The organism is Massilia glaciei (assembly GCF_003011895.2).
In the GTDB taxonomy this organism is placed as follows: Bacteria; Pseudomonadota; Gammaproteobacteria; order Burkholderiales; family Burkholderiaceae_D; genus Telluria_A; species Telluria_A glaciei.
In genome coordinates this window covers 1-57,153 of the sequence record NZ_PXWF02000191.1, presented here as the reverse complement: position 1 = coordinate 57,153, position 57,153 = coordinate 1, and the positions used below count along the sequence as shown (strand labels likewise).

General features: G+C 66.4%; 50 protein-coding genes and 2 pseudogenes (1 of these 52 only partly in view). 29 read left to right on the top strand and 23 right to left on the bottom strand.

Annotation, left to right across the window (positions count from 1 at the left end):
- Positions 1–80, top strand: the 3' end of a protein-coding gene (locus tag C7C56_RS11760) for an AMIN-like domain-containing (lipo)protein (protein WP_146204440.1). Its footprint begins 577 nt before the window's first position; 80 of the gene's 657 nt are visible here — the last part of the coding sequence; its start codon lies beyond the left edge, outside the window; its stop codon occupies positions 78–80.
- Between the two features lie 22 nt (positions 81–102).
- On the opposite strand, the gene C7C56_RS11755 is transcribed toward C7C56_RS11760, so the two are convergent.
- A complete protein-coding gene (locus C7C56_RS11755) occupies positions 103–999 on the bottom strand; it encodes a LysR family transcriptional regulator (RefSeq protein ID WP_106757585.1) in 897 nt (298 codons plus the stop codon).
- A gap of 101 nt (positions 1,000–1,100) precedes the next feature.
- Between C7C56_RS11755 and C7C56_RS11750 the strand changes: the two genes are divergently transcribed.
- Together C7C56_RS11750 and C7C56_RS11745 are read left to right on the top strand one after the other, a co-directional pair.
- Complete coding sequence (locus C7C56_RS11750; RefSeq protein WP_106757584.1) at positions 1,101–2,366, top strand: MFS transporter; 1,266 nt, start codon at positions 1,101–1,103, stop codon at positions 2,364–2,366.
- A gap of 57 nt (positions 2,367–2,423) precedes the next feature.
- Positions 2,424–3,623, top strand: coding sequence for an aminotransferase class V-fold PLP-dependent enzyme (locus tag C7C56_RS11745; RefSeq protein ID WP_181373139.1), 1,200 nt, complete (start codon positions 2,424–2,426; stop codon positions 3,621–3,623).
- Between the two features lie 47 nt (positions 3,624–3,670).
- Here the strand turns inward: C7C56_RS11745 and C7C56_RS11740 are convergent, their stop codons facing one another.
- The 3 genes from C7C56_RS11740 to C7C56_RS29820 all read right to left on the bottom strand — a co-directional run bounded on the left by C7C56_RS11740 (position 3,671) and on the right by C7C56_RS29820 (position 4,886).
- Complete coding sequence (locus C7C56_RS11740) at positions 3,671–4,255, bottom strand: peroxiredoxin (protein ID WP_229458724.1); 585 nt, start codon at positions 4,253–4,255, stop codon at positions 3,671–3,673.
- Between the two features lie 106 nt (positions 4,256–4,361).
- Positions 4,362–4,712 (bottom strand): DUF2867 domain-containing protein, encoded by a 351-nt coding sequence (locus C7C56_RS29825; RefSeq protein WP_307719043.1) that lies wholly within the window; start codon positions 4,710–4,712, stop codon positions 4,362–4,364.
- Between the two features lie 9 nt (positions 4,713–4,721).
- Positions 4,722–4,886, bottom strand: a complete 165-nt coding sequence (locus C7C56_RS29820; RefSeq protein WP_229458722.1) for a hypothetical protein — start codon at positions 4,884–4,886, stop codon at positions 4,722–4,724.
- A gap of 313 nt (positions 4,887–5,199) precedes the next feature.
- On the opposite strand from C7C56_RS29820, the gene C7C56_RS11730 reads away from it, so the two are divergent.
- The 4 genes and pseudogenes from C7C56_RS11730 (at position 5,200) to C7C56_RS11710 (ending at position 8,700) form a co-directional block, all read left to right on the top strand.
- The gene (locus C7C56_RS11730) at positions 5,200–5,565 is read left to right on the top strand and encodes an HPF/RaiA family ribosome-associated protein (RefSeq protein WP_106757582.1); all 366 of its coding nucleotides are present in this window, start codon (positions 5,200–5,202) and stop codon (positions 5,563–5,565) included.
- A gap of 16 nt (positions 5,566–5,581) precedes the next feature.
- A pseudogene (locus tag C7C56_RS29815) lies at positions 5,582–6,262 on the top strand (DUF2062 domain-containing protein).
- 229 nt (positions 6,263–6,491) lie between these two features.
- Positions 6,492–6,863, top strand: coding sequence for a hypothetical protein (locus C7C56_RS11715; RefSeq protein ID WP_229458721.1), 372 nt, complete (start codon positions 6,492–6,494; stop codon positions 6,861–6,863).
- Positions 6,864–7,119: 256 nt separating this feature from the next.
- Positions 7,120–8,700 carry an AbgT family transporter gene (locus tag C7C56_RS11710; RefSeq protein ID WP_106757579.1) on the top strand — a complete coding sequence of 527 codons (1,581 nt, stop codon included), beginning with the start codon at positions 7,120–7,122 and terminating at the stop codon, positions 8,698–8,700.
- A gap of 80 nt (positions 8,701–8,780) precedes the next feature.
- Here C7C56_RS11710 and C7C56_RS11705 read toward each other — a convergent pair whose 3' ends face one another.
- Complete coding sequence (locus C7C56_RS11705; RefSeq protein ID WP_106757578.1) at positions 8,781–10,565, bottom strand: DUF885 domain-containing protein; 1,785 nt, start codon at positions 10,563–10,565, stop codon at positions 8,781–8,783.
- A 257-nt stretch (positions 10,566–10,822) separates the two neighbouring features.
- Between C7C56_RS11705 and C7C56_RS11700 the strand changes: the two genes are divergently transcribed.
- The 4 genes from C7C56_RS11700 (at position 10,823) to C7C56_RS11685 (ending at position 14,000) form a co-directional block, all read left to right on the top strand.
- Positions 10,823–11,581 carry a helix-turn-helix transcriptional regulator gene (locus C7C56_RS11700; protein WP_181373138.1) on the top strand — a complete coding sequence of 253 codons (759 nt, stop codon included), beginning with the start codon at positions 10,823–10,825 and terminating at the stop codon, positions 11,579–11,581.
- Between the two features lie 187 nt (positions 11,582–11,768).
- A complete protein-coding gene (locus C7C56_RS11695) occupies positions 11,769–12,476 on the top strand; it encodes an alpha/beta fold hydrolase (protein ID WP_106757576.1) in 708 nt (235 codons plus the stop codon).
- A 51-nt stretch (positions 12,477–12,527) separates the two neighbouring features.
- On the top strand, positions 12,528–13,496 hold the full coding sequence (locus tag C7C56_RS11690) for a HEAT repeat domain-containing protein (protein WP_146204439.1): 969 nt from the start codon (positions 12,528–12,530) through the stop codon (positions 13,494–13,496).
- Between the two features lie 144 nt (positions 13,497–13,640).
- Positions 13,641–14,000 carry a hypothetical protein gene (locus C7C56_RS11685; protein ID WP_106757574.1) on the top strand — a complete coding sequence of 120 codons (360 nt, stop codon included), beginning with the start codon at positions 13,641–13,643 and terminating at the stop codon, positions 13,998–14,000.
- A 235-nt stretch (positions 14,001–14,235) separates the two neighbouring features.
- Here the strand turns inward: C7C56_RS11685 and C7C56_RS11680 are convergent, their stop codons facing one another.
- The 5 genes from C7C56_RS11680 to C7C56_RS11660 form a co-directional block, all read right to left on the bottom strand.
- A complete protein-coding gene (locus tag C7C56_RS11680) occupies positions 14,236–18,207 on the bottom strand; it encodes a translocation/assembly module TamB domain-containing protein (RefSeq protein WP_106757573.1) in 3,972 nt (1,323 codons plus the stop codon).
- A gap of 12 nt (positions 18,208–18,219) precedes the next feature.
- Complete coding sequence (locus tag C7C56_RS11675) at positions 18,220–20,013, bottom strand: autotransporter assembly complex protein TamA (RefSeq protein ID WP_106757572.1); 1,794 nt, start codon at positions 20,011–20,013, stop codon at positions 18,220–18,222.
- A 471-nt stretch (positions 20,014–20,484) separates the two neighbouring features.
- Complete coding sequence (locus C7C56_RS11670) at positions 20,485–20,838, bottom strand: DUF2254 family protein (protein WP_106757571.1); 354 nt, start codon at positions 20,836–20,838, stop codon at positions 20,485–20,487.
- Positions 20,835–21,722: a YihY/virulence factor BrkB family protein gene (locus C7C56_RS11665; protein ID WP_181373137.1), complete on the bottom strand. Its 888-nt coding sequence runs from the start codon at positions 21,720–21,722 to the stop codon at positions 20,835–20,837. Before C7C56_RS11665 ends, C7C56_RS11670 begins: the two co-directional genes overlap by 4 nt.
- A gap of 50 nt (positions 21,723–21,772) precedes the next feature.
- Complete coding sequence (locus C7C56_RS11660) at positions 21,773–22,867, bottom strand: AI-2E family transporter (RefSeq protein WP_106757569.1); 1,095 nt, start codon at positions 22,865–22,867, stop codon at positions 21,773–21,775.
- A gap of 347 nt (positions 22,868–23,214) precedes the next feature.
- Between C7C56_RS11660 and C7C56_RS11655 the strand changes: the two genes are divergently transcribed.
- The 4 genes from C7C56_RS11655 (at position 23,215) to C7C56_RS11640 (ending at position 26,786) form a co-directional block, all read left to right on the top strand.
- Complete coding sequence (locus tag C7C56_RS11655) at positions 23,215–23,451, top strand: hypothetical protein (protein WP_106757568.1); 237 nt, start codon at positions 23,215–23,217, stop codon at positions 23,449–23,451.
- Positions 23,452–23,780: 329 nt separating this feature from the next.
- Entirely contained in the window at positions 23,781–24,095 is a 315-nt protein-coding gene (locus C7C56_RS11650; RefSeq protein WP_106757567.1) for an ArsR/SmtB family transcription factor, read from the top strand.
- Positions 24,096–24,150: 55 nt separating this feature from the next.
- Entirely contained in the window at positions 24,151–25,500 is a 1,350-nt protein-coding gene (locus C7C56_RS11645; protein ID WP_106757566.1) for an FAD-dependent oxidoreductase, read from the top strand.
- A gap of 89 nt (positions 25,501–25,589) precedes the next feature.
- The gene (locus C7C56_RS11640) at positions 25,590–26,786 is read left to right on the top strand and encodes an MFS transporter (protein WP_106757565.1); all 1,197 of its coding nucleotides are present in this window, start codon (positions 25,590–25,592) and stop codon (positions 26,784–26,786) included.
- An 85-nt stretch (positions 26,787–26,871) separates the two neighbouring features.
- Here the strand turns inward: C7C56_RS11640 and C7C56_RS11635 are convergent, their stop codons facing one another.
- The 9 genes from C7C56_RS11635 to C7C56_RS11595 form a co-directional block, all read right to left on the bottom strand.
- A complete protein-coding gene (locus C7C56_RS11635) occupies positions 26,872–29,607 on the bottom strand; it encodes a bifunctional diguanylate cyclase/phosphodiesterase (RefSeq protein WP_106757564.1) in 2,736 nt (911 codons plus the stop codon).
- Between the two features lie 135 nt (positions 29,608–29,742).
- The gene (locus tag C7C56_RS11630; RefSeq protein WP_106757563.1) at positions 29,743–30,072 is read right to left on the bottom strand and encodes an efflux RND transporter permease subunit; all 330 of its coding nucleotides are present in this window, start codon (positions 30,070–30,072) and stop codon (positions 29,743–29,745) included.
- 312 nt (positions 30,073–30,384) lie between these two features.
- Complete coding sequence (locus C7C56_RS11625) at positions 30,385–31,092, bottom strand: hypothetical protein (RefSeq protein WP_106757562.1); 708 nt, start codon at positions 31,090–31,092, stop codon at positions 30,385–30,387.
- Between the two features lie 305 nt (positions 31,093–31,397).
- Positions 31,398–31,649 carry a hypothetical protein gene (locus C7C56_RS11620; protein ID WP_106757561.1) on the bottom strand — a complete coding sequence of 84 codons (252 nt, stop codon included), beginning with the start codon at positions 31,647–31,649 and terminating at the stop codon, positions 31,398–31,400.
- Positions 31,642–32,406: a PRC-barrel domain-containing protein gene (locus C7C56_RS11615; protein ID WP_106757560.1), complete on the bottom strand. Its 765-nt coding sequence runs from the start codon at positions 32,404–32,406 to the stop codon at positions 31,642–31,644. Before C7C56_RS11615 ends, C7C56_RS11620 begins: the two co-directional genes overlap by 8 nt.
- 157 nt (positions 32,407–32,563) lie before the next feature.
- A complete protein-coding gene (locus C7C56_RS11610; RefSeq protein WP_106757559.1) occupies positions 32,564–32,965 on the bottom strand; it encodes a TraR/DksA family transcriptional regulator in 402 nt (133 codons plus the stop codon).
- Between the two features lie 106 nt (positions 32,966–33,071).
- On the bottom strand, positions 33,072–33,791 hold the full coding sequence (locus C7C56_RS11605; RefSeq protein ID WP_106757558.1) for a LytR/AlgR family response regulator transcription factor: 720 nt from the start codon (positions 33,789–33,791) through the stop codon (positions 33,072–33,074).
- Positions 33,788–34,882: a sensor histidine kinase gene (locus C7C56_RS11600; RefSeq protein WP_181373136.1), complete on the bottom strand. Its 1,095-nt coding sequence runs from the start codon at positions 34,880–34,882 to the stop codon at positions 33,788–33,790. Before C7C56_RS11600 ends, C7C56_RS11605 begins: the two co-directional genes overlap by 4 nt.
- Positions 34,883–34,946: 64 nt before the next feature.
- Positions 34,947–36,932 (bottom strand): M13 family metallopeptidase, encoded by a 1,986-nt coding sequence (locus C7C56_RS11595; protein WP_181373135.1) that lies wholly within the window; start codon positions 36,930–36,932, stop codon positions 34,947–34,949.
- Positions 36,933–37,137: 205 nt separating this feature from the next.
- On the opposite strand from C7C56_RS11595, the gene C7C56_RS11590 reads away from it, so the two are divergent.
- Entirely contained in the window at positions 37,138–37,404 is a 267-nt protein-coding gene (locus tag C7C56_RS11590) for a hypothetical protein (protein WP_106757555.1), read from the top strand.
- Between the two features lie 171 nt (positions 37,405–37,575).
- Here the strand turns inward: C7C56_RS11590 and C7C56_RS11585 are convergent, their stop codons facing one another.
- Positions 37,576–38,352 (bottom strand): metallophosphoesterase, encoded by a 777-nt coding sequence (locus tag C7C56_RS11585; RefSeq protein WP_106757554.1) that lies wholly within the window; start codon positions 38,350–38,352, stop codon positions 37,576–37,578.
- 217 nt (positions 38,353–38,569) lie between these two features.
- Between C7C56_RS11585 and C7C56_RS11580 the strand changes: the two genes are divergently transcribed.
- Positions 38,570–39,076 (top strand): DUF3016 domain-containing protein, encoded by a 507-nt coding sequence (locus C7C56_RS11580; protein WP_106757553.1) that lies wholly within the window; start codon positions 38,570–38,572, stop codon positions 39,074–39,076.
- A gap of 221 nt (positions 39,077–39,297) precedes the next feature.
- Positions 39,298–41,745: a glycoside hydrolase family 13 protein gene (locus C7C56_RS11575; RefSeq protein ID WP_146204438.1), complete on the top strand. Its 2,448-nt coding sequence runs from the start codon at positions 39,298–39,300 to the stop codon at positions 41,743–41,745.
- Between the two features lie 222 nt (positions 41,746–41,967).
- Here C7C56_RS11575 and C7C56_RS11570 read toward each other — a convergent pair whose 3' ends face one another.
- Together C7C56_RS11570 and C7C56_RS11565 are read right to left on the bottom strand one after the other, a co-directional pair.
- The gene (locus C7C56_RS11570) at positions 41,968–43,314 is read right to left on the bottom strand and encodes a sensor histidine kinase (protein WP_106757551.1); all 1,347 of its coding nucleotides are present in this window, start codon (positions 43,312–43,314) and stop codon (positions 41,968–41,970) included.
- Positions 43,311–43,967 carry a response regulator gene (locus C7C56_RS11565; RefSeq protein WP_106757550.1) on the bottom strand — a complete coding sequence of 219 codons (657 nt, stop codon included), beginning with the start codon at positions 43,965–43,967 and terminating at the stop codon, positions 43,311–43,313. Before C7C56_RS11565 ends, C7C56_RS11570 begins: the two co-directional genes overlap by 4 nt.
- 121 nt (positions 43,968–44,088) lie before the next feature.
- Between C7C56_RS11565 and C7C56_RS11560 the strand changes: the two genes are divergently transcribed.
- From C7C56_RS11560 to C7C56_RS28805, 10 genes and pseudogenes are all read left to right on the top strand, one after another.
- The gene (locus C7C56_RS11560; protein WP_106757549.1) at positions 44,089–45,192 is read left to right on the top strand and encodes a serine hydrolase domain-containing protein; all 1,104 of its coding nucleotides are present in this window, start codon (positions 44,089–44,091) and stop codon (positions 45,190–45,192) included.
- A gap of 290 nt (positions 45,193–45,482) precedes the next feature.
- The gene (locus C7C56_RS11555) at positions 45,483–45,944 is read left to right on the top strand and encodes a cache domain-containing protein (protein WP_106757548.1); all 462 of its coding nucleotides are present in this window, start codon (positions 45,483–45,485) and stop codon (positions 45,942–45,944) included.
- A 131-nt stretch (positions 45,945–46,075) separates the two neighbouring features.
- Positions 46,076–46,921 (top strand): branched-chain amino acid ABC transporter permease, encoded by an 846-nt coding sequence (locus tag C7C56_RS11550; protein ID WP_106757547.1) that lies wholly within the window; start codon positions 46,076–46,078, stop codon positions 46,919–46,921.
- Between the two features lie 43 nt (positions 46,922–46,964).
- The gene (locus C7C56_RS11545; RefSeq protein ID WP_106757546.1) at positions 46,965–48,830 is read left to right on the top strand and encodes a branched-chain amino acid ABC transporter ATP-binding protein/permease; all 1,866 of its coding nucleotides are present in this window, start codon (positions 46,965–46,967) and stop codon (positions 48,828–48,830) included.
- 12 nt (positions 48,831–48,842) lie between these two features.
- Positions 48,843–49,709 (top strand): annotated as a pseudogene (locus tag C7C56_RS29810) (ABC transporter ATP-binding protein).
- Entirely contained in the window at positions 49,693–49,824 is a 132-nt protein-coding gene (locus C7C56_RS30305) for a hypothetical protein (protein ID WP_267874687.1), read from the top strand. Before C7C56_RS29810 ends, C7C56_RS30305 begins: the two are co-directional and overlap by 17 nt.
- 63 nt (positions 49,825–49,887) lie before the next feature.
- A complete protein-coding gene (locus tag C7C56_RS11535) occupies positions 49,888–51,033 on the top strand; it encodes an ABC transporter substrate-binding protein (RefSeq protein ID WP_106757545.1) in 1,146 nt (381 codons plus the stop codon).
- Between the two features lie 34 nt (positions 51,034–51,067).
- Entirely contained in the window at positions 51,068–52,447 is a 1,380-nt protein-coding gene (locus tag C7C56_RS11530) for a cache domain-containing protein (protein ID WP_106757544.1), read from the top strand.
- A gap of 121 nt (positions 52,448–52,568) precedes the next feature.
- Positions 52,569–52,988, top strand: a complete 420-nt coding sequence (locus C7C56_RS11525) for a DUF2846 domain-containing protein (protein WP_229458720.1) — start codon at positions 52,569–52,571, stop codon at positions 52,986–52,988.
- Between the two features lie 92 nt (positions 52,989–53,080).
- Positions 53,081–53,269 (top strand): hypothetical protein, encoded by a 189-nt coding sequence (locus tag C7C56_RS28805; RefSeq protein ID WP_181373134.1) that lies wholly within the window; start codon positions 53,081–53,083, stop codon positions 53,267–53,269.
- 291 nt (positions 53,270–53,560) lie between these two features.
- Here C7C56_RS28805 and C7C56_RS11520 read toward each other — a convergent pair whose 3' ends face one another.
- Positions 53,561–56,239, bottom strand: coding sequence for a beta-mannosidase (locus tag C7C56_RS11520; RefSeq protein WP_106757543.1), 2,679 nt, complete (start codon positions 56,237–56,239; stop codon positions 53,561–53,563).
- Between the two features lie 242 nt (positions 56,240–56,481).
- Between C7C56_RS11520 and C7C56_RS11515 the strand changes: the two genes are divergently transcribed.
- The coding region (locus C7C56_RS11515) for a cache domain-containing protein (RefSeq protein WP_181373133.1) at positions 56,482–57,153 on the top strand (672 nt) is incomplete at its 3' end.

The window sequence follows — 57,153 nt, the reverse complement described above, 5'->3', positions numbered from 1 at the left end:
TCGGCGTTGCCAGTCCGAACCCTTACACGCCGCTGGTCCTGGCGCAGCCGTCGCGGCTGGTGATCGATATCGCCCATTGAGCCGGCTTCATCGCATCCCGGATTATTCCGGCGTGGCCGCCTCGCGCGCCAACGCCACGAACGCGTCGACCAGCGGCGCGTGTTCGCCGTTGCGCCAGGCCAGCAGCAAACTGGTGCTCGCGCCCGCGTCCGTCAGGGGGCGGTAACACACGCCCTCCATCTGGATGCGCTCGAACGAGGCCGGCAGGATCGACACGCCGCACCCGGCCGCCACCAGGCCGATGATGGTCGACGCCTCGCCCGCCTCCTGCGCGACGTGCGGCGCGAAGCCGGCCGCCCGGCACAATCGCAAAATCAGCGGGTTGACGCCGGTGCCGGCGCTTTGCGGATACATCACGAAGGGCGCGCCGGCCAGCTCGCCGATCGCCACCCCGGCGCGCGATGCCAGCGGATGGGCGCTCGGCAACACCAGCAGCAGCGGGTCTTCGCGCAGCGGCGTGGTGCCGAGCGACGCCGGCAGCGTCACCTCGGGTGGGCGGATGAAGCCAAGGTCGAGCTCGCGCCGTTCGAGCCGCGCGAGTTGGGGCACGGTCGCCATTTCGTGCAGGGTCAGCGCGACGGCGGGATGGCGTTCGCGGTAGCGGTTGATGACGCCGGCGAACAGCGGCGTGAGCGGCGTCGAAAAGGTGAAGCCGATGCGCAGTTCGCCCGCCTCGCCGCGCTGGGCGCGCCGCGCCGTCTCGGCGGCCTGCTTGGACAGGGCCAGGATGCGGCGCGCGTCGGCGAGGAAGAGTTTGCCCGCCCCGGTCAGCCTGACCGAGCGCTTGGTGCGCTCGAACAGCAGGGCGCCGACATCCGCTTCGAGCATCTGGATCGCGTGCGACAGCGGCGGCTGGCCGATGTGCAGACGCGCGGCCGCGCGCGTGAAATGCAGCTCCTCGGCGACGGCGATGAAGTAACGCAGGTGCCGCAATTCCATTTTATAATCTGTTTTAAGTATTAATAACGATAATAATATATATTGGACAGTATTAAAGCGCAAACCTAAGATGGGCCATCTACTCATCCCAGGAAACTTCCATGCCATCGGCCAGCTCCACCCGCCGCGCCGCCGGCGGCGCCGCGTTCAAGCGCATCAACCGTGCGATGCTGCTTGGCGGCTTCGCCACGTTCGCGTTGTTGTACTGCGTGCAGCCGCTGATGCCGCTGCTGGCCGGGGAGTTCGCGCTCACTGCGGCCCAGTCGAGCTGGTCTTTGTCGATCTCGACCGCCGCGCTGGCGCTGTCCCTGTTGCTCAGCGGCGCGGTGTCGGAGCGGCTCGGCCGCAAGCCGTTGATGGTCGCGGCCATCGCCATCGCCGCCGCGACGACCGTGCTGTGCGCCTTTGCCACCAGCTTTGGCCAGTTGTTGGCGCTGCGCGCGGCGCTGGGCATCGCGCTCGGCGGCATGCCGGCCATCGCCATGGCCTACCTCGGCGAGGAGATCGAGGCTCAATCACTGGGCTTGTCGATGGGTTTGTACATCGGCGGCAGCGCCTTCGGCGGCATGGGCGGACGCCTGCTGACGTCGGTGTTGACCGACCACCTGTCGTGGCGCGTGGCGCTTGGCGTGCTGGGCGCGGCCGGGATGGTGGCCGCATGGGTGTTTTGGCGCAGCCTGCCGCCGTCGCGCAACTTCACGCCCGCCGAGCCGGGCTGGGATCGCCTTGCCGCCGGCTTGCGCCAGCATTGTTCCGACCGCGGCTTGCTGCAGCTGTTTGTGATCGCCTTCATACTGGCGGGAAGTTTTGTGGGCATGTACAACGTCATCGGCTACCGCCTGTTGGCAACGCCGTTCGGATGGAGCCAGAGCGCGGTCGGCGCCTTGTCGCTGCTATACCTGATCGGCATGTTCAGCTCGGTGTGGGCGGGGCGCCTGGCCGACCGGCTGGGCCGGCGCGGGGTGCTGTGGATCATGCTGGCGACGATGGCGGCGGGGCTGCTGCTGACGCTGGCCGCGTCGCTGTGGTTGATCGTGCCGGGCATCGCGCTGTTCACCTTCGGGTTTTTCGCCTCGCACTGCGTGGCCAGCAGTTGGGTGGGGCGGCGCGCGCGCGGGCCCAAGGCGCTGGCGTCGGCGCTGTATTTGTTTTGCTATTACATCGGCTCGAGCGTGATTGGCTGGCTGTGCGGTGTGATGTGGCAGTCCGGCGGCTGGCCGGCCGTGGTGCTGGCGCTGGCGGGCTTGCTTGGGGGCGCGCTGCGGCTGGCGTTGGGCTTGCGCGGTGTGCCGCCGCTGCCGGCGCCGCCGGCGTCTGCGCATTTGGGATGCCACGTGGCCGCCGACGGGCGTGCGCGCCTTCACTGAGCGCCTCGCCGCGGACGCCGCGGCATGCACGGCAATCGAATTCACAGGGAGAAACGAATGGTAGATATGCACCAAACCCGTCGTCCAGACGACGAACCGTACTGGTCGTCGCTGCGGGACGCGTTCCAAAAGGCGCCGGACAGGATCAACCTGGAAAACGGCTATTTCGGGACCCAGGCCACGTCCGTCTTTGAGGCATGGCAGCGCCTCGAGCGTCAAATCCACCTGGAGAATTCGTATTTCCTGCGGGTGCGCAAGCCAGCGCTCATGACCGCCGCGATTGCGCGTCTGGCCGAATTCAGTGGCTGCGATCCAAGCGAACTGCTGGTCACCCGAAACGTCATCGAGGCGCTCAACATCGTCATCCAGGGCTACCCGTTTGCCGCCGGCGACGAAGTGGTCGTCGCCTCGCACGACTATGACGAAGTGGTCGAGATTTTGCAGATGGTTTCGGAGCGCAAGGGCTTGACCTTGCGCCGCGTCGTCATTCCACTCGACCCGCAAAGCGACGACGAGATCGTGGACGTCTACCGCCGCGCGATCGCGCCACGCACACGCGTGCTGCTGTTGACCCATGTGGTGCCACGCACGGGGCAGATCATGCCGGTCCAAAAAATATCCGCCATGGCGCGCGAATTCGGCGTCGAGACCATCGTCGATGCCGCCCACTCCTACGCCCATCTCGATTTCAAGGTATCGGAACTGGGCGCTGATTTCGTCGGGGTCAATTTGCACAAATGGCTTGGCGCGCCGCTCGGCGTCGGGATGCTTTACATCAGACATGCGCGGATCGCCGACATTTCACCGCTGTACGGGGACGTCAAGCACGCTGTCACCACCATGGCGAAACTGGGCAACTTTGGGACCGTGCCACCCGGGCCCATTCTGGCCATACCCGACGCCATCGCATTCCACCTCGCGATCGGCAGCGCAAACAAGGAGGCCCGCCTGCGCTATCTGAAGCAATATTGGCTAACGCGCGTGCGCGGCCTTCGCAATGTGCGTTCCCTGACGCCCGCCGACCCCAACCGTTCCTGTGCCATTGCGACTTTTTCCATCAACGGCATGCCCTCCTCCGAGGTGGTGCGTCGACTGCTGTGTGAGCACGCAATCTTCACCGTCGTTCGCAATGTCGACGGCCATGAGGGCGTGCGCGTCACCCCCAATTTATCGACCAGCATTGCTGAACTCGATTTGTTGGTGGGAGCGATCACCACCCTGGCCGACACGCAGATCCCGGCAACGGTTGTCCGATAGAGCTCAGGCGTTTCGGCGGCCGGCGCCATTTGATTTTTGCCGCGTGCTCATGTTGCATGGGCGCTCAGCCAGGCATGCACTTCAGCCGCGTTTCTGTCCGCTGGAAAGACCGGATAGAAATGCTTCACAATCTTTCCATCCTTGGCAATGCACGTGACACGCTTCAATAGTGTCTTTCCGTTAGCATCAAAAGTAGGCAAACCCAACGCTTTTGCAAATGACAATGCGCTATCAGCAAGCAGCGCATAGGGCAGTTGTAGACGTTGAAATGCTTCGACTTGATCTTCCGTGGTTTGCGTGCTCATCCCGAATACTTCAACGCCGAGCGACTGCAAGTCCCCATAGCTGTCGCGGAAAGAACAGGATTGGGGCGTGCAGCCTGCCGCACCCGGAATAGCGGCCCAGCCATCAGGAACAGGTATGCCGGGTTTGCCCGTCATGGGATAGCAATAGAGAACAAGCCATCCGCCATACGTTGCAAGGTTTACCATCGCGCCGGATGTTGAAGGAAGCTCGACACTAGGTAGCGTCAGGCCCGTCATATGGTCGCAGGCGCCGTCGTCCCTTGGAGCCGGCAAGCCGTCCGGCAATTTACTCAGCACGTCATTCGGTAGCTTGCTTGAATTCGACACGGATTTTCTCCCGGTTGTATTGACGCCCGCGAAGCGCTTTACTCTCGCGGTCGGGGCCGTCGGACATATTTTCGATCGGTTATGAGGAATGCGCTGCTGCCTGGGGTCAGCCGACACGTGCCGCGTGCCGCAGACTTGCTTTGACGACGACGCGGTGGAAGGGGGCAATGATGAACAAGTAGGTGCGCCCCAGCAGGTTGTGGCAATGGACAACGGTAGAGACGGTCAGTTGGCGGCCGCTTTCCGGCGCCGGCCCGTAAGAACACAGGACCGACACCCTGAAATCGAGGTGTTTGTCGTCCTCGCCGAGCACGATCTCGGTCTCATTCGTGCTGTAGATCTTGAAGATGCCAACCCGGTCAGATTGCGCGTCCTTGGCCAGTGTCGCCAGGTGCTTGGCGGTTTTGAGGCCGAAGCCGGCGACGATCACGTCGCGGACCCGGGTCAGTTTGCCGATCCAGGCGGGTTAGTGCGAGAAGATGAATCGGGCCAGCAAATCCGGGTCGCCGCTGGCGCCCAAAGGGAGCCCGATTGCAAACGCATCGGCGAGATGCACCGATCTGTAGACATCGGTGACGCCGGACTGCGCGGGAAGCGCGACCGCAGTTGCGAGCGTAAAGTCTTTGGACATGGGCACTTCGGCTAACTCACTTCTGGCTAACTAAACACGATGAAAATGGCCACCCCGTCCTGGGCCTGCGGCGGGGCGCATGCCACAAGCGTCCGCGGCCTCAAGATGAGGAATTATTCAATATTTATCAAGTGGCTACAAGTGGCTACAAGTGGCTACTTTAGCAGCAAATGGCGGAGAAAATGAATTTATTCCGATCACCGGCACGACGTTGGCGCGGCCGCATCCGGCACGGAAAACGGCACTCCTACCGCGCTACGCCGGGAGTTTCCGTTTGCTAAACTAGACCCTCACTTACACCAAGGAGGATGCCATGCAGATCCAACTCAACAGTGATAACCGCATCACGGGCTCGCCGGAACTGCTCGAACGCGTGCAGGCCGACCTGGAGCACGAGCTCAAGCATGTGGCCAGCGCGATCACGCGGGTCGAAGTGCACCTGAACGATGTCAACGGCGCCAAGGGCGGCGAGGCCGACAAGCGCTGCCTGCTCGAGGCACGCATCAAAGGCGCGCAGCCGGTAGCCGTGGAGAGCCGCGCGGCGACGATCGAACAGGCCATCAGCACCGCCGCCGGCCAACTGAGCCGTGCCATCAAAACCAACCTGGGCAAAAGCGACACCGCCGAGAAACGCGGCGCCTCGATCCGCCACCTTCGGCCGGACGACGAGGGAGAATGACGACTGGGGGCGGCCCATGCCCGCCGCGGCCCGGCTGGCGCCGATCCCCGACCTGCGCCGCGTCTCGGCCGCCGCCGCGTTTCACAGGACGTCGTGGCGACGGGCATCCGCGGAACCCAGTAAAATGAGGCAATCGAGCCGCCGTCCGCTTCCAACGCCAATGCGCTTCCCTTACTTCACTTTGCCCAGCCCGCAAAGTCTCCGGCAAAGCAGGCTGCTAAAGCCGCTAGGCCGATATCTGCATCATCACTTCCTGTGGCAGTTCAACCGCCGCGCGGTCGCCGGCGGTCTGGCGGCAGGCCTGTTCAGCGGGCTGATCCTGCCGTTGGGACAGATCGGGCTCGCCGCGGTTGCGGCCATCGTGTTCAGGGTGAACTTGCCGGTCGCGGCCCTTAGCACGCTGGTCACCAACCCGCTCACCGTGGGGCCCATCTAATACGCCGCATACAGGTTCGGCAACCTGCTGATGGGCGACGCGGGCGCGGCGGACCAGAGCGTGGCGGGGCAGGTCGAGGTGATCGGCCGCCTCTCGCGCCTGGTCGAATGGATGCAAGACGTCGGCTTGCCGATGGCGCTCGGACTCGGCGTGTTCGCGCTGGCCGCGACCGGCTACATGCTCGTCGCCGGCTTGTGGCGCTGGCGCGTGCAGCGGCGCTGGGCCCGGCGCAGCCGGCGCGGCGCGGCTGCGAGCGCCTGAAACCGGCGTCCGGCCGCGCCCCCGCCACCGCCGAACGCGACGCCCGCCCACGAATGAGCTTCCCTGTTGCGCTTCCACCTCACAGGCCGCCAATTGCACAAAAATAAAAATTCATTTGAATAATCGCAATGATATAGTTTCTCCGGGTACATAAAAAAATTCCTGGATGCACTTCTGCTGCGCCAACCGCCGGTGGGCGGAAGTGCAGCCTAAAATAATCGGAGCGAAAATGAAAATGAAGATATTGAGCCTCGCCGTCGCGTTGCTGGGCGCCGGGCTGCTCGTTGGGAAGGGCGCCGCTGCGGGCAACGCCGACTTCACCATCGTGAACAAGACGGGCTACCCGATTCGCCACATCTATATCGCGCCGGGAAAAAGTAAAACCTGGGGAGAGGACCGCCTGGGCGATGGCATTCTGGAAAACAACAAGAAGCGCTTGATCAAGTTCTCGAGCAAGGCTGCCTGCACCCAGAGCCTGAACGTTACCTTCGACGACGACGATTCGGAAGTCGAGTGGGATGACTTCAATCTTTGCGAAATCAATACCATCACGCTGAAGTACAACCGCAAGACGCGCGAAGTGTCTGCCGACGAAGAGTAAGCACGGCGCGTTGGCGCAGATGGGCGCAGGGCGCTTGGCCGCTTTGCCCTGAACCAAAAACGCCACCTGATCGAAGGTGGCGTTTTCATTTCCAGGCGCCGGTCATCGCGTCCATGGACCACGGCGGCGGCCGGCCGCGCCTTTCCCCGCTCTTCTTCCCCCGACATTTTCTGTTTGCGATCGCGGTGCTTGACGTTAATATATGGCGTTTGGCAGCGCCAATAAATTCACTCCCCGCCACATCCCGGAACCGATTATGAAAAACATCCCAGAAGAAACTACCGAAAAGAAAGCCGGGTTGTTGAACCGGGCCCTGAACGGCATCGAAATCGTCGGCAACAAGTTGCCCGACCCGGCGGTCCTGTTCGCGCTCCTGCTCGCGGCGGTCTGGGTCGCCTCGTGGGCGATGTCGAACGTGAGCTTCAGCGAGCTCGATCCGCGCTCCGGCCAGGCGATCCAGATCAAGAACCTGCTCGCGCCGGTCGCCTTGACGGAGTTCATCTCCAAGCTGGTCAACACCTTCGTCACCTTCCCGCCGCTCGGCGTGGTGCTGGTGGCGATGCTCGGCCTCGGCGTGGCCGAGTACACCGGCTTCATCAACGCGGGCCTGCGCTCGATCCTCAACGTCACGCCAAAAATCCTGCTCACGCCGGTGCTCGTTGGCGTCGGCGTGCTCAGCCACGTTGCGGTCGATGCCGGCTATGTGTTGGTCATTCCCCTGGGCGCGGTCATCTTTTATGCGGCCGGGCGCCATCCGCTGGCCGGCATCGCGGCCGCCTTCGCGGGCGTCTCGGGCGGGTTCTCGGCCACGTTCTTTGTGCCGTCGAGCCTCGATCCGCTGCTCGCCGGCCTGACCCAGGCCGCCGCGCGCCTGTCTTCGGACCCGGCCGCCGCCAGCATCGTCATCAATCCGCTCAACAACTACTTCTTCACGACGGCATCGACGTTCCTGGTGATCATCATCGGCTGGGTGCTGACCGACAAGTTCATCGAGCCGCGCCTGAAAAACACGCCGGTCGACGCCGACCCGGCCGACCTGCCCAAGATGGACGCGTTGACGCCGAATGAACGCAAAGGCCTGCGCTGGGCCACCTTCGCCATGGTCGCCAGCCTGGTGCTGCTGGTCTGGTCCGCCTTGCCGGAGACTTCGGCCTGGCGCTCGCCGACCAACGCGCAATTGACGCACTCATCGGCGCCATTGATGCAGTCGATCGTCGCCATCATCTTCGTGTTCTTCCTGATCCCGGGCGTCGTCTACGGTTACGTGGCGGGCACCGCCAACAACCACCGCGACATCATCAAGGGCATGAGCCAGGCGATGAGCGGCATGGGCTATTACATCGTGATGGCGTTTTTCTGCGCCCAGTTCATCTTCGCGTTCGGCCAGTCCAACCTGGGCGCGCTGTTCGCGATCAAGGGCGCGGGATTGCTCAAGGAAATGGCGTTGCCGATGAGCGTGACGCTGATCGGCATCGTCATCCTGACGAGCTCGGTCAACCTGCTGGTCGGTTCCGCCTCGGCGAAGTGGGCCTTGATCGGCGCGGTGATGGTGCCGATGCTGATGGAGTTGGGGGTCTCGCCCGACCTGACGCAGGCCGCGTACCGGGTCGGCGATTCTTCGACCAACATCGTCACGCCCCTGCTGCCTTACTTCCCCTTGATCGTCGTGTTTTGCCGGCGCTACGTCAAGTCGACCGGCATCGGCACCCTGATCGCGCTGATGCTGCCTTACTCGATCGCCATGCTGGTGCTGTGGACCTGTTTCCTGCTCGGCTTCTGGGCCTTGGACATTCCGCTCGGCATCGGTTCGACCTACGCGTACCCCGCCGTCCCCTGACGCCGGCCGGCCTTGCGCGGCGCGTAAGATAAAAAACGACCCTCGGGTCGTTTTTTATTTGGGTGTCCCGCGGCGGGCCACTACCTGGCGCCCGCCGGCGGGGATGCGGGCAGCGCCGCGCTTGCGCGCTGCCGCGCGATCCAGCCTTGCATATGTGTTTCCAGCGCCCCCAGGGGAATGGAGCCGGTGCCGACGACTTCATCATTGAAGGCGCGCAGATCGAAGCGCGCGCCCAGCGCCTCGCCGGCCCGCTTGCGCAATTCGGAAATCTTGAGTTGCCCGATCTTGTACGCGAGCGCCTGGCCCGGCCAGCCGATGTAGCGGTCGATCTCGTTGACGATGTCCTGCTCCGTCTTGGGGGCGTTGGCCTTGAAGTAGTCGATCGCCCGCTGCCGGCTCCAGCCCTTGGCATGCATGCCGGTGTCGACCACCAGGCGCACGGCGCGCCACATCTCGTATGTGAGCTGGCCGAATTTGTCATACGGATTGTTGTACAGGCCCATGTCATAGCCGAGTTGCTCCGCATACAGGCCCCAGCCTTCGCTGTAGGCGACGAAATAGGCGGTTTTGCGGAACATCGGCAAGCGCTCCAACTCCAGCGCGCGCGCGAACTGGAAGTGGTGGCCGGGCACCGCCTCATGCAGGCTCAGGGCCATCATTTCCCAGGTCGGGCGCATCTCGGGCTTGTACAGATTGACATAGTAATACCCGGCGCGCGTGCCGTCCGCCGCGCCCGTCTGGTAATAGGCGGTGGTTGTGTCGGGCGCGATGTTGGCGGGGATCGCACGCACGCCATAGGTCAACCTCGGCAGCACCGAGAACACCTTGACCAGTTCGGGATCGATGCGCTTGCTCATCGCCTGGTAGGACAGCAGCAATTCGGCCCCGCTCTTGTGGAAAAACTGCGGATCGCTGCGCAGGAAGGTGAAGAACTGCTCGAGCGTTTCCTTGAACCCGGCCTCGCGCTTGACCTCCTCCATGCGGGCGCGGATGCGCGCCACTTCGGCCAGGCCAATCGCGTGGATCGCCTCGGCGCCCAGGTCGGTCGTGGTGAAGTACGCCGCCAGGAAATCGTAATACGCCTTGCCGTGTGGCAGGGCCGAGGCGCCGATTGTGGCGCGCGCCTTGGGCAGGTAGGCGCCGTCGAAGAATTTGCCGAGCCTGGCGTAGGCGGGCACCACTTTCCCGGCGATCAGCTGCGCGGCCTGGCGCCGCAGGGACGCTTTTTTTTGCTCCGGGAACGAATCCGGCAAGCTGATGAATGGCTTGTAGAACGGGCTCTCGGCCGGATCGGCCACCGCTTGCCTGGCGATTTGCTTGCCAACGCGCCGCATCAGCACGGCGGGGGGCATGATGCCCTCCCTGATCCCCTCCTGCATCAACACCATGTTCTGGTCGATCAAGGCCGGCAGCGCGGCCAGGCGCGCCAGCCAGTCCTGGAAATCCTTCTCGCTGTCAAAGGGCAGCAGTTCGACCATGTTGTCGAGTGTCTGCACGCCGCCGGACATGCCGATGGGGATCAGATGCTCGCGGTAGGTCTGGCGCGCCAGCGCCTGCTTCAGTTGCCACGCGAAGGTGTCGTAGTTGAGCTTGTCGATCTCGGACAGCGTTTCGCGGTCGATTTTTTGCAGGCGGACCAGGGCCGCCTTGTTGGCGCCATTGCGCGCCGATATCGCCGCCAGGCTCATGTCCGACCAGCGGTCGTTGTAGCGCCGGTCGCCCTGGGAGCTCGCTTCCTCGGGGTTGTCGCGCAGTCCGCGCTCCCATTCATCGGCAAACAACTGGTGCAGGGCGGGATGGTCCCCTTGCGCCGCAAACACCGGGCTGGCGGCCATGAAGGCCAGGGCTGCTAAGATTCGTCGCATGGTCACGCTCCTTGTTAGATGTCGCAGTGTACCGCGTTGGCAAGCCTGGCCGTGGGCGCGCCGATCTGGGCGCCTTGTCTGGTGGCGGCCGGTGTGGCGCGCGCGCGTCGCCGCAATTTTTAGATTGCCGAAAAATAATTTTTGCATATACCATTGGCTGGCCCGGTTTCCCACAACAGGACTTGCCAATGCCGCCAACAGCCCTTCGACCGCCTTTGTTCCATCGCAGCGCAAGTGGCGCCGCGCCGGGGCGCACGATGAGTGCGGCGCGCCAGGTCGAACTCGACCAGCGCATCATGGCCGTGCTGGTCGAATGCACGCACGTGCGGGACGCGGCCGACTTCGGCCGCGTCGTCGAAGGATCGTTGCGCGCCGTGCTCCCGCACGAAATGATGCTCTGCGGGATAGGCGGGATCAGCCGGCAGGGCAACCACATCCGCAAGATCCTCAACTTCAACTATCCGCTCGAATACTTCGAGCCCCTGCGCGACGAGGAGGGACGGCTCGACAGTCCGCTCATGAGACGGTGGCGCGAGACACAGGAGCCGCAGCTGTTTCAAAGCGGGCGCGACGACCACGCCTTTCCGGACGACTGGGTCCGGCTTTTCAATAAACACGATCTGCGCAACACGATCGCCGATGGCGTGCTCGATGTCGGCGGCGTGTTCTCGAGCTTTTTCATCGTCTCGCGCATCCCCGGCGAAATAGGCCCCGATCACGCGTTCCTCCTCAAGCTGCTGACGCCGCACCTGCATTTCGCCCTCGCGCGCGTGCTGACCACGGTCGAGGAGTATCAAGGCAAGTTGTGCAAGAGCAGGAAGGCGCTGAGCGAGCGCCAGCGCGAGATCCTCCACTGGCTGCACGAGGGTAAAACCAACTGGGAAATCGCGAAGATTCTGGGCTTGTCCGAGCTGAATGTGAAGTATCACATCGATCAGATATTCCTCAAGCTCGAGGTGCGCAGCCGTGCCCAGGCCGTCGCCAAGGGGCGCGCGCTGGCCGCCTGCCGGGCGTGAACGGCGGGCGCGACTCCCCGAACAGGGAGTGGCGCATGGCAAGGCTTACCTCTAGAGTCCGCTTATCCCATGGAGCGGGTCCCAGCCGGCGTCAGACCGGCAACAGCGAGTCACTCCGTCGGTAGTCACACGGACACCACAACAAGCACCAACGTCCGTGGAAAGCCAACAACACGGAGGAGACACCATGTTTTTGTATTCGTTTTTAGTAAAACGCCTGCTCGTCGTCGCAACCCTGGCAAGCTGCGCCGCCGGGGCGCAGGCGGCCTGCCTCGACAATGTCGTTCTGGTCCATGGCAACACCGGTTCCCCATCCCACTGGAATACCACGGTCACCGCGCTCAAGGGCAATGGCTATCTTGCGGCGCAACTGTATCTGCCGAACTGGGGTTCGAAGACCAATGCCGGCAGCAACGACCATGGCGCCATCAACACCAATGTGGTCAAGAGCGCGCTGCAATCGGCGTTGGCGGCCTCGTGCACCGGCAAGATCGACGTGATCGGCCATTCGATGGGCGTCACGCTCGCGATGAAGGCGATCAACGAGCTCGGGGTCGCGGGGTATGTCAATTCCTTCATCGGCATCGCGGGCGCGCAGCACGGTTTGAATTCCTGCGGCGTCTATCCGTTCAATGTGCCAAGCGCCACCTGCGGATCGAACGGCCTGTCGATCGACAGTCCCCTGATCAAATCGGTGCGCGGGAAGCGTTATGGCGCCAAGATGTATTCGATCAAGAGCTGGATCGACGAGCTTGTCTGCATCGGCAGCTGCTACGTGTATGGATGGCACACCAGCAACATCGACCAGCAGAACACCAGCTATGATTACGCGCTCGGCCATTTCGGCCTCGTGGGGTACACCACCAGCAGGCAATCTAGCCTCATCATGAACTGAGAGGCCAGGAGAAAGGGGAGTCGTTGAAGGGAGCCGTTGAAAGGGGAGCCGTTGAATAATTCTACGTTGCCAAGATGGCTGGCCAGTGTCGGCGTCGGCTTCGCGCTCGGCTTCGGCCTGGCCTGGACCATCCGGGCGCCCACGCCGGAACCCGAATTCGCCCATCCCGCCGCCGTGGTGCCGGCCCAAGCCCCGGCGCCGGGCCGCGCTGCCGTCGCGCTGCGGGCGCCGGCGGCGCCCGCCCCCGCGCTGGCCGACGACGCCAGCGTCGACGCGCTGTGGGAAATGGCACTCGCGCCGCCAGGCACACAGGCGCCAGGCTACGACGCCGAGGACAGATTGCGCAGGCTGGCCCAGAGCAATCCGGTGGCGGTGCGCAGCTTGCTCCAGCGCTACGACAACACGCAAACGCCGCAAGCGCGCGAGTTGCTCAAGTCGGTGCTGGGGACCGTGCAGACGCCCGAGGTCATCGCCTTTTCGACCCGGCTGGCGGGCAGCAGCAATATGGCCGAACGAAAATACGGCTTCGAGATGCTGCAAAGCCTCGCGCCAGATTCGTCCGAGGTGCGCGGCCTGGTCAAGCGCACGCTGGCGACCGAGCAGTCGCCCGAGGTGCTGGTGCAGGCGCTGGCCACGCTCACATCGGGCCTGGCCTCGCCTGAGGAATCGGAGCAGATCGTGGCGCAACTGAAGACCCTGTCGCAACATGCCGACCCCGCGGTGCGCAGCCAGAGCATCGCCCAACTCGGGCAATGGGACAAGAGGGGCGAGGGCGGCGAGCGGCTGGTGCAGGCCCTGTCCGACCGGGCGCCCGACGTGCGGCAGGCGGCCATCTTCGCCATCGCCCAAAACGGCGTGCGCTCCGAGCCTGTCAAGGCGGCGTTGATGGCGCTCGCCGCCGACCTGCGGGAAAGCAGGGATGTCCGCGGCAGCGCGCTGCAGGCGCTCGAACGATTTTCGCTCAGCAAGGAGGAATACGCGCGCTTTGCCCAGGCCCGCGCGCAGTTGCTGGGAATGTGAGCGCGTCCGGGGTGGGGGGCGAACGGGAATCCGGCCCGGTATCGGGGGAGATGCGTTAAGATTCCGCACTTCCCCCCCCCCGGGAAATACACGGCGCCCGATGAAGGACACTTACCACCAAGCGAATGCAGGAAGGGCCGTCCGATGACGGCCGAACCCGACCTGCTCGAACGCAAGCGCCGCAGCGACCGCGCCGCCATCGTCTGGATTGTGGTCGGGGCCGCGGCCGCTGTGCTGGCATTCGCCGGCTTCCTCGTATGGCAAACGGGCGTGGCGCGGGACGCATGGTTCGAGCGCGAGCGGCTCTTTGAGGACCACGGTGTCTGGGTCGACGCCATCGCGGTCGGCAAGCAATGCAGCATGCGCAGCGTGACGTACAAGTGGAACTGGCAGGGCAAGGATTATTCCGGCGTGGGCTTTGCGTGCGATACGACATGCGATGCGATGGCGATGGGTACCGCGGTGTCCCTGCGCGTGGTTCCGGCGCGGCCCGCTCTGGTTTGATGCACGCCCGTCGACGTCGACACCAAGATCGGGCCGGGGAATTATTGGACGCTCGCATTCCCGATCGGGTTGGCATGTGTTTTTGTGTTCAAGATGGTTTCGCCCGCAATCAACCGGCGCCGGCGGCGGCAGGCGTGAATGCCCGTCCGCGCCAAGGGCCGGGGCCAGGGGCCGGGGCAAGCGCGGTGGGAAGGTTTTCCATGGTCGCTTTCCCCGGACGTGGCGCCCTCGGCCCCTAATCACTGGCCGCCAACCCCTGGCCCCTGGCGCCGCCGCCGCGCCTGGGCCGCAACTGGTCGAAATGCCGGTCGTAGAGCACCTCGACGCCGCCGACCGTGCCCCCGAACACCACCACCGACCACAGCCGGCTCAGCTCGTAGGTGAGCATCAGGACGCTGCCGCTGCCGCTCAGGCTTTGCTCGTACGCCAGGTAGAGGCGTTCGGAAATCTCCTTGCCCACATTGACGACCTGGTCGTTGCCGCCGCCGAGCGTGCCGCCGCCGATCGACAGTTCGTCGAGGCCGAGGCCCTCGGCGGCCCGGGTGCCGACAAAGCGGTTGAGCAGGCCCAGCCCGAGCGCCTGCGCGGCGCCGGCCCCGAGGCCGCCGGCGTCGCCTTCGCCGCTGTGCCCCAACACCAGTCGCGACAGCGCCTCGGCCTCCGACACGGGGGGCTCGGAGACCAGCTGCGCCCGGGGTTGGCGCACCGTGCCGGTGAGGCGCACGCCGGCCTCGACGTCGCGCCCGGCGCGCGTGGCCAGGATGTTGATGCCGGGGTTGCCCGGCGGGCCCTGGAAGCTGATGATGCCCCTTTCGATCTCGAGTTCGGTGCCGAACGCCTCGTAGCGGCCCTCGAGCACCCGGACCGTGCCCCTGACCTGCAATTGTTCGGCTGGCGCCCGCGTGACGAGCAACTGGCCCGCGAGATGCAGGTCGGCGCCGCTGCCCTCGAAGTGGAAATCGTCGCCCAGTCCGATGCGCAGCGCGATGGCGGGCGCGAATGCGCCGGCCGGGCCCGCCCACGGCGGCGACGGGCCCCCCGGCGCGATTTCACCCCCGCGTATGACGACCACGTCGTCCCCCAGGCTTGGCGCGGTTTTGGCCGGAAGGCTCAGGCGCGCGCGGTCGACGACGAAGCTGCCCTCGACCAGCATCCGGCCGCCGCGGTTGACGGCGCCGGCCTTGCCCGACAGGGTCAGCGTGCCGTTGGGGCCGCCGAGCACCTGGAGCTCGTCGGCCACGACCGATACGGCCGGAGCGGCGTCGGCGGGCTCGAGCGGGAAGCGCCCGCTGGCGCGCAAGGTGCCGTCGCCGCCCCGGAACACGGCCCGCTCGAGCACGACCGCGCCGTCGGCCAGGCGCAGCCGCAGGCTGCCGTCGCGCAGGCGCAAACCGTAGTCGTACAGCGTCAGGCCGATTTGCTCGCCCGTCATGACGCCGTAGAGGCGCGGCCGGCCGAGCGTCCCGGCGGCCGTCACGACCGCGCCGGCGTTGCCGGAGACGGCGACGCGGGGTCCGGCAAGCGCGCCGAGCGTCTGCAGCCGTGCCAGCGACACGCGCAGCGTGCCATCGACCGGGGACGCCGGCAGGACGGCGAGCCGGCCGCCGGCGGGGAGCAGGCCGATTTGGCCGGTGGCGGCGGCGCTGCCGAAGCGGCGGGTGTCGAGCTTCGCGTCGAGCGCGACCCGTCTGCCGTCGAGACGGGCCTGCACGACGAGGGCGTCGACGCCCAGCGCGGTGCCGGCGCGGCTGCGCAGGTCGCCGCTGCGCCGGCTCAGGCGGATCACGCCGTCGGCGCGCCCGGCCAGCGCCAGCCGCCAGCGGCCATCGACCACCAGGTCGGTGCCGAATGGCGCGTCGCGGCCCGTGAACTGCCTGCGCAAGTCGAGCACGTGGCCCAGGTCGAGCCCCGTGAAACCGCCCTCCGAGCGGACCACGGCGTCGCTGTAGACCAGCCCGCCCAGCGCGACGGCTGCGCCGGCGACGCGCATCTGCGCCGCGCCGAGTGCGATCCGTCCGGGGGCGAGCGTCACCTCGAGCGGGCTTAGCAGGGCGACGCGGGGCGCGCCGGGACTGTCGAAACGGGTGATGGTGCCGCGCCAGGCGGGGCCTTGGGCGCGCCGTTCGAGGGCGCCGGTGGCGCTCGCCCGCAGTTGCAGCGGGCGCTTCCGGAGCGTGCCGCGCAGGCGCGCGTCGAGCGCGTGCTTTCCGTAACTGCCTTCGAGCCGCAGGAAGGCGCTGTCGATCGCCGCCAACGGGCCGCGCAGGCCCTCGGCGTCGAGCGCGAGCAGCAGCGGCGTGCCGGGCGCGGCCGCCAGGCCGCCGGCGCGGATCTTGGCGGAGACGGCGGCGGCGCGGTAGTTGCCGAAGACAAGGCCGCGCCCTTTCACCGTGGCATCGATGGTCGGCCGCCCGGGCGGGCCGGCGACCGTGCCTTGCGCATCGACGGCGCCGGCGAGGCCGTAGCCGAGGCGCCCGATCGCCGGCGCGTCGATGTCGAATGCCAGCTTGTCGGAGGCGGCGCCAAAGCCGCCCCGGATGCGCGCGCGGTTGCCGGCGACGACGATCTGGGCGTCGCTCGAGAGCAGGCGGCCGGGCGCCAGCGACACGACGCCGCCGCCGCGCAGCGGCTGCCCGTTGTAGCTGCTGTCGTCGATGTTGAAGCGCAGGAGCGCCGCCAGCGCGGGTGCGAGCGCGCCCTCGGCGTCGAAGCGTGCGTTGATGCGGGCCGGGGGGATGTTCTTGGCCGCCATGCCCGCCGCCGCCAGCGCGGGCGCGAATGCCGCCGGGTTGAATTGGGCCAGCTTGCCACTGACCGAGAACGGGCGCCGCGCCCCGCGCCCGAGCGTGCCGCCGAGGGCGATTTCGCCGCGCCCCGCGCGCAGCCGCCCCTCGCGCAGGGCGAAGCGCGCGGCGTTGGCCTCGAGCCGCGCCTCGATGCCCAGCGACGGTTGTTGCAAGGCCAGCCGGACGTGCTGCACGCCCTCGGCCAGTTCGATCCTGACCGGGCCGTCGAGCCGCGTGTGGCCGAGCCCGGAATGGAGCGAGCGCAAGTCCAGCTTGCGCGCCCGCAGTGCCGCCGCGCCGCCGCCGCCGGTGTTGAACACGGCCTCGCCCCGCACGGTGCCGCCCGCGCCCAGTCGCGCTTCAAGGTCGGTCAGCCGGGTCTGCGACGGCCCGATGCTGATCCGCGCGGTCGCGCCGGCCAGCGGGACCCTGCCGGTGTCGAACGGCCCCGGCCGCGCATTGGTCAGCGCGAGCCTACCGGCGACCTCGGGAAACCCCGTGGCGCCCGCCGCAGCCGGACCCTTCACCGGCTTGAGCTCGGCGCGCAGGCTTAGCTGCGCCGCCGGCCACGCCGGATTGACCACGCGCGGATCGAAACGCGCCGCCTCGAGCCGAAGATGTTGGAGCGCCACATCGGCGAACGGGGCAAGGCCGACCTGGGCGCTCGCGTCGAGTTCCCCGCCCTCGGCCCGCAGCCGCAGGTCCAGCGCGCGCAGGGTCCCGCCAAGCGTGGCCTCGACCCGGTACGACTGTTCGCGGTGCGTGGTGGTCAGCACCGCCGCGCCGTCGACGCCGTATGGCGCCAGGCCGTTCAGTGTCAGCCTGGTGGCCACGTTGCCGTAGGGCGTGGCGGCGCGCTCGAGCACCAGCGCGTGCCGGCTGCCGTCGGAGCGGCCGTGCGCGACAATGCCGCGGAACTGGTCGCGCCGTCCGTCGCGCAGCAGCGAAAGGGTGTTGATGCTGAGTCGGTCCAGCTTGAGGGCGAAGGGCAGGGTGAGGCGCGCCGGCAGTCGCGCGGGTTGATCGTCGCCCGGCGGCAGCGTCACGTCGACCCGGCCGGCGCGCGCGAAGCGCACATGCAGAAGCAGGGGGGAGCGCAGCAACTCCCAGCGCGCCTCGAGCCGGTCAACCGCGATGCGCAGGCCGTCGTCGCGGTAGACGACGTCGCGCAGCGCCACACCACCGTCGAGCGTGCCGCCGACGACCCTGCCGGACAGGTTTCCGGGCGCCGCGCGCACGGCCGCGCGCCAGGCCAGCACCGCCCCCGTTTCGGTTTTGAGGGCGAACAGCGCGGCGCCGGCCAGCACCACGGCGAGCACGCCGAGCCCGGCGAGGGTCCAGAGCGCGGCGCGCCGCAGCCGGGCGCCGCGGGGAGGTCCGCGGGGCGCGGGGCCGGATGCGGTTTCTTGCGTGGTGTCCATTGCGGTAGCTCCTTAGAAGGCGACGCCGAGTGAAAGATGCGGGCGGATCTCCTTGTTGCGCAAGCCGTAGGCGAGATCGACCCGCAGCCTGCCGACCGGGGTGCGCCAGCGCACCCCGGCGCCGACCGCGTGGAACAGGTCCTTGTCGCGCCAGCGGTCGGTGGCCAGGCCGACGTCGTAGAACACCGCGCCGCCCCAGGCGGGACGGAACCAGTGCTGGTACTCGGCGCTGGCGGTGACGAGGAACTTGGCCGGATAGAGGCGGCCTTCGCGGACCGTGCCGATGCTCCGGAATTTGTAGCCGCGCACCGAACCGGTGCCGCCGGCCCGGAACAGCAGCGAGGCGGGGATGGCGGCGTTGCCGCCCTTGGTGCCGAGCGCGCCGGCCTCGCCGCGCAGCAGCAGCAGGTGGCGCCGGCCCAGCGGCCGGTAAAAGTTGGCGCTCGCGTAGCCGCGCACGAAGCTCTGGTCGGTCAGCAAGCCCTTGAGCGCCGCGCCGAGCTGGGCCGAGACGGTGTAGCCGGAGCGCGGGAAGACGGGGTCGTCGACGCGGCGCCAGGTCCGGGCGACACTGGCCACGGTGGCCTGGTGGTCGCCGGGAAGGACGACCACGTCGGCGGGCAACTCGGCGTCGTCGAGCCGTTTGAGCCGGTCGCGGTAGTAGGTCAGGGCGTATTCGGTGTCGCGCCGTTCGCCGTGCCGGGCGCGCTGCACGCCGATCTGGCGCGAGAGCTGTTCGACGCCTTCGAGCCTGGTCTGCTCGGTGAAGGCGCGCACGCTGAGGATGAACCCGCCCGGCCGCGGCGGCAACGCCAGCGCGGCGCGCGCCAGCTGGCGGCGCTGTTCGAGCACCAGCTCGCTCTCGAAGGCCAGGCCCGGGCGCCACAGGCTGTTGTGCGAGTACAGGCCCGACAGGGACGCGCCGGTGTCGCTGGTGTAGCCTATGCCGGCGCGCAGGCGTTGCAGGGGGTTCTCGGTCAGCTCCACCAGCACCGGGGCGGCGCCGGCCAGGGCCGGGTCGCGCCCGATGTCGACGGTGGCGTGGCTGTAATAGGGCGTGCGCAGCAGTTGGCGCTGGTACTCGCGCAAACGGTCGAGGTTGTAGTCTTCGCCGCGCGCGAGCGGGTTGAGGTTCTCGGCGATCGAGGCCGGGTAGCGCCGGGCGCCATCGACGACGGTGGGTCCGATGCTGAACAGCGGGCCGCTGTCGTAGGTGACGCCGAGCCAGGCCTGCTGGCGGTCGGCGTTGATGACCGCTTCGGAGCCGGCGATGCGCGCCGCCGCGTAGCGCCGCGCGCGCAGGACGTTCAGGCCTTCTTGTTTGGCATCGGCCCACGCCGCTTGCCGGAATGGCGCCCCGACCGGCAAGTCCCAGTCCCGGCGCAGGCGCTCGATTTGCTCGGGCGAACGTGTTGCCGCCGCGCCGCGCACGCCGATGTCGAGCCTGGCGACGGCGGTCCGCAGCCCGGGGTCGACGGCCAGCAGGACGACGACGTTGCCGTTGCGCCGCTCGACGCGCACCGTCGTTTTGGGGGAGAAGTAGCCGGCCGTCGAGACCAGGCGCTGCACCTGTTCTGGCGCGGCGCCGACCATGAAGTCGAGCTGTTGCGCGTCGATGTCGTCGCGGTCGCGGTAGCGCAGCAGGTCGAGGTGCTCGGTCAGCGGCTCGCGCAGGTCGGCCGGAACGTCGAGCTCGACAATGAACGCGGCCAGTGCCGGCTGGACCGCGGCGGCGAGCGCGATGCCGGCTAGCAAATGCGCCGCGCGGTAAGTCCAGCGCCTGTTCGGCTTGTCTGTACAGACCATCGGGTCATCTCCTGAATGCTCCGCGAACGCGCGGGCGGGCGGGCGTCCGGCCGCACCGGCAATGCCGGCGCCACCGCAAACGAGCTTAGATTTCCATGCCACGCGCGTCAAGTCCCGCGCGCCACGAAACGCGCAAGCATTGAGCCAGCCGCCAAGCCGCGCCCGGCGTGTGAACGCTTGCCGCCTTTGTCTTGTCCCACCAGCGTCGCCGTGCAAACGTCTTCTTCGTCTTCTTCTTCTTCTTCTTTTTCTACTTCTTCTTTCCTGCCCCTCAATTCAACAAGCGCACGGTGCCGGCTGAAATGATTGGTTGGCGCTACACCGGCTCGCCATATTTCCGCCGCATGCCCAGCGAATCTCCCGAATTTCCCTTCAGGGGCAGGGGCAGGGGCATCTTTTCGATCGTGCGCGATAAATTTGGTTCTTGCCGGTTAGTACGCGCCGCGGCCGACCGATCACCGGAGGGCGTGATCAGCGCACCTGGCCTTTTGGCGCGCCCACCATCTGGGTGGGACGCTTGCTCATGAAGGTCCGAATGACGCGCGGCGCGTATTGCGACGCGGCCAGCGATAGCACCAGCACCGTGATCGAGAAGGTCAGGCCCGCCACCGTGAGTATGGCGCTGGCGATCACTTGCAGCACGCCGCGCGCGCCGTCCGTGCTGGTGCCGAACACGCGCGGCCAGCGCCGCGGGAATTCGGCGCTGATTCTCGAGTCGGCCTCGATCGCGAACAGGGCCAGCACCACGGCCAGGACCATGATGACGGCCGGGATGAACCACAGGCTGTTGCCGATATTTTGCCAAACGCGCACGACCTTGTTCAAGCGGCACCTCCACTTTGTCGTTGTTCGACGCCCGGCGCGGCCGGCACGGACGGCGCACGCTCGATCACCGCGTTGACCTCTGCCCCAAAAAGCAATACCGCGGCCAATATATACAGGTAGAGCAGCAGGGCGATGACGGTGCCGATGCTGCCGTACATCACGTTATAGTTGGCGAAGTTCTGCACGTAGAACTCGAAGGCGAGCGAGATGGCGACCCACACGCCGACCGACAGCACCGAGCCGGCCGATATCAGACGGAAGCGGTGGTGCACGTTGGGGCCGGCATGGTAGACGACGGCCAGCGCCAGGATGAACAGCACGATCAGCGCGGGCCAGCGCAGTGCGCTCCACAGCACGACGAAAAACCGCTCCAGGCCCACCTGCAGCGCCAGCCATTGCATCGCTTGCGGCCCGAGCACCAGCAGGGCGGCGGCGGCGAGCAGCATGACGGCCATGCCCACCGTGTACAAAATCGACAGCGTGTACCGCCTCAGGGTGGGCCTGGGGCGCTTGGCGCCGTAGGCGATGTTGAGCGCCGTCATCAGGCAGCGCACGCCGCGCGAGGCGACCCAGAGCGCGACCGCCACGCCGGTCGACAACAAGCCCCTTGGCGGAAGCGCGAGTTCGCTGATGACCATGTGTACCTGTGTCATGGCCGAGGGCGGCAGCAAGGCCTGCGCCTGCAGCCTGAGCCAGTCGAAAAACGTCGGCAGTTCAAAAAAACTGACCAGCGCGATGAGGAAAATAATAAACGGGAACAGCGAGAAAAGCACATGGAACGCCAGCGCGGCGGCATAGATGCTCATGTCGTGCCGGGAGAACGCCTGGATCGATTGCTTGATCAGGGTATAGAAGCTGATGGCGTAGTTCAGCGCCGTGTGCATGCCGTCCTTTCGCGCAATTGGGGGGCGGCCCGTCCGTGCCCGCCGCGCCATCAGTGTCGACGCGGCGGTTCGATCCGGTCGCCCAGCACATCGTGCACATACAACATGGTGACCACCACGAACAGCGCCGCCGTCAACGGGGTCGCCAGGGCCACGCCGATCAAGCCGAACGGCAAGCCCAGCAGCACCTGCATCGAGATCGTCAACGCCGGCGGCAACGATACGGCGCGCCGTTCCACCAGCGGCGTGAGCAGATAGCTTTCGAGCAGCTGCACCGCCAGGATGAGAAACATCACATACAGCGCCATCACGGGACCGTGGGTGAAGGCGATGAGCACCGCGGGAATGCCCGCAAGAATGGGGCCGAGGTAGGGAATGAAATCGAGCAGCCCGGCGATCACGCCGAGGGTGATGGCCAGCGGCACCCCAAGTAGGTAGAGTCCGGTCCCGGTGGCGAGGCCGACGATGACCATGGCGAGGAATTTTCCTATCATCCAGTGCGCCAGCGTGTTGCCCAGCTCGTCGAGCAGCGCCTGGGCGCGCGCCCGTTTCGGTTTTGGCAGAAGGGCCAGGAAACCCTTGATGTACACATGCGGTTGCGCCGCGAGATAAATGCCGAGGAAAAAAATAAGCAGGAGACTGCCGATGGCGCCCAGGACGTTGGAAAACAGCGTGCGCGCCTGATTCATGATGGTCGAGGCGTCGCTGAATATTTTTTCTATCGACGGCAGCGTGCGCACAATATCCCGCATCCATTCGTAGCGCGTGAAATAGCCTTGCAGACCCTGCAAGGCGGCCGGCAGGGTGTCCCACAGTTGCGTGCTTTGCCGGGCCACGCGCGGCACCAGCACATAGCCGGCGATGCCCAGCAGCGCCAGCACCAGCGCCATGACGATTGCCAGCGATTGCGGGCGGGAAAGAGGCAACCGGCGCGCCAGCACGCAGCTGGCCTTGTGCAGGAAGATTGCCACCAGAATGCTGGCGAATATCAGCAGCAGCACATGGGCCGCGAACCACAGGGCCAGCAGGCCCAGCAACAGGACGGCGCCGATGCCGTAGAAGGCCAGCGCGTGCCGGATGAAGCGGCTATCGCCGGCGTCGCCGGCATGGGTGTCGTCGTCGGGTGGATCCGGGCGCTCTGTCATGTTCCTCCCGTGTGCGCGGAAAAAATTAGGCCGGTGTTTGGGGCTTGTTCTCGGCTTGTTGTCGGCTTGTTCTTGGCTTGTTCTTGGCTTGTTCTTGGCTTGTTCTTGGCTTGTTCTTGGCTTGTTCTTATCGGCTTATCCTCGGAGAAGCACTCTCATTAGGACCGGCGGCCCCGCCTTTGGTTTCCAAGGCGGCGTGCCGGGCCCGGACTGGCGCAAGTTTTCGCCGGAAATAGGACGAACATCCAATTTTGCAATCAAGCGCTTTCTGGCGCGGCGGGCCGCCCGCCCGCCCGGTCATTCCGCAATCATGGTAAATTAACCATCTAATTTCATCCGGGATCGACATGAAAGTGATAAAGAATGGCTTGCTGCTATCGCTGTTTGGCGCCTGTTCCGCCTGCGCCCTGATGTACGATGAGCTGCGCGATCGCGAGCGCGACAACTGCATGGCCATGCCCAACCACGAGCAGGTGCGCGCCTGCCTGGCCCGCCACGAAACCACCTACGAGCAGTACGAGCAGGCGCGCCAGAAGAAAATAACGTTCAAGCGCGCGTCGATCGACCCGCCCCCGAAGCAATAGCGCGACGAGGCTGTCGGGCCTAGGAGGCTGTCGGACTTAGGGAGTCGAAGCAAAAGAGTGCCGGGTGAGGACAGATTTTGACGATTTCGCAGTGCCAATAGCGAGCTATTGGCCGAGAAAGCGGCGAAATATGGACCGCCCGACACTTTTTGCAGCCGACGATCCTAAGTCCGACAGCCTCCTAGGTAGGTCCTGCGACCGCTGCGGATCGACAAACGCGACGTGCGGCGTTTGCACCTGCCGGAGTGAGCCTACGCGCGCCGCGAACTTTTTTACCACGGGCGGCATTTCGTGCTATTCTTCCTTCGTCGAACAACGAATTACGTAAAATGTCCACTTCCTGCTGCGATCCGCAAGCCCCGATCGAGGTGCCCGCTCTGAGCGAGGAGCAGATCGCCCTCATGTGCAAAGCGCTCGGCCATCCGGCGCGCCTGCGCCTGTTCAAGCACCTGGCGCAATTCGGCCAATGTTATTTCGGCAGCCTGGCCGACATCCTGCCGCTGGCGCCATCGACCATCTCCAAGCATGTCACCATCCTCCGGGAGGCGGGCCTGATCTCGGGTGCGTCCGACGAGCAACGCATGTGCTATTGCGTCGAGCGCGAGCGGTTCGCGCTATTGCAGTTGGCACTGGGCGGTATCTGACGGTCTTGCTTTTTTTTATTCACTTATTCGTCATTCGACGAATCACGGAGGCTCCATGCAACAGCTTTTGAACTCTCTCCCGGTCGCGGTGATCGGCGCCGGACCGGTCGGCCTTGCCGCCGCCGCCCACCTGCTGCGCGCGGGCTTCACGCCGCTCGTGCTCGAAGCCGGAACGCGCATCGCCGACAACCTCGAATCGTACCGCCATGTCCGGATGTTCTCGCCATGGCGCTACAACCTCGACCGGGCCGCCGTGGCGCTGCTCGCGCAAAGCGGCTGGCGCGCGCCCGATGCCGACGCGCTGCCGACGGCGGGCCAGATCGTCGATGGCTACCTCGCGCCGCTGGCGGCGCTGCCGGCGCTCGCGGGGGCCATCCGGCTGGGCCATTCGGTGCGCCAGGTGTCGCGCCAGGGGCACGACAAGGTCCAGACCAGGGGCCGCGGGGACGCGCCCTTCGTGCTGCAGGTCGACACCCCGGCCGGCGCGGTGCAGCTGCACGCGCAGGCGATCATCGACGCCTCCGGCACCTGGTCGCACCCGAATCCGCTTGGCGCGAACGGCCTGCCGGCGCAGGGCGAGTCCGAAGCGCGCGCGCGCATCGCCCACGGCATGCCGGACATCCTCGGTGGCGCCGCGAACCGCTACGCCGGCAAGCGGGTGCTGGTGATCGGCGCCGGACACTCGGCCGCCGGCAATCTGATCGCCCTCGCCGAGCTGGCCGGCCGGCATCCGGCGACGACGATCGTTTGGGTGGTGCGCGGCGGCTCGCTCGAGCGCCTGTTCGGCGGCGGCGCGGCGGACCAGTTGCCCGCCCGCGGCGCATTGGGCGCGCGGCTCAGGACGCTGCAGGCAAACGGCCAGCTCGAAGTGCATCTCGATTTCCGCGTGCGGGAAATGGTCCGCGCCGGCGGCACCCTGCAGATCACGGGCGAGGCGCGCGCGGACGGCACGACGCCGGTGATCGCTCGGATCGACCAGGTGATCGGCGCGACCGGCGGCCGGCCGGACCTGTCGATGACGCGCGAGCTGCGGGTGCGGCTCGACCCCTGGTTGGAGAGCACCGACGCGCTGGCGCCCCTGATCGACCCGAATATGCACAGCTGCGGAACGGTGCGCCCGCACGGCCACCGCGAGCTGGCCCACCCGGAGCAGGGCTATTACGCGGTCGGCGCCAAAAGCTACGGCCGCGCGCCCAATTTCCTCATGGCGACCGGCTATGAACAGGTGCGCTCGATCGTCGCCGCGCTGGCTGGCGACCTGGTGGCGGCCGACGACGTGCGCCTCGAACTGCCCGAGACCGGCGTGTGCAGCTCGCGTCCGGTCACCGGCGCCGCAGCCGCCTGCTGCGGCGGACCGGCGCCCGAAGGAGGCGGCGCGTGTTGCGTGGCCGACGCCGACGCGTAGCGGACCGCGAAGGCTGGCTGCGGCCGCGCCAAGACCGGCGTCGCCGCCGGGCCGGCGGCCGGCGCCTGCCGCCGGTGAAAGGCGTACGTATGCGTAAGACGATCGGCATCCTCGCGGTGACCCAGATCGCATCCTGGGGCAGCATCTACTACGCGTTCGCGGTGCTGGCCACCGACATCGGGCGCGACCTCGCGCTGCGTCCCGAAATCATCTACGGCGGGTACGCGTGGAGCCTGCTCGTGGCGGGCCTGTGCGCGACCCCGATCGGCATGCTGGTGGACCGGTTCGGCGGGCGGCGCATGATGGCGCTCGGATCCCTGTGCGCCGCGTTGGGGCTGGCGCTGCTGGGCCTTGCGCAATCGGCGGCCGGCTATCTGCTGGCCTGGAGCGTGGTCGGCATGTCGATGGGGGCGGTGTTGTACGAGGCTGCGTTCGCGACCATCAACCACGCCCACGCGGCGCAGGCGCGGCGCCTGATCTCGGTGCTGACGCTGTTCGGCGGCTTCGCCAGCACGCTGTACTGGCCCCTGAGCCTGCAACTGAACACGCAATTCGGGTGGCGCGACACCTACCTGCTGTACGCGGCTGTCCAACTGCTGTTGTGCGCGCCGCTGCACGCCATGCTGCCGGCACGCGTGCGCGACGCGTCCGGGGCACAGCCGTCCAAAGCGAGCCACACCTTTTCCGAGGCGGTCCGCGATCCGGTGTTCTGGCGCCTTGCGGGCGCGTTCGCGGCCAACAGCCTGGTGTTCTCGGCGCTGTCGGTGCACCTGATCCCGCTGCTGCACAGGATGGGGCATCCGGTCGCGGCGGCCGTCTTTTTCGCGGCCCTGATCGGCCCGATGCAGGTCGCGGGCCGGATCAGCGAAATGGCATTGGCCCGCCACGCGACGCCCCAGGTGGTGGGCGCAGTCATTTTCGCGATCGTGCCGGTGGCCTTGCTGCTGCTGTTGTGGGAAGGTGGCGCCGCATGGGCCGCCATCGGGTTCTGCCTGCTGTACGGCGTGAGCAACGGTGTCATCACCATCGTGCGCGGGACCTTGCCGCAAAAGCTGTTCGGGCCCGAGAACTACGGCGCGATCTCCGGCGCCATGGCCGCGCCTTCGCTTGTCTGCAAGGCCGCCGGTCCGCTCGCTGTCGCGGCGGTTTCGAACGAGGTCCCGTCGGCGCAGTTCGTCACCGGCATCTTATCGATGGTGGCGCTCGTCTCGTTGGCCAGCTATCTGCTTGCGCTGCGCGCGCAGGCGGTTCGGCCGGCCCGACGATATGGTGTCCGGTCGGCATGATCGGCGGCGCGACCGGGGTGGCGGACAGCGTGCCAAAGGCCCGGCTGGCGGGCATTGTCATGAGACACCGCGCGGGCGTTTGCGGCTACAACGCGTCGAGGGACATCCTGAAACGTTTTTCAAGCAATATCGCCATTTCCGCCGCCGGCACCGGCGAGCACATGTAATAGCCCTGCACCTCCTCGCATTCGAGTTCGAGCAGCATGCGCAGTTGCTCGGCCGTCTCCACGCCCTCGGCCACCACGCCCATGCCCAGGGCGTGGGCGAGCGACACGATCGCCCGGAAAAACGTCGCCGTTTTCTCGGTCCGGCCCAACTCGGCGGCAAACGATTGGTCGATCTTGAGCACATCCGTATCGAAGCGCTGGAGTTGCGACAGCGATGAAAAACCGGTCCCGAAATCGTCGATCAGGCATTTCACGCCCATGCCGCGGATGGTCGCGAGCGCGGTCGCGGCGCCCCCCTTGTCGGCGACCAGCGCGGTCTCCGTCAGCTCCACTTCGAGTAGTTCCGGCGGAACCTTGTGACGCTCGAGGCATTGCGCGAGCCCGCCCGGGATGTCGCTTTCGTTGAACTCGAACGCGGAGATGTTGAACGACACGGGCACCAGCGGCAGTTGCATCGTCGACCACTGCGCGATCTGCGAGCACACCTTTTCCATCACCAGTTTTCCGAGCGGGACAATCAAACCGGTCGCTTCGGCGAGCGCGATGAATTCTTGTGGCAGCAGCAATCCGCGTTCCGGGTTCTGCCAGCGCACCAGCGCCTCGATCCCGCACATTTTTCCACTGGCGCTCGCAAAGCGTGGCTGGTAATGCATCACGAACTGGTCGTGATTGACCGCCCGTTCCAGTGTCGCCTGGCTATTTATCCGGTTCATCAACGTCTGGTACTGCTCGCTTTTGTAGAAACAGTATTGCCCCTTCCCCGCCGCTTTCGCCGCGTACATGGCGATATCGGCATGCCGCAACAGCATGTCCATGTCCTGTCCGTCGCCTGGAAACAGGCTGATCCCGATCGAAGTGCCGACCCGCACTTTTCCGCATCCCAGTTCGATGGGATGCAGGAACGCCGATACGATGCGCTGCGCCACCATTTGCGCATCGACCGCGCCGTCGATATCCTCGAGCACGATGGTGAATTCATCGCCGCCGAGCCGCGCCAGGCTATCGCCCGGCCGCATTTCCGATTTAAGCCGCATCGCGGCGACGTGCAGCAAGGCGTCGCCGGCGGCATGACCGAGCGTGTCATTGATCTGCTTGAAATTGTCGATATCGATAAAGAACAGCGCCAATTGGGTTTCGCCGCGTGCCGCGCGGCCAAGCGCGTCCGGCAAATAGTCCATCAACCAGTGGCGGTTCGGCAGTTTGGTCAGCGTGTCCTCGTGCGCCATCGCCAGCAGATGCCGCTCATGCGCCTTGGCGGCGGAAATGTCGCGCAAGGTGACGGCCAGTCCATTACCGAAGCGCACCATCTTCCGTTCCAGCCAAACGCCGCGGAACGAACTGGCGGACGCGGCGGTCCACTCATCCTGATAGATTCCCGCGGCCATGGCCTGGCGCCCGATGTCTATCTGCGAAGGCAGCTCCGATGGAAGGATGAAGTCGGTAACGGCGGGCAAGCCGGAGAGCCGAATCCCGATGATCCGGTCGCGGGTGACGCCGACCAGCGCGGCGCCGGTCTGATTGCAATCCTCCAACACGAAGTCGGCGATTTCGCCGGGGGGCGCGCCGTCGTGCAGCGCGCGCAGATAGAAAAAGCCCTCGTTGCCCCCTTCGGTGGCAAGACGGTAGGCGTCGCGGGTCTCTTGCGCCTGCTGCTTGCGCCACAGCAGAAGCGTCACGGCCAGGGTTCCCGCTATGGAGGTTGCAAACAGGAACCAGGAGCCCACCGCGGCGCCGTTGATGTATTTGGCCGCCATCCTGTTGTAATCTGCGAGCACCTCGTCCCCGGCCAATCCAATGACGACGACAAGTCGATATGGCGCGATCTGCTGCCAGGCGACAAAGCCTTTCTCATTGTTTTCCAACCAATCCGGGACCGCAATCACGCGCGTGCCGTCAGCCGATGATGTGATGTCCGACAGAATTGGGAGCAGGGGCCGCGCCAGGTCGGCACCGCCCATCCTGGCGGTGTAGTGTTCGCCGTCTGTGCCGCGGATGCCCAAATAGCCGCGCTTTCCAAAAATGGCCTCGTCGTAGAAACTCGACAGGTACGAGGGCTTGACCGTCACCACCACCACGCCATCGAAACCGCCATCGGCGGTGTTGAGCCTGCGCGTCAATACGATGGCGCTTGTCCTGGTGTTTGTCCTGGTGTTTGTCCCGGCGGTTGTCCGGGCGCCGCGGCGGCCGATATGCAAGTCGCGCGTTGGATTCGCCTTGTGGAAGTGGAAATACGCCTCGCCGGCCACGCTGCCATTGCTGGCGTTTGCTTCACTGCTGACGACCAGACGGCCGTTTCTGTCGGCTATGCCGATGAAGTCCAGCCATTGCCGGTCCAAGATCCTGTTTCGCGCCGTCTCATTCAGATTGGCGGCCCCTTTACGTTCCTCCCACCGCGATGTCATCGCTTGGCTGAGTTCGTCGACATGAAGCACGGACAGGGAGAGGCCTTTCGCCACGGCCCGCGACAAGGCGGCGGCGTGGCCCAGCGTGTGCCCTTCGATCCGACGCCTGTCCGCGGCCAGTTCGTTGAAGACGAATCCCCATAGGATCGCCGCCGAAGCCACGCAAAAGAACGGCCATAGGAATATTTTGTAAAGATTTCGCCGGGCAAATATCGCGCACAAAAAACTTTTCGAAGGTTTGAATTCAAGCATGGAAAGCCCCGGACAAAACGCCCGGACAAACCGCCGGGAAACGGGAGGGCAACGCCAGACACGTGGAAGTTGAGAGGGTTGAACCAACGTTGTTAGACCCGAATAGTAGTCGGAAGTTTGGGAAGCAATGGCGGTTCAGCCGACCGTCTTGTCCTTGACGCGCCCGACCAGCCGGCGCGCGTCTTCAACGATGTGGTATCCGGTCGGCACGATCAGCAGCACGATCAGGGTCACGAACAGCACGCCGAAGCCGAGGCTGAGGGCCATCGGAATGAGGAAGCGCGCCTGCAGGGAGGTTTCGAAGATCATCGGCGCCAGTCCGAAGAAGGTGGTGAGCGAGGTCAGCAGCACCGGGCGGAAGCGGCGCACCGTGCCGGTGACGATCGCGTCGAACACGTCTTTGTCGGGCGCGTTCTTGATGTCGTTGATCGCATACACCAGCACGAGCGAATCGTTGACCACCACGCCTGGTGCGACAAACCGGGAAACGCGCGCACCAGTTCGGGCAGCACCGTCGCCTGCGCATTTTCGATAACGTCGCCGCCGCTGGTGGCGCCGGGGTCCACATCGGCCGGGACGGCGACGATGCGCGGCCGCCCTGGCGTTCGATGGTGGTGAAGGAGGTGCCGCGCTCGACCGTGGCGGCCTGTCGCAGCGGGATCTGGCCGCCGGCCGGGGTCTGGATCATGAGTTGCTCGATCGCGTATTCGGAGCCATGCGCCGGCGCCGGAAACGGCACGGGGCCGCTTGCGTCCGCCCCGCGTCCTCCGCTGTTGATTACAGGCGGAAGCCGAGCTTGACGCTGACCGACTTGTTGCCGCCGGTGCTGTCGAATTCGGCCGCGAGATTGCCGAAGCCTAGGCTGAAATTAACGCCGGCGAATATTTTGCCCGAATTCGGCTTCTCTTTGGTCAAACCGGCAAAGTCCGGGGTCAGCGTGCCCCAGACCTTGCCGACGCCGGCGTAGGGCGTGACGTTGAGGAAGCCTTTCGACACCAGCAGTTCGACGCTGCGCGTGTTCAAGTCGAGTTGGTCGACGCCGAACAGGCGCGTGGCCGCGGCGCGCACCGCCACAGCGGGCACCGCCGCGCCGCCTTCGATGAAGGCGTACTTGATCTCGGCGCCGCCCAGCTTGATGTCCGAGCCGGGCACCATGGCAAGGCTCGCGCCGACGTCGACATTGAATGGCAAACCTTTGTGGATGTGCACCTTTGTCATGTACACGCTGGAGCCGCCGCCGCCCGCTTTTTCCCAGATGGCGCCGTGCGCCATCTTGGTGGAGCTGAGCCCGACGCCCAGATCGAATCCAACAACGCCGAGCGGCTCGGCCGGGGTCACCCCCTTGTAGCTGGCTGCCGCCGTGAAGTCCTTGGACAGCCTGGCGAACTCGGCCTGTGTGAGGGTCTGGACGTTTTCGAGGTCGTCGGCGAAGGCCGGCGCGCCGAGGGCCGCCGCGGCGAGTATGCAAATTTGTTGGAGTTTCATTGTGGAGCCTTATTCTGTGTTGGAAAGAGCCAGCGGCATTGTAATGTCGGCTGGACGTTTGGGGGTGCTTGGTAGCGCCCGACAAGGTTTGTGCGGGCGGGGAAAATATCGGGCGCGAAAGGCCGTGGGGATCGGTCGGCCTCGAAAAAATCCGGAAACCCTTACGTGGTGGTGCGGGCGGGCGCGGCAAGGCCACTCGAACTTAGTCGCGAGCTTAGTCGCGAGCTTGGTCGTACATCAGCTGTCGCAGTGCCCGATCGGGTCGAATGTGCCTGTAGAATGTGCCGGCATATGGGCGTGACCGGCTAACCCGGTTTTTCGACCGATCGCGCCACAATGGCCGGCTGGCCTTCGAACGTGCGGAATAATTTGTCGTTGACGCCGCGGCCGTATTCGCGCTTGACATCGGCGGCCTGCAAAATGCGCACCGTGCCGGTGACCCTGGCCGCGGTGTCGACCCAGGATGCGTCGAATCCCCAATTGGCGAGCGGAACCGAGGACACCACAAGCAGATGCCGTCCGAATGCGTTCGAGCCGGCGCCGTGCGATTCAGCCATGCGGCGTGCCGAAGCGCCGGTACAAATCGTATTTCGGGCCGAACGGCGGCGCATTGGCGGGCTCGTACTCGGGACTGTTTTCAATGACGGCGCGGCTGACATTGACGCTGACCTTTTGCTCGTCCCAGCTCACATGGTCGATGCGTCGCGGTGAAATCAGCACATCCTTACCCGGCAGCCAGTTTTTGGTATCGACCACCATCAATTGGATCGACCAATCCCGGTCGTCTATCAAGAAATCCTCGACGTGGCCGACGCTGTCGTCAGTCGCTTGTATCTTGTAGCCGGCGACCTCTTTGACGCTGCGCAGATGCGGATCGCCGGGCGGCTTGTCTTGCGCGATGCCGGTTTCGCCACAGCGCATGTCGGGGTCGGGCGTCGTCGCTTCTCCCAAAGCAATGGGAAACACCATCTCGCCCCACGCATAGGGACCGGCCCAGTAATACGGGTAACCGTAATGCTGGTAGACCGAGGTTTCTTGCTGGCGCGAGACCGGCGCGTCGGTGTCGATTCCCGGACTGTCTTCAATTTGTTTCTTGGTGAGGCCGACCCGGATTTTCTCGTTGCGCCAGTCCCCGCCAAGCAGCGCATTGATCGGGATGAGGACATCGCGCCCGCTCAACCACCCGCCCGTGTCCACCACCAGATAACGAATGGTCCAATGGTCGTCGTCGAAATAGAGGTCGTCGATGGTGCCGAACTCGCCATCCGTTGCGACGATATCGAGGCCTTTCAATTCTTTTGCACTGTGCAACATGATGTCATCCTTCTAAAGAGATGTGGAAAGGGACATGCCGCCGGCCGCCATCGGCCACAGCGCGCCGGTGGCCCGGCAGGGCCGAAGCGGGCATTTTTGGCCGGGCCAGACCAGGCATGCGCGCTTGCGCGCTTTGCCGCCGCCCGGCACCGGCCGCTTACATTGTCGGGCCCGGGGGCAGGTGGTCATGCTGTTCGATGCGCTCCTGGCATGCCACGCAGGTCTGTGCGGTGGGAACGGCCATCAGGCGGTCGTAGCCGATGGCGTTGCCGCATACGGTGCACAGGTTGGCGATGCCTTCGTCAAGGCGGGCCAGCGCGGCGTCGATGTCGGCGACGAGTGCCTGTTCGTGCGCCGCCAGTGCGATTTGGTTGTTGCCGATGTCGCTCGCCTGCGCCGCGTCGTCCGGTTGGAACCTATGGGCCAGATGCGACACCGGCGGGGGCTTGGCGCCGCCAGCGATGCGTGCGCGGACTTGGCCGACGGTGTCCGCGCGGGCGGCGCCGAGGCGCTTGCGCAGTTCTTCGGTTTGCGAAGGGGTCAGCGAGAGTGCGGTCATGAAAAGCGCTCCTGGTGGGCCGGTCAGGACGGATGCTTTCCAGTGTGGCGCACGAGACCCGGATTTATTTGAGCGATATCAATCGCGCTGGCCGGCCCGGAACAGGCTAGAAGCTGAGCATATCCCGGAGCTCGGCCCCGTTGCGGCGCGAAATTTCGAGCACCCGGCCATCGTTCATCGTCACCTTGAACCCGAAATTGATCGACTCCTCGATATCGCGGATCGCCCGCAGGTTGATGATGTGTTGCCTGCTCGCGCGGAAGAAGACTTGCTTCGGCAAACGCTCCTCGATGTTGTTGAGCGACTTCTTCACGTAGGCTTTTTTGTCGCCGAAGAACACCTGCACGTAGTTCTTGCAGCTTTCGATGTAATGGATCGCCTCGAGCGCGACCAGGTGGCACTGTTCGCCATCCTTGATGAAAATCTTGGCGTCGAGCGCGAGCGGCGACTTGCCGGCCGATGCCGGCTCCGTCCCGGCCCCGCCGGCGCCGAGCCGGGCGACCGCCTGCGCCAGCCGCTCCTGGCTGATCGGCTTGAGCAGATAGTCGATCGTGTTGAAGTCGAACGATTTGACCGCGTACTCGGCATGCGCGGTGGTGAACACGATGCGCGGCTGGTAGTCCAGTTTCGCGAGCAGCTCGAAACCGGATTCGCCCGGCATGTGGATATCGAGGAAAATCACATCGGGCGCGCACTGGCCGATCAGCGCCAGCGCGGTCGAGGGGTGGTCGGCCGCGCCGACCACCTCGAACTGCGCGAACGCGCCCAGCATCCTGACCAATCCCTCGCGCGCCAGGCGCGAGTCTTCGACGACGATGGCCTTCATGCGGCAAGCTCCCGGGGCAGGGTGACCAGCACCTCGAACCGCCGCGCTTGGCGCTCCACGCTCAGGCGCGCCTGTTCTCCGTACAGCAGTTGCAGGCGCTGTTCGATATTGCGCAATCCGATGCCGGTGTCGGCGCGCCCGCCCGGCGCCGCCGGCGCGACGTCGTTGGCCACGTGCAGGCGCAACTGGCCATCGCGCAGTCGCGCCGTCACGGCGAGCGTGCCGCCGTGTTGCATCTGGTCGATGCCATGCTTGATCGCGTTCTCGACCAGCATCTGCATCACCATCGGCGGCATCAGGAGCGCCTGCACGCCCTCGGGCACGTCGAGCGTGACCTTGAGGCGCTCCTCCATCTGGATGTTGACGATGGCGAGGTAGCGTTTGACGATCTCCATCTCGCGCCCGACGCTCAACTTGAGCTGCTCGGTGCTCTCGAGCGAATAGCGCAGGATGTCGGCCAGCGCGACGATCATGGCGTCGGCGTGCTGGGCGTTCTCGTAGACCATGAAGCGGATGTTGTTGAGCGAATTGAACAGGAAATGGGGATTGAGCTGGTTCGACAGGCTGCTCAAGCGCGCCTCCCTCAGGCTGCCTTGCAGGCTCAGGTTGGCCAGCTCGCCGGCCCTGACATCGCGGTTCCCCGTGAAGCTGATATAGATGAAAATCCAGGCGCAGACGAACAGCTGCGTCTGCAGCGCGCCGCCGACGACCGCCTGGGTGACGTAGGCGGCCGGCTCGAACGCGATCCCGTGCGCGCGGTGGCCGGCGGCGATGTCGTTCCAGAACAGCGGCATCACGATCGCCGACACGCACAGCATGATCAACAGCGCGGCCACCGTCCCATACGCCGCGGCCAAAGCGATGCGTTTTCCCATCGACAGGGTGCGCCAGGCGCTGCGGCGGTAGATCCAGCGGAACCCGAGCACCGCGACGGTGTAGGGCAGGCCCCACACCAGCGTCGACGCGATGTCGTGGGCGACGATCTTGCCCCACAAGAGCACGGTCAGCAGCGTGACCGCGCCGGTGAACAGCAATGCGCCCGCATGGTAAAACCAGAACAATTTGTCGCGTGGCAGGAAACGGAAGGGCATGGGTCGGCGTTGGTTTGTGGACATTGAAATGCGTGGGGGGCATTATGCCCGCCCGCGCCCGCGGCTACCAGATGCGGATGCGCTCGCCCGCCGGTTTGAACATCGCGTCGCCCGCGCCGGTGCCATAGGCCTCGTGGAAGGCGTCGAGATTGACCACGGCGGCGTTGACGCGCGACTCGCTCGGCGCGTGCGGGTCGCTCGCGAGCAGCTTGAGCATGGTCTCATCGCGCCACTTCGCGCGCTGGCTGCGCGCATAGCTCATGAAGAATCGCTGGACCCCGGTCGCGCCGTCGACCACCGGCGCCGCCTTGCCCCCGAGCGAGCGCTGGTAGGCGCGGTAGGCGATCTGCAGGCCGGCCAGGTCGGCGATATTCTCGTTGAGCGTGAGCTTGCCGTCGACGCGCTTGCCGGGCAGCGCCTCGATCGCGCCGAACTGGGCGACCAGTTTCGCGCCCAGTTTGGCGAAGGCGGCGCGGTCGGCGTCGGCCCACCAGTTGCGCATCACGCCGTCGGCGTCGAACTGGCTGCCCTGCTCGTCGAAACCGTGGCTGATCTCGTGGCCGATCAGCACCCCGACGGCGCCGTAGTTGGCCGCGTCGTCGGCGGCCATGTCGAAGTACGGCGCCTGCAGATGGGCCGCCGGGAACACGATCTCGTTCATGAACGGGTCGTAGAAGGCGTTCACCGTTTGCGGCGTCATCAGCCAGTCGTTGCGGTCGACCCGCTTGCCGGCCTTGGCCGCCTGCCGCTCCCACTCGAAGCGGCGCGCGCGGTGCACATTGCCGAACGCGTCGCCGGCGCTAATGGCCAGCGCGCTGTAGTCGCGCGGCGCGTCGGGCGCGCCGATCTTGGCCGTCATGGTCTCGAGCTTGCGCAGCGCCTGCTGTTTGGTCGCCGGCGTCATGGTGGCGCTGGCCGCGACCAGTTCACGCGCCGCGGCCAGCAGGCTGTCGACGATGGCCCGCATGCGCCGCTTGTGCGGGGCCGGGAAGTGGCGCGCCACATACACCTGGCCGACCGCCTCGCCCATCGCCCGGTTGAGCGCGTCGATGCCGCTTTCCCAGCGCGCCGGCGCGGCCAGGGTGCCCTGCAGGGCGGCGCCGCGGAAGGCCTGGCGCGCCGCGCGGAACGGGGCCGGCAGGACGCTGGTGGCGGCGTCGAGGGTACGCATCTTGAAGTACAGCTTCCAGTCGTCGAGGGCGACGCCGGCGAACAGGCGCGCGATCGCGGTCGCGGCGCTTGGCTGGGCGACCGTGACGGCCTCGGTCGGCGCCAGCCCGGACGCCTGCAGGAAGGCGGCCCAGTCGAAGCCCGGGGCCCGCGCCTGCAAGGCGGCCGCGTTCATCGGGTTGTAGCTCTTGGCGGGGTCGCGCGTGTCGGCCTGGTCCCAGTGCGCCTTGGCGATGGCCGACTCGATCCGCATGACGCGGGCGACGACATCGGCCGCGTTTTTCTCGCCCGAGAGCGCCGCCAGCGTGCCGAGGTAGGTTTCGTAGGCCGAGCGCGCGGCGGCCATGCGGGCGTCGGCCGGGTCCAGGTAGTAGCGCCGGTCGGGCATGCCGAGCCCGCCCTGCCAGGTCAGCGCGCGGTAGGTTTTGGGATCTTTAAAGTCGGGAAACAGGCGCAGGTAGATGGGCGATTCGATCCGTCCCTGCATCCGGCCCTGCCAGCGCGCCAGCTCGGCGCGGGTGCCGATGGCCGCGATTTCGGCGAGCGCGGGCGCGACCGGGGCGAGGCCGGCGCGGTCGATCGCCGCCGTGTCGAGATAGCTGGCGTAGAACGCGCCCACCTTTTGTTCGATGCTGCCCGGCGCGTGCCGGCCGGCGGCGAGTTCGTCGACGATGGCGCGCACGTGGGCGTCGGAAATGGCGGGCAGGTCGGCGCCGAAGGCGGCGTCCTTGTCGGCGGCGATGGCGGTGGTGGCGAGCCAGTGGCCGTTGGCGGCGCGGAACAGGTCGTCCTGCGGACGCGGCGCGGCGGGCGCGGCGGCGAGGCTGTCGCACGAAAGCTGGACCAGCAGCGCGAGCGTTACAAGGGTAAATTTTTTCATGGCGGTTCGTCCTCGTGTGGTGGATGGATGCCGCATCGTCGCAACAAAAGCGGTGCCTGGGAAAAAAAGGTGCCGAACGGCGGATGGCGGGTTTGAGCGGCGCCCGGCGCGGCTGGCACGAACATTTCCGTGAGGATCAATTTGGAGGACTGCGCGGCGGCATCCTTCTATATACTTGTCCTATCATTCAAACGGGGACGAAAAAATGAACAAGGAAAGCCGCGACTATCTCGAAATGAGCTACCACTCGATCCAGTGCTTCACCAACGACGGCAAGCTGCTGGTGGACGAGCTCGATGAATTGGTGGCCATCGCGCTCAAGGACGGTGTCGTCGACGAGAACGAAAAACGGGTGCTCGGGACGATCATCGCCAAACTAACACCGGCCGAACTGCCCCCGGAGATGCTGGGCCGGATTGCCGAGCTCCAGCAAAAGTATGGCTTGACGGTGTCGCCCGGCGCCGCGGCGTAGGACGCCAGGGGCCGGCGCCGCGCGGCGGTATGCATTCCTGCATGGCTATCTTGCCTGCTATACAGAAACATATGGCGCGAACCGACAGCGGCGCGCCGACCGCATCGGTTTGAGACCGCGATGTCGCGGCATGTTTTGGCCAGGCCGGTCCGCGCGCGGAAGGGCGGGGCGTCACACCTCGACGATGAGATTGCGGTCGAAGCGCGCGTTTTCGGTGCCGCCGCCGCGCGTCATGTAGCCGCAAGGATTGCACACAACCCGGCATTGGCCGATCAGGTAATCACTCGAGTTGTGCATGTGTCCATGCAGCCAGAGGTTTGCCTGTGAAACGAGCGCGCCGAGTCGCGACGCATATGCCGCCGAGGTCAGCTCGTTCACGTATTCGTGCTGCACCGACAACATGGACGGCGCCATGTGGGTCACCACCACCGTCGGTCCGGCAAAAGGCATGGCGAGCTTGTCTTTGAGCCAGCTCAGCTGGGCCGAATGGAATTGCGCGGTGTCGGCCGCGCGCAACTTGCGATAGCCATTCGCCGCCAGCCGGATGCGCCGGTAATCGTTCATGACGGCTTCTGCCGCGCGCATCGCCGCCGGACGGGTGTCGGCGCCGAACAGCCTCTCAGTCCACAAGGTGGCACCCAAGAAGCGGACGCCGCCGACGATCAGCTCATCGGCATTGAGAAAATGCACGTTGCCGGCCGCCGCGCAGGCCGCCGCGGTCCCGGCGTGCGCATCCTCAAGCTTATGCCCGTAGGCTTCATGGTTTCCGTGCACATACACCACCGGCAGGCCCGAAAAATTGCTCGCCGCCCACGCCACCGCCTTCGCGCCGGTGCTGATATCTCCGGCCAACACCACAACGTCGGGTCGGCTGGCCGCCGGATCGATGCGCGGCGCATGCTCGCGCCAGAGTTCAAGATGGAGGTCGGACAGGACGAGTATGCGCATGGATGGTTGGTCTGGCAAAAGTATCAAGGTTTATACCATACGGCCGATGTGAAAACCGCGACCCGGTCAAGCGCGCGGAAACCGCCGCGCTTACATCGCCCCACACATTTACTTACAACTTATCAAGGTTACAGTGGTGGAAATGACATGCGATACAGGCGTATTATTGGTGGGTGAGGGCGAGCGATCGCATGCGCCCATTTTTGAAAGGAACATCATGAAAACATTGAAATCCTTATCGCGCTGCCTGGCCGGGGCGGGGGTGCTTTTGTTCGCCGCCGGCTCCGCCAGCGCGGGCGTCGCGGTCGAATATAAAAATGCCAACGACTTCTTCGACGTGCCGAAGGCGGCCGACGAACGCGCGCGCGTGCTCACCGGGATGACCAAGCACTTCGAGAAACTCGGCGCCAGCCTGCCGGCGGGCCAGCAACTCGACGTCGAGGTGCTCGACATCGACCTGGCCGGGCGCGTCGAACCGCGTTACGGCCACGGCGAGGATGTGCGCATCCTGCGCGGCGGGTCGGACTGGCCGAGCATGCAAGTCCGCTACACCCTGCGTTCGGGGGAGCAAGTGCTGGCCAGCGGCGAGGGAAAACTCAGGAATATGATGTATTCCCAGCGCAGCAACCGGTACAAGCGGGACGATGCGCTGCGCTATGAGAAGCAGATGATCGACGAGTGGTTCACAGAAATTTCGTCGGAAAAGAAAATCGTCGCCCGCTAGAAGCCGCCTTGCCGCGCCGGCGCGCCGACGGCGCCATCGACGCGCCCCCCGCCGCCGCGGGGGCGCCGTCCAACCTTCAGATAGACTTCAAAATCCTGCAATATCGCGCGATTTGTCGCGCGCATCGCCATTTTCGATCACAGGCAAGCGAATTCTCGTGATTCAATGCCTGACTGCCTCTTTTTTACCCAGCATGATTGGAATCGACGATGCTCCGCAAAATGCCCCTCGCTGTCCCCGCTCTTGTCGCCCTGTCGGCCGTCCTGTCCTGCCCCGGCGCCGCGGCCCAGGCCGCCGCCCAAACTGCCGCCCAAACCGCCGCGTGCGCGGCCGCCCCGCACGGCGCCACCACCCTGTTCCTGCGCGGTGGAATGAACGGATGGGGAAGCTTCGACAATTACGCGTTCACCTACAAGTGCGACGCCTACTACCTCAACGTGAACTCGCTCGGGCTGCAGGAGTTTAAGATAGCCGACGCCGCGTGGTCGGTGCCGCTGACCTTCGGCGCGCCGGACCAGCACCTGCTGCGGGCCGACACGCCGGCGCCGCTCGGACACGGCGGCGACGCCGCCGCGCCCGGCAACATCAAGTTCAAATTCTCGGGCGAGCACACGGTGCGGCTGGCGTTTCCGGCCGGGCGCGCCGAGCTGAGCATCGGCGCCAAGACCTTTCCCGACGACGAGGGCGGATCGCTCACCGACAAGATCGCGCTGAGCCTGCGCCACGACACGCGCGCGCTGGCCGACAAGGCGCCGTTCGGCAGCGCGGGCGCCGGCACCGAGATCGCGTTCGCGCTCAACGGCCTGCCCGGCGCCACCGGCGCCACCCTGGTGATCGAAAAACGCAGGCTCGAGGGCAATCAGGAGGTGCTCGAGTACACCGAGGTGGCGCGGGTGCCGATGACCCCCGCCCGCAGCGGCGGCAGCGAGCGCTGGAGCGCCAAGCACCGCTTCGCCGATCCCGCCATCTACGGCTACTACTTCGAGGTGCAAAGCGGCGGCGCCACCTACATCTACCAGAACAACCGCAACGCCGTGTACTGGACGCGCGAGCAGGGCACCAACGGCCTCGGGCTGGTCGGGCGCGCCGGCGCGCGGGTGAACGCCATCCGCCGCTTCCGGCAGACGATCCACGCGGGCGACTTCCGCGTGCCGGGCTGGGCGCGCGACGCCGTCTACTACTATATTTTTCCGGACCGATTCCGCAATGGCGACAAGCGCAACGACCCGACCCCGGGTCGCTCGCGCTACCAGGACAAGGACGTCGAGTTCCACGCCAACTGGCTCGACAAGCCGTACCGGCCGGGTTCGGGCGACGGCTCCGACGCCCACGTCAACAACGACTTTTTCGGCGGCGACCTGCGCGGCGTGATCGACAAGCTCGATTACATCAAGGCGCTCGGCGCCAACACCATCTACATGACGCCGCTGTTCCGGGCCACCAGCAACCACAAATACGACACCGGCGACTACCGCAACATCGACCCCGGCTTCGGCAGCAACGCCGACTACACGCGCCTGGTCAAAGAGGCCGCCAAGCGCGGCATCCGGCTCATCGCCGACGCCTCGTTCAACCACACCGGCAGCGATTCGATCTATTTCGACCGCTACGCCAAGTATCCCGCCAAGGGCGCCTTCGAGGCCGGAAAAATCGCGCCCGATTCGCCCTACGCGAGCTGGTACAGCTTCGCGCCGGGCCAGGCCGAGCCCGAGAAAAGCTACAAGGGCTGGAGCGGCGTCGCCGACCTGCCCGAGCTCGACAAGTCGGCGCGAAGCTGGCGCGACTTCGCCTACGGCGCGCCGGACTCGGTCACCCGGCTGTGGCTGGCGCGCGGCGCCGCCGGCTGGCGCATGGACGTCGCGCCGTGGGTCCCCGACGACTTCTGGCGCGAGTGGCGCAAGGTGGTCAAGTCCGAGCGGCCCGACGCGCTCACCATCGCCGAGACCTGGTTCGACTCGTCCAAGTACTTCCTCGGCGACACCTTCGACACGACGATGAACTACATCTTCCGCAACGCCGTGCTCGACTACGCGGGCGGCATGGACGCGCGGATCGCCTACCGCAACATCGAACTGATGCGCGAGGCCTATCCGCCGCAGGCCTTCTACGCGCTGATGAACCTGCTCTCGACGCACGACCAGGCGCGCTCGCTGCATGTGCTCGGCGACGTCGGGGGCGACCCGGCGTCGCTGGCGCTGGCCAAGCGGCGCATGCGCATGGCGGTGTTTTTCCAGATGATGTTTCCGGGCGCCCCGGCCGTCTACTACGGCGACGAGGTCGGCCTGAGCGGGGGCGACGATCCCGCCAACCGCGCCGGCTACCCGTGGGCCGACCTGGGCGGCAAGCCCGACCTGGCGCTGCTGGCCGCCTTCAAGGCGCTGATCCGCATGCGCGACAAATTCCCGGTGCTGCGCCACGGCAGCATCGACGCGCCGCTGCTGCTCGACGAGCATGTGCTGGTGCTGGCCAGGCGCGACGGCGCCAACTGGGCGCTTACCGCCACCAACAACGACGGCCATGCGCGCAGCGTGAACGTGACGCTGCCGGCGGGCGCGCCGACCAGCTTCACCGACGCCCTCAGCGGCAAGCCGGTGCGGGCGGTCGGCGGGCGCATCCGGATGACCGTGCCGGCGCTGTACGGGACGGTGCTGGTCGGCCGCGCCAAGTAGGCCGTCCGGGCCCCGCGCCGTGTTGGCGGCGGCGCCGCCGATGCAGAAAAAACGCCGGACTCGTCCGGCTTTTTTTTTCGCGCCAAAAACGGGGGGCGCACGGCCCGCCGGCGGCAGGGCGGCCGGCAAGTGGGGGCAATCTTGTCCGGCCCGGACCACCTGCTGTTCCTGGTCACGACCCTGGCCGCGGCAATCGCGATGCCGCCGTGAGGTTTCAGCCTCTCAGATCGTAAGCGTGAACAGGCATCCGCGCCCGCCGGCGCCGGCGCCGAGCCGCAGCGTGCCATCGAGCCTGGCGGCGGCCTGGCGCGCGATCGCCAGCCCCAGGCCGGCGCCGGACGCGTCATTCCCGGCGCAACGGTAAAAGCGCTCGAACACCAGTTCACGCAGTTCCGGGGCGATGCCGGGGCCGTCGTCCTCGACCGACAGCGTCAACCGGCCGTGCGCCTGGCTCAGGCCCACGGCCACCCGCCCCCCCGGCCCGACATAGCGCAGCGCGTTGTCGACCAGGTTGTGCAGCACCGAGCGCAGCGCCTGCGGCTCGAGGCGCGCCATCAGGGCGTCCGGCGCCTCGAGCGACAGGCCGACGCCCTTCGCCAACGCCAGCGGCGCGCGCTGGGCCAGGTCCTGGCGCAGCAACCGCGCCAGGTCGAGCGTGACGCCGGGCTGCGCCGGCTTGCCGTCGAGCTTGGCCAGGTCGAGCAGTTGGGTGATCAGGTGCGCCGAGCGGGCGATCGCCTGGTCCATCTGCTCCTCGGCCTCGCGCCGGTCCCGCTCGCTGCTGGCCATGCTCATCACGTGGGTCTGCGCCGAGATGACGGCGATCGGCGTTCGCAGTTCGTGCGCGGCGTCCTGGACGAAGGCCTGCTCGCGGCTGATCTTGTTGCGCAGCTGCAGCAGCAGGCTGTCGATCGAGGCGGCCAGCGGTTTCATCTCCGCGTATTGCGGGTCGAAACCGAGCGGCGAGAGGTCGTCGGCGCCGCGCGCGGCGATCCGTTCCGACATCTGGCGCAGCGGCCGCATTCCGGTCGCGATGGCCAGCCACACGGGGATGAATATGATCGGGAAGGCGATCAGGATGGTCAGGGTCAGGGACAGCCAGTCGTCGCGCAGGATCCCCGTGAAATCGTGCTGGGGCAGGGCGATGTGGATCGTCCAGCGCGCCGTGTCGCCGCGCGCCAGCAGCATGCGGCCCTGGCGGATGCTGTCGATGCGCCCGGCCGCGCCCGCCAGCGGCGGCTCGCCCTTGCGCAGGTTCGACAGCAGCACCCGCCCGCCCCGGTCGGTGAGCTGCATCTTGATGAGCTTGAAATTGCGCCAGTTGTAGGCGTCGCGATGGGTTTCTCCGATGGCGCCGAGCACGAACGCGCGCGCGGCGCCGGGTTCGTCGATCCCGGCCAGGCCGTCGACCAGATAGCCGCTCAGGCTGGTGAGCTCCTCGCTGGTTTTGCCGTGGCCGAGGTTGTCGGCCAGGATGAGCGACATGGTGGCGATCCAGATCACGCAGGAGGCCGCCAGCAGCGACAGGAACACGCGCCGGACCAGGGTTGGACGCGGCCACGGCCTCATACGGCGAGCAGGTAGCCGATGCCGCGCACGGTCTGGATGCGCCCGGCGCCGATCTTGCGCCGGAGGTTGGACACATGGACCTCGATCGCGCCGAAGTCGACTGGGTCGCCCAGTGGTTCGAGGCGCTGCGACAGCTCGCACTTGGGCACCACCGCGCCCGGCTCGCGCGCCAGCTCGAGTATCAGGTGGAACTCGCGCGGGGAGAGGTCGAGCCTGGTGCCATTGAGCCTGGCCTCGAATTTGCGCGGTTCGATCTCGAGCTCGCCGAGGGTCCAGACGTTGCTCGCCTGCTTGGCGTGGCGGCGCAGGACGGCGCGCACCCGCGCCACCAGCTCGGCCGTGGCGAAGGGCTTGACGATGAAATCGTCGGCGCCCTCGTCGAGTCCGGCTAGCCGGTCCTCGAGCAATGCCTTGGCCGTGATGACGATGACGGGCACCGCCATGCCGTTGCGCCGCCAGCGCCTGAGCAAGTCCATTCCGGTGCCGTCGGGCAGCGTCAGGTCGAGCAGCACGCAATCGTAGGGCCGCGTGTCGAACGGCTCGGCGGCAGCGGCGATGCTGCGCAGCCACTCGCTGCTCAGGCCCGCCGCCTTCAAGGCGCGCTGCAGGGCCAGTCCCAGGTCCAGGTCGTCTTCGATCATCAGTATGTGCATCGGGTGATTATAGCCGGGGCCGCCTTAAGCCCTTAAGCTAAGCCCTTAAGCTAAGCCCTTAAGCTAAGCCACAGCTTCGCCTGCGTATGATCGGGGCATTCAACAAATAAGGGATCAACAAATGAACAAGCTGCTTGCGCTGGCGGTGTCCGGCATCTGTGCCGCGTTCTTGCAGGGCTGCGGCGGCGGGGCGCGCGGAGACCCATCGCCCAACGACACGGTGGCGCCACCCCCCAATGAACAATGGACGCTGGTGCCGGCGGCCGAGGTGGGGATGGATGGCGCCATGCTCCAACGTGCCATCAATTCGCTGCCTGCGCCCGGGGAGCACCTTTTGGCCAGCATGCTGGTGCTGCGCCACGGAAAACCGGTGGTGGAACAGTACTGGAGCGGCTACACCAAGGACAGCCTGCACGACATGCGCTCGGCGACCAAGAGCATCACCTCGCTGATGGTCGGGATCGCGATCGACAAGGGTATGCTCGCCGGGGTCGACCAGCCCATCAGCACGCATCTGGCCGCCGGCTACGCCGGGGCGCCCGCGCTCGGGCACAACATCACGCTCAAGCACTTGTTGACGATGAGCAGCGGACTGGCCTGCAATGACAAGGACGACAACTCGCCCGGCCAGGAGGACAAGATGTACCGGAGCCGCGACTGGGTGCAATTCTTCCTCAATCTGCCGGCACTGACGGCGCCGGGCGGCAGGCCTTCGTATTGCACCGGCGGCGTGGTCGCGCTGGGGCGCGTGATCTCGGAGGCGAGCAAGCGCAAGGTGCCCGATTTCGCGGACGCATTCCTGTTCGGTCCGCTGCAGGTGGCCGGCGCGCGCTGGGCCGATTTCGATGAGCAACGCCAGACCGACACCGGCGGGCATTTGCGCCTGCGGCCGCGCGACATGGCCAAGATCGGGCAACTGGTCCTGCAAAAGGGCAAATGGAATGGTGTGCAACTGGTGTCCGAGTCGTGGATCGCGCAGTCGACCGGCGATCAAACGCTCTGGGCCAACGGCGACGGCTATGGGTACCTTTGGTGGCGCCAGCCGTACCCATACAAGGAGCGCATGCTCGACGTTCATTTCGCCAACGGCAATGGCGGCCAATTGATCTTCGTGGTCCCGGAGCTCGATTTGGTCGCCGTGTTCACCGGCGAGAACTACAATTCGTCCCAAGCCGCGCAGGGCAGGGAGCTGCTGAGGCAATTCATCATTCCATCCGTTCTCTGAAGGGTCGCTTTCCCCTCTGCGCCATGCCGGCGCCTCGATTCGTGCCGCGCATTCCATCTGCACGCACGGCGCCGGTTCAGCCGATGCGGCGCCGGCGCCCGCACCCCTGCCATCTTCCCTCATATCATCTCCTCGAGCGTGTCGCGCCAACCCGGCGCCGCCGCGCAGCAATTAGTACCTACCGCCACTACGTAGTGCTACTGAAGAAGTCCGTCCCCATCGGCGCGATAATCCGTACACCGACAAAGATCGGCTGACGCAGGTTCGAACAACAACGAAGGAGACGAGAAATGAAAACCGCCCTGGCCGCACTGCTGCTGCTCCTCAATTTTCTGACATCCCCCCCGGCCGCGGCCGCCCCCAAGGGAACCCCGGGCGAGGCGGTCGCGATGACCAAGCGGGCGATCGCGCTGATCGCCTCGCAGGGCCACGCCAAGGCGTTCGCCGAGTTCGCCGACCCGGCCAACGCCGCCTTCCACGACCGCGACCTGTACGTGTTTGTCTACGACATGGACGGGGTCGCGGTGGCGCACGGCGTCAACCCGAAAATGGTGGGCAAGAACCTGCGCGACATGCGCGACATCGACGGCAAATACATCATCCGCGGCTTCATCGGCGCCGCGCAAAGCCCGGCCGGCAGCGCCTGGGTCGAGTACAAATGGCCCAACCCGGCCACCAAAACGGTCGAACCCAAGGCCGCCTGCGTGGAAAGGACCGGCGACCTGATCGTAGGCGCCGGCGTCTACAAATAGGGCCCACCCCTGCCGGGCGCGGACGCGCCACGGCCTGAACACAAGCGATTCCGAGCGTCCACCGCCGCGTGGGCGCCGGATCCCCACGCCCTTTTTCCCCTCTTTTTCCACTTTCTCGACAAGGCACGGTGATGAGCAATTTCTTTCAGGTCGTCTTCGCGGGCATGGTGCTCGGCCTGATCTACAGCGTGATCGCGCTCGGCTACCAGGCAACCTACAGCACCTCGAAGACGCTCAATTTCGGCCAGGGCGAGGCGGTCGCGCTGGGCGGCCTGCTCGGCTTCACGCTCGCGCCGCTGATCACGTTCTGGGGCGCGCTGCCGGTGGTGGCGCTGGCCGGCGCCGGGCTCGGCCTGTTCACCTACTACGCCGCCGTGGCCCCGGCCATTCGGCGCGGCTCGGAGTCGGGCTGGATCCTCGGCACCATCGCGCTCGGGCCGCTGGTGCTCAAGAACGCCTTCGAGGCGATCTGGGGCAAGGACGACCTGGCCGTCGCCGCGCCGTTCGCCAACACGCCGTTCGAGCTGGCCGGCATCCTGATCCTGCCGATGGAGCTGCTGACCATGGGCACGGTGCTGCTGGCGGTGCTCGCGCTCGGCTGGTTCATGGCCCGCACCCGCCACGGCAAGGCGGTCACGGCGGTCGCCATCAACAGCGCCACGGCCGAACTGATGGGCATCCGCTCGTCGGCGGTGGTGTCCGGATCGTACGCGCTCTCGGGCGCGCTGGCCGGCCTGGCCGGCCTGCTGATCGCGCCGCTGACGACCACCAGCGCCTCGATGGGCGTGGTGCTCGGGCTCAAGGCGTTCCAGGTCGCGGTGCTCGGCGGCCTGACCTCGGTGCGCGGGGTGCTCGTCGGCGGCCTGTTCATCGGCGTGCTCGACGCCGTCACCGCCTACGCCGTCTCGTCGCGCTACAAGGAGATCCCCGGCCTGCTGTTGCTGCTGCTGATGCTCTCGGTCCGTCCCACCGGGTAGTTTGGCAAGGCAACCATCAAGAAAGTCTGAACCAGGAACCACCATGAACACGAAGAATTTTCCTTTCGATATAGGCATCACGCTGCTGGCGCTGGCGCTGGCCGCGGTCGCGGTGCCGCTGCTGCAGCCGTCCGGCTACGAGCTCACGGTGCTGTCGTTGATCGGCATGTACGCGATCGCCCTCAAGGGGCTCGACTTCGTCACCGGCTACACGGGCGAGGTCAGCGTCGGCCACGCGGCCCTGTTCGGCCTGGGCGCGTACGCGGCCGGCTGGACCAACCTGCACCTGGGCCTGCCGCTGGCGCTCGCCCTGCCGCTGTCGATCGGGGCCGGCGCGCTGGCGGCCTGGCTGATCTCGTTCCCGCTGCTGCGCGTGAACGGCCCGTTCCTGGTGCTGACCACCTTCGCCTTTGGCCGCATCGTCTACGTGTTCCTGTCGCAGGCGTCCGACGTCACCGGCGGCCAGAGCGGGATGGAGCTCGCGCCCGAGGCGCAGACGCTGTTCGGGCACGCCATGACGTCGTGGAACTTCTACTACCTGATCCTGGCGAGCCTGGCGCTGGCGCTGCTGGTGGCGCACTGGATCGTCCACTCGCGCACCGGGCGCGCGTTCGAGGCGCTGCGCGATTCGCCCATCGCGACCGATTGCATGGGCATCGGCACCGCCTGGCACAAGCAGCTCGCGTTCGTGCTCTCGGGCGCCTTCGGCGGCCTGGCCGGGCTGCTGTACGTGTACAGCCAGGGCGTGCTGTTCCCCGATTCGTTCGGCTTCGAGATGAGCCTGATGTTCCTGATGGCGGCCCTGTTCGGCGGCAGGAAGTCGACCTTCGGACCGATCCTGGGCGCCGCCTTCGTGGTGGTGTTCCCCGACGTGCTGGGCAACCACACGACGTTCCGGATCTTCGCCGGCCTGACCCTGGCCGCGATCGCCGCCAGCGCCGCGCTGCGCTACCGCGCCACCGGCTGGCCCGGGTTGCGCTCGATGCTGGTGCCGCTCGCCTTCGCGCTGGGCATGCTGGCGCTGTCGGTCTGGGTCGAGGACCTCAACGAGCACCGGCTGGCGATCTACGGCGCCATCGTGCTGATGGTGGTGTCGTACCTGGGCAACGGCGTCATGGGCCTGCTGCCCAAGTATGTGCCGGCCCACAAATCGGTGCCGTCCGACGGCAGCACCGGGATCCGGCGGGTGCTCGGGGCGCCGTCGGCGGCGCTGCTCGACGTGCGCGGCGTGACGATGTCGTTCGGCGGCTTCAACGCGATGACCGACGTCTCGTTCTCGGTCGCCTCGGGCACGGTGATGGCCCTGATCGGCCCCAACGGCGCGGGCAAGTCGACCACGATGAACGTGCTCACGGCGCTGTACCAGCCGAGCGCCGGCGCCGTGTTCTTCGACGGCGCTTCGCTCGCCAACGCCAAGACCACCAAGATCGCCATGCTCGGCATCTCGCGCACGTTCCAGAACCTGCAGGTGTTCGGCGACCTGTCGGTGCTCGACAACGTATTGGCCGGGATGCACCACTCGATCGACAAGCATGCCAACGGCCGCGCCATGGCGCTGCTCGAGACCGTCGGCCTGGCCGCCCACGCGCACCAGCTCGCGCGCAACCTGTCGTACGGCCAGCAGCGTTTCCTCGAGGTCGCCCGGGCCCTGGCCTGCAACCCCATGCTGCTGCTGCTCGACGAGCCGGCCGCCGGCCTGCGCGGGGCCGACCTGGCCGCGCTCAAGGCCCTGATCCTCCTGATCAAGGAGCACGGCATCGCCGTCGTGCTCATCGAGCACCACATGGACGTCGTCATGGAGCTCTCCGACAGCATCACGGTGCTCAACTTCGGCCAGGTGCTCGCGCGCGGCAGCGCCGCCGAAATCCAGGCCAACCAGGCGGTCCAAGAAGCCTACCTCGGCGCATAGAAGGAGCAGACCATGCAGGATCGCAGCACGCAGGAACAAACCACGCGGGAACAAACCACGCGGGAACCCGCCATCGGGGAACACGCGCGCGCGCCGCAGGTGCCGGCGGCCGCCGGCGCGGCCGGGGGCGACGCGCTCACGCTCGACAAGGTCAACGCGAAGTACGCCGACAACCACGTGCTGCACGACGTCTCGCTGGCGGTCCCCCGGGGCAGCATCGTGGCCATAATGGGCGCCAACGGCGCCGGAAAATCGTCGACCCTGCGCGCCATCTCGGGCCAGATCGGCGGCACCACCGGCTCGATCCGGCTCGACGGGCAGGAACTGCTGGGCAAGGCGGCCTGCCAGGTGGCCGCCGCCGGCGTCGCCCACTGCCCCGAGGGGCGCCAGGTGTTCGGCCCGATGACGGTGCGCGAGAACATGCTGCTCGGCGCCTTCACGCGGCGCGACCAGGACGCCGTCGGGCGCGACCTCGAGCGCATGTTCGCCCTGTTCCCGCGCCTGCGCTAGCGCGCCGGCCAACTGGCCGGCACCCTCTCCGGCGGCGAACAGCAGATGCTGGCCATCGCGCGCGCCCTGATGCTGCGCCCGCGCGTGCTGCTGCTCGACGAACCGTCGATGGGGCTGGCGCCGAACATCGTCAACGACGTTTTCGCGACGATCGAAAAACTGCGCGCCGACGGCCTCACCATCGTGCTCGTCGAGCAATTCGCGCGCCGCGCGCTCGCCATCGCAGACTCAGAGGCTGAGAGTTTTTCGGGAGTGTCCGAGCAGCCCGCCAGAAAGCGGCAGATCGAGACGCAAAGCACAGCCATAGCGGGCTATGGCGAGCATTTGCAACGACGAACTGGCGCTTTCTGGCGTGCTGAGCGGGCATGATCGAAAGACTCTCAACCTCTCAGGGTACGTGCTCGCGCGCGGCCAGGTGGTGATGGCCGGCAGCGCGCGCCAATTGTCGGGCGGCGCCGGCCTGGTCGCCTCCTACCTGTCCTGACCCCGTGCGCGCGCCTTTTGCGGCTGCGCGCCCAACACCATCCAACCACCCAAAGGAAAACCCATGAAACCGACCCAATTCGCACTCGCCGCCGCGCTGCTGGCCGCCGGCGCCGCCCACGCCGCCGACACCATCCGCATCGGTTCCCTGCTGCCGCTGACGGGCGGCTCGGCCAACATGGGCAGCGCCGTGCGCGACGGCCAGCGCCTCGCGGTCAAGCAAATCAACGCGCGCGGCGGCGTGCTCGGACGCCGGCTCGAGCTGGTCGAACTCGACGACGAGGCCAAGCCAGAAAAGGCGGCCCAGAACATGCAGGCGCTGCCCTCGAAGGGCATCGTGGCCTGTTCGTGCGGCGTCAACACCGGGGTGGTGGCCTCGTACCAGCGCAACTTGCAGGCGGCGCGCATCCCCAACATGATCCCGGCCTCGGCCGGCACCAAGCTGACCAAAACCTACGCCAACGCGCCCGCCGGAAACTACACCTTCCGGGTGCAGGCCTCGGACACGCTGCAGGCGCAGATGATGGTCGACTACGCCGTGAAGAAGGGCTGGCGCAAGATCGCGCTGCTGTCGGACTCGACCCCGTACGGCGTCGGCGGCCACGACGACATGGTCAAGCGTCTGCTCGCGCACAAACTGGCGGCCGTCTCGGACACGATCTTCAACCTCAAGGACACCGACATGACGGCGCAGCTGCTGCGCGCCAAGGAGGCCGGCGCCAACGTGCTGCTGGTGTACGGCATCGGGCCCGAGCAGGGGCAGATCGCGGCCGGCGCCGCCAAGCTGGGCATGAAGGTGCCGCTGATCGGCTCGTGGCCGAACGCGATGGATTCCTTCCTCTCGATCGCGGGCCCGGCCGGCAACGGCGCGTTTTCGCCGCAAACCTTCGTCGAGGGCGCCGCGAGCGAGGCCGGACGCGCGTTCGAGGCGGCCTACCGCGCCGAGTACAAGCGCGCGCGCATCGTCAACCCGACGGCGGCGGCCGGCGGCAACGATTCGATCCTGCTGCTGGCGGCCGCCATCGGCCAGGCCGGGAGCACTGACGGCGCCAAAATCAAGGCGGCGCTCGAGAACCTGGCCGCGCCGGTGCGCGGCGCCATCGGCACCTACCAGAAGCCGTTCTCGGCGCAGGACCACGAGGCGGTCGAGCTGGGCATGGCGATGATCGCCACCTGGAAGCAGGGCGCGATCGTGCCGGCGCCGAAGTAGGCGCCAGCGCCGCCGCACCGCACCGGGCCGCGCAGTGAAGCTCAGACACAAGGTGGTGTTCCTCGCGATCACGCCGCTGATCGTGGTGCTGTGCGCGCTCGCCCTGTTCGTGCGGCACCAGGCCGTCACGCTGGCCCAGCAGCAGCGCGACACCATCGAGCAGGCCTACCTGGCCAGCAAGGAGGCCGAGCTCAAGCACTACGTCGCGCTGGCCATGCAATCGGTCGGGCGTCTGTGCCGGTCGGGCCGCTCGGACCCGGCCACGCTGGCCGAGGCCAGGCGCATCCTGTCGACGCTGAGCTACGGCGACGACGGCTATTTTTTCGTCTACGACCTGCAGGGCGTCAACCTGGTGCATCCGCGCCAGCCCGAGCTGGTCGGGCGCAAACTGTGGGAGCTGCGCACCGGCGGCGAGCCGGTGGTCCAGCGCCTGGTCGAGCGCGCGCGCGCCGGCGGCGGCTTCCACCGCTACGCCTGGGCCAAGCCCTCGTCGCGGACGGCCGCCATGACCGCGCGCAAGCTCGGCTACGTGCTGCCCATGCCGCGCTGGGGCTGGGTGCTCGGCACCGGCATCTACCTCGACGACGTCGACGCCGCGCTGACCAGGATCGACGCCCGGCAGTCGCGCAACATCGAGGGCACCATGGCGTGGATCGCCGGCCTGGCGATCCTGAGCGCGCTGCTGGTGGAGCTGTGCGGGCTGGCGCTCAACCTGAGCGAGCTGCGCGTGGCCGACGCCAAGCTCAGGTCGCTGGCGCGGCGCGTGGTCGGGTCGCAGGAGGCGGAGCGCGCGCGCCTGTCGCGCGACCTGCACGACGGCATCAGCCAGTGCCTGGTGTCGATCAAGCTGCAGCTCGAGGCGGGCCTGGTCCGGCTCGCCGGCGACGCGGCCGAGCGCGAGGCGGCGCGCGCCGGCTTCGGGCGCACGGCTGGTCAGTTGGCCGAGGTGCTGGCCGAGGTGCGCCGCATCTCGCACGACCTGCGCCCGGCCATCCTCGACGACCTGGGACTGGCCGCCGCGCTCGCCCATCTGGCGCAGGAGTCGACGGCCGCCTGGGCGCTGCCGTTCAGGTTCTCCTCGGAGGGGGGCATGGCAGGGCTCGACCAGGAGGTCAACACGGAGGTGGTGAGCACGGCGCTGTTCCGCATCGCGCAGGAGGCGCTGACCAACGTCGAACGCCACGCCGGCGCGCGCCGGGTCGAGCTCACGCTGGTGCGCACCAGGCGCCGCCTGACGCTGACGGTCGCCGACGACGGCTGCGGCTTCGACCCGGCCGGCGTCGCGCTGCATCCGGGACGCGGCATCGGCCTGCGCAACATGATGGAACGGATGGACGCGATCGGCGGCGAGCTCGCGGTGGCGTCGTCGCCGGCGGGCACGTCGGTCCGGGCCGCGGTCGCGCTGTGCCCATGATCCCCTGGTAGCGCGCCTAGATCCCTGACGGAGCCATATGACACCCGCCACCAAGTTTTACGCCATTCTTTGTTCGGTTACTGCGTAATCAATATGAAAATTTTTTCAGTTTTCGCCATCTATGGGTCGCTTTTATCGACGGGTGCGCCTCCATGGACATGGCTCCGATAGAATCCTCGCGACTAAAAAATTCGGCGCTCCGAGTTCCAACAACGCGGGGATTTATATTTTCGGTGGCATCTATAAAATAGATATTTTGGTGGATGGCAAGTGTATAGGGCAAAGTGCACCTAACGGTTTCATCTATATAGAGGTGGAAGGGGGTAAGGTGCATAGGCTTTCCATTGATTCAGGACTTGCGCCAAACAACCTCGATTTGTCGTTCGAGTCGGGAAAAAATTACTTCGTACGCCAATACGTCACGACGGGCGACACTGTCGGCGGTGCGGGGCTTGAGGTCATCCCTGAGCAGCAGGCCAAAGCCGATATTGCGATTCTTGATTTGGCAAAAACGGGTAACTGCAGCGCGACGCAAAAATAAACGTTGGCATAGAATTTTGAGGTAAGCGAAAGCGAGGCCGGGTCAGCCTCTCAGGCCATAGCGTTCTACAGGGCCAGCTAACAGATGGGTACATGATCTCATTAGCCCAAGGCAGCGGTGAGCGGCTTGGCCCGGTGTTGCACGCGATGCAGCCAAACCGGAAGGCTACCGTGGAGGGCTACCGCTTGCGTATCGCCTTCGATCAGCGTCCGGCATATTGCCGTGTCAAATTCGACAAATCCAATTGGTCGATCACCTCGACGATGAAGCGCGCCAGATGATCTTCATTGAGCCAGTCCTCCAACGACGGGGGCATGAGATAGGCGGTTTTGCGGTCGACGAGGATGAATCGGACATGATAAGAATGCGTGCTTGGGGAGACGACATTTTCTCATGCCACGGCCAGTTTTAGGTGCGGAAAACGGCGCTGACTTCGGGCCGCGAAAGTGGGGTGAGGGGGCGGCGGGCCTAATTTTCGCATGACCCCGCGAAAAAAACTCCGACCCCGGTTTCGCTGCTATGTCGAGACGCCAACGATCCGGTCTCGTTCACGAGGAAAGTCCGACAAGCTGCTAGCCTTGTCCCCCGCAGGGCGCCGCCGCCTTGCCCATCACCGCGTTGAGGGTGGTGATGGTGAGGCCCGCCTCGAGCGCCTTCGCCTTGACGGGGGTGGCGGGCCTGAACAGCACTTCCTTGGTTTCACCCGGCAGCAGGTCGAAATAGTTGTCCTCCCAGTGCCCCTCGACCGCGCCGCTGTCGAGGAAAACGTTCTTCGCGATGACCGGGCAGCGCAGCCGCGCCAGGATGCCGCCGCGCACGTCGCTCAATGTGACGTCCGGTTCGGCCGGCGGCAGCGCGAGGTCCTTCGGGCGCTTGAAATAGAGCAGGTTGCGCGAGACCTGCGCCGCGCCGACGGTGAGCCGGGCGACCAGCACGCACGCGGCCGGGTCATGGCCGGCCAGCGCCGCCTCGCGCGACAGTTCCGCCGCGACCACGGCGGCGTCGTAGCCGACGCCGACCGCGCGTGTGAGCAGGGGCGTGCGTCCGCCCGTGAAGTCGTGCACGGCCACCTCGAGCGTGCCGGCCACGGCCTCGCGCCGGTCCGACACCAGATGGATGAGCACCTTGTCCTTCTCCAGCACAGGGCTCACCAGCACCGGCGCGAAGGCATCGCGCGTGAAGTAGTTCGCCGCCTTCCATTCCCCGTAGTAATCGATCAGCGACCAGCTCGCCACTGGCCAGACGTCGTTGAGCTGCCAGAGCATGGCGCCCATGCAGACCGGTTTGCAACGCCGGTAAAGTTCGTTCAGCGCCCGCGTCACCTCACCCTGCATCAGGCCGCTGAGATAGACATATGCCTCAAGGTCGGCCGGCACCGTGTAGTAGCGCCCAAGGAATTCGTCGATCACGCCCTCGATACCGTCGTAGGCGTCGTGGTAGCGGAAGGCGGGGTGGTCGCGCCCGCGCTCCCCGGGCTTGAGGAATTTTTTCAGGGAGCGCATCGGGCCATAGCCGACGAAGCCGTATTCACTGGCGCAGCGGATGGTGCGCGTGCCCATCGCCTTTTCGATATCGATCTTGCCAAACCACACCGCCCACGCGTGGGTGTCCCCCCAGCCCGCCTTCGGCTCCATGCCGTCGATGTTGGTGCTCGGCGAACTGCGGGTGTAGGGGATCTCGGGGAAATGCTCCTTGACCAGGCCGGGAATGATGCGGTTGAAAATGCGCGACTGGTCCATATAGACCTGGATCGGGTAGGTTTTTTTCAGTTCCTGGAACCAGGCCGATTCATTCTCGTTGTTGCCCGCCCAAAGGATGAGGCTGGGATGGTTGCGCAGGCGCAGGATCTGTTGCGCGATTTCCAGGCGCACGCTGGCGAGGTATGCGTCATCGGCCGGCGGCATGGCGGAGGCGAACATGAAATCGTGGAACACCATGATGCCTTTTTCGTCGCACAGGTCGTAAAAGACATCCTCCTCGTAAATGCCGCCGCCCCAGATGCGCAGGGTGTTCATGTTGGTGGCGAGCGCGTCGTCGATCATCTTGCGGTAGCGCCGCTCCGTCACCTGGGTCAACGGCATGTCGACCGGCACGTAGTTGGCGCCCTTCTGGAACACGGGCACGCCGTTGAGCTTGATGTAGAAGGACTGCCCGGTCGCGTCGCGCTGCTGCACCAGCTCGGTGGTGCGCAGGCCCGAGCGCTTTTTCGCGCTGGCGATGACCTTGCCGTCGCGCAGCGCGCGCATCTCGAAGTGGTACAGATCCTGCGCGCCCAGTCCGGTGCACCACCACAGGCGCGGCCGCTCGATCTCGACCCGCAGCGGCACCAGGTTGCGGCCCTGGCCCAGATCGAACACGGCGCGCACCAGCTGCCCAGTCTCGACCACGGTCACCTCGACGGTGACGCCGGTCATCGCCACGGCCGCGTCGAACGAGCAATCGAAGCGCAGGCGCGCCTTGTCCGTGCTCAGTTCCTCCTGCGCGATCTGCAGGTCGCTGGCGCGCAGCGCGCCCCAGGCCTCGAGGACGACCGGGCGCCAGATCCCGACCGTGGTCAGCTTGCGCGCCAAGTCCCAGCCGAACTGGTATTGCGCCTTGCGCGCGAACTTGCGCAGGTCGTTGAGATCACGCTTGCGGTGTTTCTCGTTGTAGTAGGGATAGGCGGCGGCGCGCGCGCGCAGCGTCTTGAGCGGGCTGGCGAAGCGCACCTCAAGCCGGTTCTCGCCGGCGCGCAGCACGCCATCGACCGCCACCCGGTGGGTCAGGAACGCGTTGTCGGCCTTGAGAATGCTGCGCCCGTTCAAAAACACCTCGGCATAGCAATCGAGCCCTTGGAACACGAGCTCCTGGCGCGCGGCGGCGGCCGTGGCGGCGTCGCACGGAAAACGCGTCTCGTAGAGCCATTCCTTCTCGGCCACGGGTTCGGCCAGCTTCATGTTCATGCCCAGATAGAGCGCGGGGAGCTTTCCGGCGGCCACCAGGTCGGTCTGCACGAAGCCCGGAACGGCGGCGGGAACCGCCATCGACGACGCGGCCTCGCGCACCGTCCACCCCCGCACCGTCCACCCCTTGTCCAAGGTGACGCTGGTCAGGCCCGCGGCCGGTCCGGCGGCGGCCGTGCCGGGCGCTTGGGCCGCGATCGACAAGCCGGGCGCGCTCTTGAGCAGCATCACGCCACTGTTGACGAGGAATCTGCGCCGGCCCGGACCGGCGGCATCGGCGGCGTTTGGCTGATTTTTTTTGGGCTTCATGCAAGTCTCCAGTTATCTTCCGGGACGATTATCAGAGATCGGTTTACGGTCAATCCGAGATTGCCCGACTCGGCCGCGAATTATCTTTTCTGAGGGCGGAAAAACGGAAAATATGAAGACTTCCAAGCCCTTTTTGGATCATCATCGGGACGGTTGCGGCAGGCGGCGGAAGCCCGGCTAAAACGAACCGACCAAGGGCCGCGGCAAGCCCATTCAACTGAGAATTCAACTGAGAACCAAGCGTGAAACTCGGGCAAAAGGTGATACTCCTCGCGATCGCACCACTGATCCTGGTGCTGTGCGCGCTCGCCCTGTTCGTGCGGCACCAGGCCGTCACGCTGGCCCAGCAGCAGCGCGACACCATCGAGCAAGCCTACCTGGCGAGCAAGGAATCCGAGCTCAAGCACTATGTCGCGCTGGCCATGCAGGCGGTCGCGCACCTGTACCGGTCGGGCCGTTCGGACCCGGCCACGCTGGCCGAGGCCAGGCGCATCCTGTCGACGCTGAGCTATGGAACCGACGGCTACTTCTTCGTCTACGACCTGCGGGGCGTCAACCTGGTGCATCCGCGCCAGCCCGAGCTGGTCGGGCGCAGGCTGTGGGAGCTGCGCACCGGCGGCGAGCCGGTGGTCCAGCGCCTGGTCGAGCGCGCGCGCGCCGGCGGCGGCTTCCACCGCTACGCCTGGGCCAAGCCCTCGTCGCGAAGGAGCGCGCTCAAACTCGGCTACGTGCTTCCCATGCCGCGCTGGGGCTGGGTGCTCGGCACCGGCATCTACCTCGACGACGTCGACGCCGCGCTGGCCGGGATCGACGCCCGGCAGTCGCGCAACATCGAGGACACCATGGCCTGGATCGCCGGCCTGGCGATCCTGGGCGCGCTGCTGGTGGCGCTGTGCGGGCTGGCGCTCAACCTG

Bases quoted from the DNA above. Each gene is read 5' to 3' on its own strand.
- C7C56_RS11755 (WP_106757585.1), bottom strand. From the start codon at position 999: ATGGAATTGCGGCACCTGCGTTACTTCATCGCCGTCGCCGAGGAGCTG.
- C7C56_RS11750 (WP_106757584.1), top strand. From the start codon at position 1,101: ATGCCATCGGCCAGCTCCACCCGCCGCGCCGCCGGCGGCGCCGCGTTC.
- C7C56_RS11745 (WP_181373139.1), top strand. From the start codon at position 2,424: ATGGTAGATATGCACCAAACCCGTCGTCCAGACGACGAACCGTACTGG.
- C7C56_RS29820 (WP_229458722.1), bottom strand. From the start codon at position 4,886: ATGTCCAAAGACTTTACGCTCGCAACTGCGGTCGCGCTTCCCGCGCAG.
- C7C56_RS11730 (WP_106757582.1), top strand. From the start codon at position 5,200: ATGCAGATCCAACTCAACAGTGATAACCGCATCACGGGCTCGCCGGAA.
- C7C56_RS11715 (WP_229458721.1), top strand. From the start codon at position 6,492: ATGAAAATGAAGATATTGAGCCTCGCCGTCGCGTTGCTGGGCGCCGGG.
- C7C56_RS11710 (WP_106757579.1), top strand. From the start codon at position 7,120: ATGAAAAACATCCCAGAAGAAACTACCGAAAAGAAAGCCGGGTTGTTG.
- C7C56_RS11705 (WP_106757578.1), bottom strand. From the start codon at position 10,565: ATGCGACGAATCTTAGCAGCCCTGGCCTTCATGGCCGCCAGCCCGGTG.
- C7C56_RS11700 (WP_181373138.1), top strand. From the start codon at position 10,823: ATGAGTGCGGCGCGCCAGGTCGAACTCGACCAGCGCATCATGGCCGTG.
- C7C56_RS11695 (WP_106757576.1), top strand. From the start codon at position 11,769: ATGTTTTTGTATTCGTTTTTAGTAAAACGCCTGCTCGTCGTCGCAACC.
- C7C56_RS11685 (WP_106757574.1), top strand. From the start codon at position 13,641: ATGACGGCCGAACCCGACCTGCTCGAACGCAAGCGCCGCAGCGACCGC.
- C7C56_RS11680 (WP_106757573.1), bottom strand. From the start codon at position 18,207: ATGGACACCACGCAAGAAACCGCATCCGGCCCCGCGCCCCGCGGACCT.
- C7C56_RS11675 (WP_106757572.1), bottom strand. From the start codon at position 20,013: ATGGTCTGTACAGACAAGCCGAACAGGCGCTGGACTTACCGCGCGGCG.
- C7C56_RS11665 (WP_181373137.1), bottom strand. From the start codon at position 21,722: ATGCACACGGCGCTGAACTACGCCATCAGCTTCTATACCCTGATCAAG.
- C7C56_RS11660 (WP_106757569.1), bottom strand. From the start codon at position 22,867: ATGACAGAGCGCCCGGATCCACCCGACGACGACACCCATGCCGGCGAC.
- C7C56_RS11655 (WP_106757568.1), top strand. From the start codon at position 23,215: ATGAAAGTGATAAAGAATGGCTTGCTGCTATCGCTGTTTGGCGCCTGT.
- C7C56_RS11650 (WP_106757567.1), top strand. From the start codon at position 23,781: ATGTCCACTTCCTGCTGCGATCCGCAAGCCCCGATCGAGGTGCCCGCT.
- C7C56_RS11645 (WP_106757566.1), top strand. From the start codon at position 24,151: ATGCAACAGCTTTTGAACTCTCTCCCGGTCGCGGTGATCGGCGCCGGA.
- C7C56_RS11640 (WP_106757565.1), top strand. From the start codon at position 25,590: ATGCGTAAGACGATCGGCATCCTCGCGGTGACCCAGATCGCATCCTGG.
- C7C56_RS11635 (WP_106757564.1), bottom strand. From the start codon at position 29,607: ATGCTTGAATTCAAACCTTCGAAAAGTTTTTTGTGCGCGATATTTGCC.
- C7C56_RS11625 (WP_106757562.1), bottom strand. From the start codon at position 31,092: ATGAAACTCCAACAAATTTGCATACTCGCCGCGGCGGCCCTCGGCGCG.
- C7C56_RS11620 (WP_106757561.1), bottom strand. From the start codon at position 31,649: ATGGCTGAATCGCACGGCGCCGGCTCGAACGCATTCGGACGGCATCTG.
- C7C56_RS11615 (WP_106757560.1), bottom strand. From the start codon at position 32,406: ATGTTGCACAGTGCAAAAGAATTGAAAGGCCTCGATATCGTCGCAACG.
- C7C56_RS11610 (WP_106757559.1), bottom strand. From the start codon at position 32,965: ATGACCGCACTCTCGCTGACCCCTTCGCAAACCGAAGAACTGCGCAAG.
- C7C56_RS11605 (WP_106757558.1), bottom strand. From the start codon at position 33,791: ATGAAGGCCATCGTCGTCGAAGACTCGCGCCTGGCGCGCGAGGGATTG.
- C7C56_RS11600 (WP_181373136.1), bottom strand. From the start codon at position 34,882: ATGCCCTTCCGTTTCCTGCCACGCGACAAATTGTTCTGGTTTTACCAT.
- C7C56_RS11595 (WP_181373135.1), bottom strand. From the start codon at position 36,932: ATGAAAAAATTTACCCTTGTAACGCTCGCGCTGCTGGTCCAGCTTTCG.
- C7C56_RS11590 (WP_106757555.1), top strand. From the start codon at position 37,138: ATGAACAAGGAAAGCCGCGACTATCTCGAAATGAGCTACCACTCGATC.
- C7C56_RS11585 (WP_106757554.1), bottom strand. From the start codon at position 38,352: ATGCGCATACTCGTCCTGTCCGACCTCCATCTTGAACTCTGGCGCGAG.
- C7C56_RS11580 (WP_106757553.1), top strand. From the start codon at position 38,570: ATGAAAACATTGAAATCCTTATCGCGCTGCCTGGCCGGGGCGGGGGTG.
- C7C56_RS11575 (WP_146204438.1), top strand. From the start codon at position 39,298: ATGCCCCTCGCTGTCCCCGCTCTTGTCGCCCTGTCGGCCGTCCTGTCC.
- C7C56_RS11570 (WP_106757551.1), bottom strand. From the start codon at position 43,314: ATGAGGCCGTGGCCGCGTCCAACCCTGGTCCGGCGCGTGTTCCTGTCG.
- C7C56_RS11565 (WP_106757550.1), bottom strand. From the start codon at position 43,967: ATGCACATACTGATGATCGAAGACGACCTGGACCTGGGACTGGCCCTG.
- C7C56_RS11560 (WP_106757549.1), top strand. From the start codon at position 44,089: ATGAACAAGCTGCTTGCGCTGGCGGTGTCCGGCATCTGTGCCGCGTTC.
- C7C56_RS11555 (WP_106757548.1), top strand. From the start codon at position 45,483: ATGAAAACCGCCCTGGCCGCACTGCTGCTGCTCCTCAATTTTCTGACA.
- C7C56_RS11550 (WP_106757547.1), top strand. From the start codon at position 46,076: ATGAGCAATTTCTTTCAGGTCGTCTTCGCGGGCATGGTGCTCGGCCTG.
- C7C56_RS11545 (WP_106757546.1), top strand. From the start codon at position 46,965: ATGAACACGAAGAATTTTCCTTTCGATATAGGCATCACGCTGCTGGCG.
- C7C56_RS11535 (WP_106757545.1), top strand. From the start codon at position 49,888: ATGAAACCGACCCAATTCGCACTCGCCGCCGCGCTGCTGGCCGCCGGC.
- C7C56_RS11525 (WP_229458720.1), top strand. From the start codon at position 52,569: ATGGGTCGCTTTTATCGACGGGTGCGCCTCCATGGACATGGCTCCGAT.
- C7C56_RS28805 (WP_181373134.1), top strand. From the start codon at position 53,081: ATGATCTCATTAGCCCAAGGCAGCGGTGAGCGGCTTGGCCCGGTGTTG.
- C7C56_RS11520 (WP_106757543.1), bottom strand. From the start codon at position 56,239: ATGAAGCCCAAAAAAAATCAGCCAAACGCCGCCGATGCCGCCGGTCCG.